Genomic DNA, 57671 nt, shown 5'->3' with positions numbered 1-57671 from the left:
CACCATCGCGATCAGAAACCCGACGATGACCAGCGCGGTGATGTGCCAAGTGCGGTAATTGATTCGGCTCCATCCCCACGCTGCGGACGGCACCTCGGCGACGTCGACGCCGTCGTAGTGCTCGACTTCGGTACTGGCCACGACGATTCCTCCGGTCGGATTCCTGATAGGAGATTTCACGACATTCTGGCACATCGTGCGCCCGCAGCTGTGGGGACTTTGCCACGGGTGACTACATGGGGGGCATCAGGACGGTGTCGATCATGTACACCACCGCGTTCGCGGTTTGCACACCACCGCAGACCACCGATGCGTTGTTCACCTTCAAGTTGTTACCCGAACCGGTGACCGTCAGCGACGCGCCCTGCAGCGTGTTGTGGGTGCCGCCGACCTGGGCCGGGCTCAGCTGACCTTGCACCACGTGGTAGGTCAGGATCTTGTTCAGCAGTGGCGCATCGGTTTTCAGCCTATCGACGGTGGCCGCATCGAGCTTGCTGAACGCCTGATCCGTCGGAGCGAATACCGTGTACTGCCCGCTGTTGAGGGTGTCCACGAGGTTCACCTGCGGGTTGAGCTTGCCCGACAGCGCCGAGGTCAGCGTGGTCAGCATCGGATTGTTCGACGCCGCCACCGCCACCGGGTCGTTCGCCATCCCGGCCACCGATCCAGGACCCGTCGGCACCTGCTGCGCGTAGGCCGTGCAGCCCGGGCCGACGAGATTGGTCGACGGGCTGGCCACCGCCGTCGGGCTGGCGACCAGCGCGAGACCTACCGCTGCGGCTGCCGCGAAACCGGTTGCCGCACATGACTTCTTGAGTTTCCTGCTGTGGGTCTTCATTTGCGTTGCTCCTGAAGTAGGAATTGACTGACATGAACGATTCGGAGCCACATGCTCTTTGGATGGGTCTTGAATTGACCACCGCGATTTGTGGATCAGCCGTAGGTGAACGAATACACCTGCAGCCCCCGACTGGGGCGCACCTCGAGCGTCCCGAGCGACACCTGGTCCCGGGCGACGATCTGGCGCGATGTCGGGGGTCCGCCGACCGGTAGGGTCACCGACTTTCCGTCCCGCGTCACCGTCACGGTTCCGGTGCCGCCGACGACGATGTAGACGTTCTTGGCGCGATAGTCGAGCCTGATGCCGGAGCCGTCGCCGTCGGCCGTCGCGCCCTGGTAGTCCAGTTTCCACGGGCCGCTCAGCGCGAACGAGTCGATCGGCTGGGTCGGTGGGTAGCTGAACATCGCCGAGCCACTGTCATACACCCCGCCGCCGGCGAAGTTGATCGCCTTGCCTACCCCCAGATACGTCTCGGGCGTCAACCCTCGGGTGGGCGTGTTGTCCGGTGCCCCCACCGGCGGGGGCAGCTTGGCCGCGGGGTTCGCGTCGAGCAGCAACTGCCTGATCAGTCTCTCGGCGCCGTCGTAGTCGCCCTCACCGAACTTGATGTGCCGCACCGTTCCGTTGGCGTCGATCAGATATTCGGCCGGCCAGTACCGGTTGCGATAGTTCGTCCACGTCGAGTAGTTATTGTCAAGCGCGACAGGGTATTTGATGCCCAGGTCGGCCGTCCCGGCCGCTACATTGCCGGTCACCTTTTCGAACGCGTACTCCGGTGTGTGCACGCCGATAACCTCGAAGCCGGCAGCCTTGTAGGCCTGATACCAGCCGACGATGTGCGGGATGGCGCGTTGGCAATTGATGCAGGAATACGCCCAGAAGTCGATCAGCACCACCCGTCCGCGCAGCGAGTGCAGGTCGACCGGTTGGTTGCCGGGAGTGTTCAGCCAGGCGGCGATGCCCTTGATATCTGGTGCGGGGCCGCACATTTCGAGTCGGGCCGCTCCCTCGGTGCAATTCGACAGTTGCGCGTTCTGGTCGTTGACGATGCCACCGAGATTGAGCTTCTCCCGTAGCTGGTTCGAGCCGCCGACCTGTTGCTGCAACGCGCTGGTGTAATCGGGGACGGCCCGCTGCAGCACAGCAGGCAGGTCCAACACCAGTGCCACCGCCAGCAGGATCGTCACCACCCCGGCCGCGATCCGGATCTCGCGCTGGCGGCGCCGAAATGCGCTCACCCGAGCTGCCACCTGCCGACCCGCAAGTGCGAACACCAACAACGGCAAGGCGGCACCGACCGCGAACGCAGCCGTGAGTACGACGGTATTGACACCGATCGTCGAGGTGGCCCCGGCGACCACGATGGCGGCAAGCACCGGGCCCGCGCAGGGCACGTAGAGCACACCCAATGCCAGGCCCAGACCGAACCCGTTGCCGCGGGTGCGGATCTGTCTTTGCGGGATGCGGGAAAAGGGCCGCTCCAGCAACTGCTCGAAGCGGGGAAAGATCAGCCCGGCGCCGATCGCCACCAGCGCGACCAGCGCCACCCAGCGGATCGCGTCCTGCCGGATGTGCAGCAGCGACAACAACGCCGTGCCCGCCAAGGTGACCAGGCTGAAGCTGAGCACCAGCCCGCCGATCACCCGGTACGGGCGCTGCGCCTCCGAACGGGGAGCTTTCGGTTTGCTCGCGACCGCAACAGCGTCCGGGGCCTCTGACGCGGTCGGCTCAGCGGCGACCGTGCGCGCTCCCGAGAAGAAGATCACCGGCAGCACGGGCAGGATGCAGGGGGATATGCCGGTGATCAGGCCCCCGACCAGGCCTATGAGTGCAAGGGTCAACATACCGGCTATTCGCAGCCGCCGAAGTCACGGATGGGGCCCCTGGATTGCGGGGGCGCGCGCTCCCCGATCGACGACGCCGAGCGGCACAATGGGCAGATGACAAACGGGAGGCAGATGACAAACGGGAGGCAGATGACAAACGGGAGGCAGATGACAGACGAGGGGATGCGGTGACAAACGCCGACGGCCGCCTGCGCGTGCTGGTGCTGGGCAGCACCGGCTCCATCGGCACCCAGGCTCTCGAGGTCATCGCCGCCAATCCCGACCGCTTCGAGGTGGTCGGGTTGGCCGCCGGTGGCGCGCAGCTGGAGACGCTGTTGCAGCAGCGCGCCGAGACCGGCGTGACCAATATCGCCATCGCCGACGAGCAGGCCGCCCGGTTGGCCGGCGACGTCCCGTTCTGCGGACCCAATGCGGCGACCCGGCTGGTGGAAGAAACCGAAGCCGACGTCGTCCTCAATGCGCTGGTCGGTGCCCTGGGGCTGCGCCCGACGCTGGCCGCCCTGCAGTCCGGCGCCCGGCTGGCCCTGGCGAACAAGGAATCGCTGATCGCCGGGGGTCCGCTGGTGCTGGCCGCGGCGCAGCCCGGCCAGATCGTGCCCGTCGACTCCGAGCACTCGGCGCTGGCCCAGTGCTTGCGCGGCGGCACGCCGGGCGAAGTCGCGAAGCTGGTGCTGACCGCGTCGGGCGGGCCGTTCCGCGGCTGGTCGGCCGCCCAGCTGGACAGCGCCACCCCCGAGCAGGCCGGTGCTCATCCGACCTGGTCGATGGGGCCGATGAACACGCTGAACTCGGCATCGCTGGTCAACAAGGGGCTCGAGCTCATCGAAACCCACCTGCTGTTCGGCATCGCCTACGACCGCATCGAGGTCGTGGTGCACCCGCAGTCGATCGTCCATTCCATGGTCACGTTCATCGACGGCTCGACGATCGCCCAGGCCAGCCCGCCCGATATGAAGCTGCCCATCTCGCTGGCGCTGGGCTGGCCCCGGCGGGTAAGCGGAGCCGCTGCAGCCTGTGATTTCACTACCGCCTCCAGCTGGGAATTCGAGCCGCTGGACACCGAGGTGTTTCCCGCGGTGGACCTGGCCCGGCACGCCGGCCAGCTGGGCGGCTGCATGACAGCCGTCTACAACGCGGTCAACGAAGAGGCAGCGGCCGCCTTCCTCGAAGGCCGGATCAGCTTCCCCGCGATCGTCCGCACCATCGCCGACGTCTTGCACGTCGCCGACCGATGGGCCGCCGAACCCGCTACCGTGGATGACGTACTCGATGCCCAGCGCTGGGCCCGGGAGCGAGCCCGGCGCGCGATCGCCACGGCAAGCCCGGCCCCGGCTGCTGGAACGGCCTCCAGCATGGTCTTAGAAAGGTCCTGACAGCGCAGATGATGTTCGTTACCGGCGTCGCCCTGTTCGCGCTCGCCATCCTGATTTCCGTGGCGCTGCACGAATGCGGCCACATGTGGGTGGCGCGGGCGACCGGAATGAAGGTGCGGCGCTACTTCGTCGGCTTCGGCCCGACGCTGTGGTCGACACGCCGGCCCAACAAACTCGGATCGACCGAATACGGCGTCAAGGCGATTCCGTTGGGCGGATTCTGCGACATCGCGGGCATGACGTCGGTCGAGGAACTCACACCGGACGAAGCCCCGTACGCGATGTACAAGCAGAAGGTATGGAAGCGGGTCGCGGTGCTGTTCGCCGGGCCGGCCGCCAACGTCGTCATCGGGCTCGTGCTGATCTACGGCATCGCGATCGCATGGGGGCTGCCCAACCTGCACGCGGACACCCGCGCGGTCGTCGGCAAAATCTCTTGTGTCGCACCGCAAGAAGCGAAGGACAAGGAGCCCGCCTGCAATGCGGTGGCGCCCCGCCCGGCCGGAGAGGCCGGTATCCGGCCAGGCGATGTGATCGTCAAGGTCGGCGATCAGGATGTCAGCACTTTCGACCAGATGGCCGCCGAGATCCGCAAGCACTCGGGTCCCACGCAATTCGTGGTCGAGCGCGACGGCAAGCGGCAATCCGTGACGGTCGACGTCGTAGCTACCCAGCGTTACCTCGACAACACCGACAAGGCGTCGAGGGTCGGCGCCATCGGGGTGGGCCCGGCGCAGGTCGAGCCGACGCATTACAACGCGTTGACGGCCGTCCCTGCCACGTTCACGTTCACCGGCGACCTGGCCGTCGTCCTGGGCAAGTCGCTGGCGGCCATCCCGAGCAAGATCGGTCCGCTGGTCCAAGCCGTGGGCGGGGGGCAACGCGACAAGGACACCCCGATCAGCGTGGTCGGCGCGTCGCGGATCGGCGGCGAAACCGTCGACCACGGGCTGTGGGTGGTTTTCTGGTTCATCCTGGCGCAGCTGAATTTCGTGCTGGCGGTGGTGAACCTGGTTCCGCTGCTGCCGTTCGACGGCGGCCACATCGCCGTTGCCGTCTTCGAGAAGGTCCGCAACATGATCCGGTCGGTTCGGGGCATGGCCGCCGCGGCGCCGGTCAACTACGTCAAGCTGATGCCGGCCACCTACGTAGTGTTGGTGGTGGTCGTCGGCTTCGTGCTGTTGACCGTCACCGCCGACGTGGTCAACCCGATCAAATGGTTCCAATAGGAGATACTCATGACCGTCGGCTTGGGATTGCCGACACCCCCGGCTCCCGTGCTGGCCCCGCGTCGCAAGACGCGCCAGCTCATGGTCGGCGACGTTGGCATCGGCAGCGATCACCCGATATCGGTGCAGTCGATGTGCACCACCAAAACCCATGATGTCAACTCGACGCTGCAGCAGATCGCGGAATTGACCGCGGCGGGATGCGACATCGTCCGGGTGGCCTGCCCGCGCCAGGAGGACGCCGACGCGCTCGCCGAGATCGCCCGGCACAGCCAGATTCCCGTCATCGCCGACATCCACTTCCAGCCGAAGTACATCTTCGCCGCCATCGATGCCGGTTGTGCCGCGGTACGGGTAAACCCGGGCAACATCAAGGAATTCGACGGCCGGGTGGGGGAGGTCGCCAAGGCCGCCGGCGCGGCGGGCATCCCGATCCGCATCGGCGTCAACGCCGGCTCACTGGACAAGCGGTTCATGGAGAAGTACGGCAAGGCCACGCCGGAGGCGCTGGTCGAGTCCGCGCTGTGGGAGGCCTCGCTGTTCGAGGAGCACGGCTTCGGCAACATCAAGATCAGCGTCAAGCACAACGACCCGGTGGTGATGGTCTCGGCGTACGAGCAGCTGGCCGCACAGTGCGACTATCCGTTGCACCTCGGTGTCACCGAGGCCGGTCCCGCCTTCCAGGGCACCATCAAGTCCGCCGTGGCCTTCGGTGCGCTGCTGTCGCGCGGCATCGGCGACACCATCCGGGTGTCGCTGTCGGCTCCGCCTGTGGAAGAAGTCAAGGTCGGCAACCAGATCCTCGAGTCGCTGAACCTGCGCCCGCGTTCGCTCGAGATTGTGTCCTGCCCGTCCTGCGGTCGAGCCCAGGTCGACGTCTACACGCTGGCCAATGAGGTCAGCGCCGGCCTGGACGGCCTCGAGGTGCCGCTGCGGGTGGCCGTGATGGGCTGTGTCGTCAACGGTCCCGGCGAAGCCCGCGAGGCCGACTTGGGCGTGGCGTCGGGCAACGGCAAGGGCCAGATCTTCGTCAAGGGCGAGGTGATCAAGACTGTGCCGGAGGCGCAGATCGTCGAGACGCTGATCGAGGAGGCGATGCGACTCGCCGCCGATAACGGACCTGACACGACAGCGAGCGGTTCGCCTATTGTGACCGTAAGCTGATAGGGACCAGCGCCCTTGTGGCCTGGTTTGTTTTGCACAGTTCGCACCACTAGAGAGTCACGAGATGTCGGCTCCGCCCATCTTTCGCCTGGTCGGCGAGCGGCGGGTGTCCGTGGTGCGTGACGCCGCCGCCGTCTGGCGGGTTTTCGACGACGACCCGGTGGCAGCGTGCATGGTTGCGGCCCGGGTCGCCGACCACGGTGTGGACCCGAACTCGATCGGCGGCGAATTGTGGACCCGTCGCGGGGCGGACGAGTCGCTGTGCTTCGCCGGCGCCAACCTGATCCCCCTGCGCGGGGGCCCAGCCGATTTGAACGCCTTCGCCGAGGAGGCGATGAGTGGGGTGCGTCGCTGTTCGTCGCTGGTCGGCAGGGCCGAGCTGGTATTGCCGATGTGGGAGCGCCTGGAGCCGGGCTGGGGTCCCGCGCGCGACGTGCGCGACGACCAACCGCTGATGGCGCTGACCACCCACCCGAGCTGCGAGATCGATCCCGAGGTGCGTCAGGTTCGGCCGGACGAGCTGGACGCCTACCTGGTGGCGGCCGTCGACATGTTCATCGGCGAGGTCGGTGTGGACCCGCGCATCGGTGACGGCGGACGCGGCTACCGGCGGCGGGTGGCCAACCTCATCGCGGCCGGGCGGGCATGGGCCCGTTTCGAGCACGGCGAGGTCGTCTTCAAGGCCGAAGTGGGATCGCAGTCGCCGGCTGTGGGGCAGATCCAAGGGGTGTGGGTGCATCCGCAGTGGCGCGGCCTGGGCCTGGGCACCCGCGGCACCGCGATGCTGGCGGCCGTGATCGTCGCCGGCGGGCGCATCGCCAGCCTGTACGTGAACAACTTCAACACGGTGGCCCGTGCCGCATACACGCATGTGGGCTTCAAGGAAGTCGGCACTTTCGCCACTGTGCTGCTGGACTAGCTTGTCGCGCTGATGGCTTTGCGCGTGAGTTGACGCGTTGCATGTGAACTGACGGCGTTGGGTGTGCACTCACGGCTTTGCGCGTGAGGTGACGGCGGGAATCGGCGCGTATTTGGGCCCTGGCGTAACACCGAGCGCCCAGGATTCACACTCGCCGCCCAGGATTCACGCCCAAAGGCGGACAACGAAATGTTCGGGACGGACCCGCGACCCCGCAACGGCGCCACACCCGTGCGTAACGATCCGGTCTCGGTGTGCCTCCGGCTTGGCCGCACGCAAATTGCCTAACATCAGCCTCGATGGCAACTTTAAACTCATCAGTATCACGAGTCGCAGGTCTGCTTGCAGTGCTCGTTGTCGCCGCCGCGGCGCAGGGGTGCACGCCACGGCCGGAGGGCCCGGCTCCTGCTGCCGAGAAGTTCTTGCGCGCGTTGTCCGTCGGCGACACGGTCACCGCCGCGCAACTCAGCGACAACCCCAACGAGGCACGCGAGGCGCTCAACGCCGCGTGGGCCGGCCTGCAGACCAGCCACCTGGACGCGCAAATCCTCAGCTCGAAGTACGCCGAGGACACCGGCACGGTCAGCTATCGCTTCACCTGGCACCTGCCCAAGAACCGGACCTGGAGCTACGACGGCCAGCTCAAGATGGCTCGCGACGAGGGGCGCTGGCACGTTCGCTGGTCCCCCGCCAACCTGCACCCCAAGCTCGGCGAGCATCAGACCTTCGCGTTGCGAGCCGACAAGCCACGGCGCGCGTCGGTGAACGAACTCGGCGGCAGCGACGTGCTGGCGCCCGGTTACGTGTATCACTACACGCTGGACGCCACCCAGGCCGGACCCGCCCTGATGGGGACGGCGCACGCGGTGGTGGAGGCGCTGCATCCCTTTAACGACACGCTGAACGACCCACAGTTGCTCGCCGAACGAGCCAGCTCGGCGACCCAGCCGCTGGACCTGGGGGTCACGCTGCATCCCGACGACAACGACAAAGTCGCGCCGGCGATCGGCAGACTGCCCGGCGTCGTCATCGTTCCCCAAGCCGAGATGCTGTCGACCGATCCGCATTTCGCGCCCGCCGTGATCGCCGCGGTGAAGAAGTCGGTGGGCGACCACCTCGATGGCCAGGCCGGGTGGCGGGTGGTCAGCGTCAACCAGAACGGTGTCGACGTCGAAGTGCTGCACGAGGTGGAAGGATCGCCGGCGCCATCGGTCTCGATCACCCTGGACCGCATCGTGCAGAACGCCGCTCAGCACGCGGTGGACACCCGGGGCGGCAAAGCGATGATCGTGGCGATCAAACCGTCGACGGGGGAGATTCTCGCGATCGCCCAGAACGCGGGCGCGGATGCCGAGGGCCTGCTGGCCACCAACGGACTGTTCCCGCCCGGGTCGACATTCAAGATGATCACCGCCGGAGCCGCCGTCGAGCGCGACATGGCCACCCCCAACACGATGCTGGGCTGCCCGGGCCACATCGACATCGGCCACCGCACCATCCCCAACTACGGCGGCTTCGACCTGGGGGTGGTCCCGCTGTCGCGGGCGTTCGCCAGCTCGTGCAACACCACGTTCGCCGAGCTGAGCAGCAGGATGCCGCCCCGGGGTCTGTCGCAGGCCGCCAGAAGCTACGGGATCGGGCTCGACTACCAGGTCGACGGCATCACCACGGTGACCGGTTCGGTGCCGCCGACGGTTGATCTGGCCGAGCTCACCGAGGACGGCTTCGGTCAGGGCAAGGTGCTGGCCAGCCCATTCGGCATGGCTCTGGTGGCGGCCACGGTGGCGGCCGGCAGAACCCCGGTGCCGCAGTTGATCGCCGGCCACCCGACGGCGGTCGACGGGGACACCACACCGATCTCCCCGAAGATGATCGATGCCCTGCGGCCGATGATGCGGCTGGTGGTCACCAACGGGACCGCCAAGGACATCGCGAACTGCTGCGGCGAGGTGTTCGGCAAGACCGGTGAGGCTGAGTTTCCGGGCGGGTCGCATTCCTGGTTCGCCGGATACCGCGGCGATCTGGCATTCGCGGCGCTGATCGTCGGGGGTGGCAGCTCCGAATACGCGGTCCGGATGACCAAGGTGATGTTCGAGTCGCTGCCGCCGGGCTATCTAGCTTAAGCGGCGGCCGGCTTACCGACGCACCGGCCCCCAACAGCGGTAAGTTGCGAGGGTGGGTGATTCCGGTGGGGACATGGTTTCACTGCGGGTTTCCGACGCGGACCGCAACGGCACGATGCGCCGACTGCACAACGCCGTCGCCCTCGGGCTGATCGACATCGACGAGTTCGAACAGCGGTCATCACGCGTGTCCTATGCGCGTACCCGAAGCGAATTGGACGGGCTGGTCGACGACCTGCCCGGACCCGGCGCGATCGTCACATCCGCGGCTGACCGGGTGGAATTGCGCGGCTGGGTCGGGTCGCTGAAGCGGCACGGCGAATGGACCGTGCCCACCCGGCTGGCGCTGGTGCGCCGGGTCGGGTCGATCGAACTGGACCTCACCAAGGCCCGTTTCGCCGGACCGGTGGTGGTCATCGAACTCGACATGAAGTTCGGCTCGCTGGATCTTCGATTGCCCGACGGCGCCAGCGCTTCGATCGACAACGTAGAGGTTTATGTGGGCAGCGCCAGCGACCGCCGCAAAGAACCCCCGGCCGAAGGCAGGCCGCACGTCGTGCTGACCGGTCGCGTGACCTTCGGGTCGGTGATCATCCGGGGACCGCGCCGCACACTGCTGCGCCGGCAGTTGCCGGGCCTGCCCGGTTCACTTTCTGGCTAAGCTGAACGGCATGCCCGGCCGCACCGCCCTCTCTCCAGGCGAACTGTCCCCGACGCTGCCGGTGCCCAAGTCGATCGAGCGCCCGGAATACGTCGGCAAGCCCACGGCCCGGGAGGGCACCGAGCCGTGGGTGCAGGCCCCGGAGGTAATCGAGAAGATGCGCGTCGCCGGCCGGATCGCCGCCGGGGCGTTGCAGGAGGCCGGCAAAGCGGTCGCGCCCGGTGTGACGACCGACGAACTGGACCGCATCGCACACGAATACATGGTCGACCACGGCGCCTACCCATCAACGCTGGGCTACAAGGGATTTCCGAAGTCCTGCTGTACCTCTCTGAACGAGGTCATCTGCCACGGAATCCCCGACTCGACGGTGATCGTCGACGGCGACATCGTCAATATCGACGTCACCGCCTACATCGACGGCGTGCACGGCGACACCAACGCGACGTTCCTGGCCGGCGACGTCTCGGAAGAACACCGGTTGCTGGTCGAGCGGACCCGGGAGGCGACGATGCGCGCCATCAACGCCGTCAAACCCGGGCGCGCGTTGTCGGTGATCGGCCGCGTCATCGAATCATATGCAAATCGGTTCGGGTACAACGTGGTTCGCGACTTCACCGGCCACGGCATCGGCACCACGTTTCACAACGGGCTGGTCGTCTTGCATTACGACCAGCCTGCGGTGCAGACGATCATGCAGCCGGGAATGACGTTCACCATCGAGCCGATGATCAACCTGGGCGCCCTGGATTACGAGATCTGGCCCGACGGATGGACGGTGGTCACCAAGGACCGGAAGTGGACCGCGCAGTTCGAGCACACCCTGTTGGTCACCGACACCGGCGCCGAGATCCTCACGTGCCTCTAGCGCGAGCAGACGCAAAAGCCCCATTTCCGGCCGAAAATCGGGGCTTCTGCGTCTGCTCGCCATAAGAACTTGACTGGCGCGTTGCTGGTCGCGGGCACCAGCTCGGACGCCGGGAAATCCGTCGTCGTCGCGGGCCTGTGCCGGCTGCTGGCCCGCCGCGGGACTCGGGTCGCGCCTTTCAAGGCGCAGAACATGTCCAACAATTCCGCGGTCACCGTCGAAGGCGGCGAGATCGGGCGGGCCCAGGCGATCCAGGCCCGGGCGGCGGGCCTGGAACCCAGCGTGCGCTTCAACCCGATCCTGCTCAAACCGGGCGGTGACCGGACCTCGCAGCTGGTCGTTCGTGGACAAGTCGTCGACACCGTCACTGCGGCAAGCTATTTCACGCACCGCGACCGGCTCGCCGACCTCGTCGTCAGCGAGCTGTCCGACCTGCGCCGTGACTTCGATGCGGTCATCTGCGAGGGTGCCGGATCGCCGGCTGAGATCAACCTGCGGGCCACCGACGTGGCAAACATGGGACTGGCCAGAGCCGCGAACCTGCCGGTGGTCCTCGTCGGCGACATCGACCGTGGCGGCCTGCTCGCCCACCTCTTCGGTACGGTCGCGGTCCTTGACCCCGAGGATCAAGCGCACATCTCCGGCTTCATCGTCAACAAGTTCCGCGGCGACCCCGCGCTTTTGGAACCCGGGCTACGGCAGCTGTCGAGCATGACCGGCCGCCCCACCTACGGAGTGCTGCCCTACGCGGATCAGCTGTGGCTCGATGCCGAGGATTCGCTGTCGGTGGTTGCGCACCGGGTTGTCGGCACCCCGTCGCCGCCGGTGGGCGAGCAGTGGCTGCGGGTGGCCGCGGTTCGGTTGCCCCGCATTTCCAACTCCACCGACGTCGAGGCGCTGGCCTGCGAGCCCGGTGTGCTGGTCCGCTGGGCCACCGAGCCCGCCGATTTGGCCGACGCCGACCTGATCGTGCTTCCGGGCAGCAAGGCCACTGTCGCCGACCTGGGCTGGCTGCGCGATCGGGGCCTGGCCGGTGGGATCGCCGATCACGCTCGGTCCGGCAAACCCGTGCTGGGTATCTGCGGCGGCTTCCAGATGCTGTGCGGGCGCATCGAGGATTGCGTGGAGTCCGGAACGGGGCAGGTCGAGGGCCTGGGATTGTTGGATGCCGACATCGTCTTCGCGCCCGACAAGGTGCTGCGCCGCTGGAACTCGCCGTTGCGTGGCTACGAGATTCATCACGGGCGCCTGGCCCGGTGCGCCGAGACGGCCTGGTTCGACGTCGACGGCCAAGCGCCGGAGCCGCCGGGCGTCATGCGCGACGCGGTGTTCGGCACCCACTGGCACGGCCTGCTCGACAACGACGAATTCCGTCGTTGCTGGCTCACCCGGGTCGCAGAGGCCGCGAGACGCGGGGGCTTCGCCGTGGCCGCCGACGTGAACGTCGCTGCGCGCCGCGACTCCCAACTGGAGCTGATGGCCGACCTGTTGGCATCTCATCTCGACGTCGACGCTGTCCTCGGCCTGCTCGACGGCCCACCGCCGCACCGGCCGCACATCGTCAGCGAGCTGCGCCACACCGCACCGTAAAGTGTTGCGCGACAAGGATTCCACTGAAAAGCGTCGCGCTGGCGACCCGATTCGCTGTAACGTTCGACAATGCCCTCGATGATGACCACGCTCGACGGCTTTCCTGTCCAAGTGGCCGTAGCCGGTCCTGAGAAGGGTGTCGTCGTCGTGATCCTGGGCGCCGAACAACGCGCGCCCGCCGCCTACGACGCGGTCTGCGACCGGCTGCACACGGCGTCACTACGCACGGTTGTCATCGGCCCCGAGCCCCGGCTGACCGCCAAGTCGGTGATCGGCATCCTCGACGTCCTGCGGATCGGGTGGGCGGTGGTGGTCGGCGACCGCACCGGTGGTGAGCTCGCCTGGGAGCTGGCGGCCACCCGGCTGGGCCGGTTCGTCGCGCTGGTGGCCATTGACCGCGGACATCCGCGGGTCGCCGGCCCCGATGGGGTGGTGCAGGACGCCGACTGCCCTCCGGTGGAGATCAGCACCACCGTCCTGGTCAGTTCGTCGGCCGCCCGGGCGGTGGCCCGCGACAGCCAGCAATTCGTCTATGCCGACTACCGCATCGTGGACCTCCTCGGGCGGCGCAGCGCCCAGGAGTCGACGGCCCAGCTGGCCGCCGAGATCGTCTTGCGCACCAGCACCTGGTAGCGCACTTTCGAGGAGGAAGTGTTGTGACCGCTCCGGGTACGGCCTTGTTGTCGTGGGCCGACCTGGAACGACTGGTCGGTGCCGGCGACGTCGACACCGTCATCGTGGCGTTCACCGACATGCAGGGACGGCTCGCCGGCAAGCGGGTGTCGGCCCGGCTCTTCATCGACGAAATGGCCGAACACGGTGCCGAGTGCTGCAGCTACCTGCTGGCCGTCGACGTCGACATGACCACCGTGTCCGGGTATGCGATGTCGAGCTGGGACACCGGCTACGGCGACATGGTGATGACACCGGATCTCACCACGTTCCGCCTCATTCCCTGGTTGCCCGGGACGGCGTTGGTGATCGCGGATCTGGGCTGGGCCGACGGCAGCGCGGTGACTGTCTCGCCCCGCGCGGTCCTGCGCCGCCAGCTGGACCGACTCGAGGAGCGGGGACTGGCCGCCGACGTCGCCACCGAGCTGGAGTTCATCGTGTTCGACCAGTCCTACCGCGACGCGTGGGCCGGCGGCTACCGCGACCTGACTCCGGCCAGCGACTACAACATCGACTACGCGATCTTGGCGTCGTCGCGGATGGAGCCGTTGTTGCGCGACATTCGACTGGGAATGCAGGGGGCGGGCCTGCAATTCGAGGCCGTCAAGGGTGAGTGCAACAAAGGCCAGCAGGAGATCGGGTTCCGGTACGACGACGCGCTGGTCACCTGCGACAACCACGCCATCTACAAGAACGGCGCCAAGGAGATTGCCGACCAGCACGGCAAGAGCCTGACGTTCATGGCGAAATACGATGAGCGCGAAGGCAATAGCTGCCACATCCATCTCTCGCTACGCGGCCGTGACGGCTCCGAAAACGCGCCGCTCGCCGACAGCAGCGGACAGTACGGCATGTCGCCGTTGTTTCGCCGTTTCCTCGCCGGCCAGTTGGCTACGCTGCGCGAGCTCACCTTGTTCTTCGCGCCGAACATCAACTCCTACAAGCGCTTTGCCGACGGAAGCTTCGCGCCTACGGCGGTGGCGTGGGGACTGGACAACCGCACCTGCGCGTTGCGAGTGGTCGGCCGGGGACCCAACATCCGTGTCGAATGCCGGGTTCCCGGAGGCGACGTCAACCAGTACCTCGCGGTGGCGGCGCTGATCGCGGGCGGCCTGTACGGTATCGAGCAGGACCTCGAACCGCCGGAGCCGTATTTCGGCAACGCGTACCAAGCCGTCGACACCGAGCGGCTGCCCGCCACGCTGGCCGAGGCCGCGGCGCTGTTCGAAGCTTCGGAGCTGGCCCGGGAGGCTTTTGGCGACGACGTCGTCGCGCACTACCTGAACAACGCTCGCGTCGAGCTGACGGCTTACAACTCGGCGGTCACCGACTGGGAGAGGATGCGTGGCTTTGAACGCCTGTAGGCCTGTCGTCGGGTTGACGACTTACCTGGATCGGGCACAGACCGGAGTGTGGGACGTCACGGCGGGTCTCTTGCCGGCCAGCTACTTCGACGGCGTCACCATGGCCGGCGGAATCGCGGTGCTGTTGCCGCCGCAACCGGTCGATCCCGACGCCGCGGGGCGAGTGCTCGACGGCCTGGATGGTCTGGTGATCACCGGCGGTAAAGACGTCGACCCGGCCGCCTACGGCCAGCAAGCCCATCCGGAAACCGACCCGCCCGGTGTTGTCCGCGACGCCTGGGAGTTCGCGCTGCTGGCGGGCGCGCTGCAACGCAATCTGCCGGTGCTGGGTATCTGCCGCGGCGCCCAGGTGCTCAATGTCGCGTTCGGCGGGACGCTGCATCAGCACCTGCCCGACGTGCTGGGCCACCACGGCCACCGGGCCGGCAACGCGATGTTCACCGCGCTGCCGGTGCGGACCGTGGCGGGCACCCGGTTGGCCGGGCTGATCGGGGAGTCCACCGAAGTCCGCTGCTATCACCACCAGGCGGTCGCCGAAGTCGGCGCGGGCCTGGTGGTCAGCGCGTGGGACGCCGATGGCGTCGTCGAGGCGCTCGAGCTGCCTGGCGAGAACTTCGTCCTTGCGGTGCAGTGGCATCCGGAAGAGTCGCTGGACGATCTGCGTTTGTTCAGCGCGATCGTCGATGCCGCGCGGGCCTATCGCATGAGCTCGGTACAGCAGTGAGCAGCGCCGCGCAACTGATCAATCCCGCCACCGAGGAAGTGCTGCGATCGGTCGAGCACACCGATGCCGCCGCGGTCGACGACGCCGTCGCGCGGGCCCGAGCGGCGCAGCGTCGCTGGGCGCGGTTGTCGCCGGCGCAGCGGGCGGCGAGCCTGCGCGCTTTCGCGGCCGTCATCGACGCGCATGGCGACGACCTGGCCGCGCTGGAAGTGGCCAACTCCGGACATCCGATTGCGTCGGCCGAATGGGAGGCCGGCCACGTGCGTGACGTGCTGGCATTCTATGCGGGCAGCCCGGAACGCCTGTCCGGCAAGCAAATTCCCGTCGACGGGGGACTCGACGTCACCTTCAACGAACCGCTGGGCGTAGTCGGGGTGATCACGCCGTGGAACTTTCCGATGATGATCGCGTCCTGGGGCATCGCGCCGGCCCTGGCCGCCGGCAATGCCGTACTGGTCAAACCCGCCGAGTGGACCCCGCTGAGCACCATGCGGCTCGGTGAGCTGGCGCTCGAGGCCGGGCTGGACGCGGACCTGCTGCAGATATTGCCGGGGAAGGGCACGGTGGTTGGCGAGCGCTTCGTCACCCACCCCGACGTGCGCAAGATCGTGTTCACCGGGTCCACCGAAGTCGGCAAGAAGGTGATGGCCGGGGCTGCCGCACAAGTGAAGCGGTTGACGCTGGAACTGGGCGGCAAGAGCGCCAACATCGTCTTCGACGATTGCGACCTGGAGCGCGCGGCCGCCAGCGCGCCGGCCGGGGTCTTCGACAACGCCGGACAGGACTGCTGCGCCCGCAGCCGAATTCTGGTGCAGCGCAGCGTCTATGACCGGTTCATGGAGCTGCTCGAGCCGGCGGTGCGAAGCGTCGCCGTCGGGGACCCCCGGTCCCGTGACACCGACATGGGTCCGCTGGTTTCCGCCGCGCACCGGGACAAGGTCGCCTCCTACGTTCCAGACGACGCGCCGGTCGCGTTTCGCGGCACCTCGCCGTCAGGACGCGGGTTCTGGTTTCCGCCAACGGTTTTGACCCCTGAGCGCAACGACCGCAGCGTCACCGAGGAGATCTTCGGCCCGGTTGTCACCGTGCTGCCGTTCGAGGACGAGGCGGACGCGATCGCGCTGGCCAACGACACCGCCTACGGGCTGTCCGGATCGATCTGGACCGACGACCTGTCTCGCGCCCTGCGGGTGTCACGCGCCGTCGAATCGGGGAATCTATCCGTCAACTCGCACTCGTCGGTGCGTTACCACACGCCATTCGGCGGCTTCAAGCAGTCGGGACTGGGCCGTGAGCTCGGGCCGGACGCGCCATTGCAATTCACCGAAACCAAGAACGTGTTCATCGCGATCCCGGAAGGCGATCAGCAATGGACCTGACGCAGCGCCTGGCCGGGCGGGTGGCGGTCATCACCGGCGGCGGCAGCGGAATCGGGCTGGCCGCCGGGCGCCGGATGCACGCTGAAGGCGCGACGATCGTGGTCGGAGACATCGACGCCGACGCCGGTGCGGCCGCGGCCGATGAGCTTTCCGGTTTGTTTGTGGCAGTGGATGTTTCGAACGAGGGCGCGGTCAACGCACTGTTCGACACCGCGGCGCAGCGCTGCGGATCCGTCGACATCGCATTCAACAACGCCGGCATCTCGCCGCCCGAGGACGATCTGATCGAAAACACCGGATTGCCCGCGTGGCAGCGGGTGCAAGACGTCAACCTCAAGTCGGTGTACCTGTGTTGCCGGGCAGCGCTGCGGCACATGGTGCCGGTTGGGAAAGGCTCGATCGTCAACACGGCGTCGTTCGTCGCGGTGCTGGGCTCGGCGACCTCCCAGATTTCGTATACCGCCTCCAAAGGCGGGGTGGTGGCTATGTCCCGGGAGCTAGGGGTGCAGTACGCGCGACAGGGCATCCGAGTCAACGCACTGTGTCCCGGGCCGGTCAACACCCCGCTGCTGCAGGAGCTCTTCGCCAAGGATCCGGAGCGGGCCGCCCGCCGGCTGGTGCATGTGCCGCTCGGCCGCTTCGCCGACCCCGATGAGATCGCTGCCGCGGTCGCGTTCTTGGCCAGCGACGACGCGTCGTTCATCACCGCCTCGACGTTCCTGGTCGACGGCGGTATCAGCTCGGCGTACGTGACGCCGCTGTAGATCCGAGCGCTGGTTATCCCGCCGCCGGTGGGCGAGACACGAAGGTCGGGCGGAACCCGTAGCGGGGAGTCTGACTTGTGCCGCCTCCACCGGGGCCAACCAGTGGCATCCCGCCGAGCATGGTTGACGGGCCCGGCTCGACGGCCGGTGTGCCGAACCCCGCGCCGGGTAAAGGCGAAGCAACAGCCGGGGCCGGTTCAGGCCAGCTCGGCGGGATGGACAACGGCCCGATCGCACCCGCGCTACCCACCTCGGCAGACACCGCGCCGCCCATCCCGCCCAGCCCAGTCGCTTCCCCCGCGGCTCCGGCGGCTCCGGCTGCTTCTCCCGCCGCTCCGGCTGCTTCCCCGGCAGCTTCCCCGGCCTCCCCGGCGGCCGTGCCGGAGTTCTGCAGGCCGATGAAATCGCTCATCGTCCCCAAGAAGTTGCCCGGCATGTAGAAACCGGACGAGAATATCGAGTTCACAAGATTGCTGTTGAGAAAAGTGCCCAACGGGTCTCCATCGGCGCCGGACAAGAAATTGAGTATTCCCGCCGGGCTGGAGAAGTTGACCCCGCCCAGTCCGAGCCAATCCAGCAGCCCCGTGGATGACGCCACACCTGATCCTGGAGAAGCGAGACCCTGCAGTGTCGTCGGTAACGCCGACATCAGCTGTGACAGCGTTGCCTGGGCGCCCGCACCGGTTTCCGAGCTGGCTTTCGTAGCCATGGCGAGCGCCGAAGCTGTGCCATTGGTGGTGGGCGGCGCTTCGGCGAACGGTGTCAATGTCGATGCGACCGCGGAGGATTCGGCGTAACCGTACATAGCGGCCGCATCCTGCGCCCACATTTCGGCATAGTGTGCCTCAGTGGCGGCGATCGCCGGGTTGTTCTGCCCGAGCACGTTGGTGGCGACAAGCATTGCCAGCAGCGCGCGATTGGCCGTGATCACCGGTGGGGGGACCGTCATGGCGAATGCAGCCTCGTAGGCTCCGACGGCAGCTTTGGCTTGGTCCGCCGTCTGGTTGGCGTACGCCGCTGTGGTTCCCAGCCACGCGACGTAGGGAGCAGCGGCGGACACCATCGCCGCCGATGCCGGGCCGCGCCAGGCCCCACCACCCAGGTTGACGACGGTGGATCCGAAATCCTCTGCAGCCGAGGCTAACTCGGCAGACAAGCTGTCCCACGCCAGTGCGGCGGACAGCATAGGGCCGGCACCCGGCCCGGCATACATGCGGCCGGAATTGACTTCTGGTGGAAACGCTGCAAAGTCCATTGCTCTAGTCCTTTCGTCAACTCGCGGCGGCTGCGTTGGTGGCTTCAGTGGTCGCGTAAGAGCCGCCGCTGGCGGCCAGCATCGTCACGAACGCTTCGTGGATGGCGGCAGCATGGGCGCTAACTGCTTGATACATTTGCGCGTGCACCACGAATTGCGCTGCGGTTAAAGCCGATACCTCATCCGCGGCGGCGGGCACCACCGCCGTGGTCAGGGGCAGCGCAGCAGCATTGTGAGCACTCACGGCTGCGCCGATTGCCTGCAAGTCGGCTGCGGCTGCGGACAGCATCTCCGGTACGATCTGGACGTAGGACATGGACGGACTCCCTAAAGTATTTGGCCCGACCCCATGGGGGCGCCCGCGTTTGGGCGCACGACGACAACGCCGGTCGGTTGTACACCGCCGCGCGTGAAACATGATGTAGCGCAATGGGTTCAATCCAGAACGCCACAAGCTGAGATTGGCACGGTGGTGATCGCGGCTTATGGCACACCCAAGCCGCCTGGTACAGCCGTTTCAGCCGAGGTATTCGGCCCGCACCATCCACTGCGTCTCGATCTGCGCGTAGCGCCAGATTGCATGCGTGAGCAGCTGTCGGTCGTTCGTCACGGCTTTCCGCAGCCCGAAGTATGACAACGGCTGCCGGCTAGTTAAAGGACCAGCCATGTGGCGTCCCCTCAGTGTCGGAAGCGAATCCCGCATTAAGAAAGTAACTATGCGCCCCACGCAGATGCAATCGATTTGCAAAAAGAATTCAAATGATTTGCTGCGACTGCTCAGACCCGCCGCATCATGGGGCCGTCGTCCAACCCTGAATCACGCTGGAACAAGTCGCGAACCGCATGCTAGCGGGCCAGCGGCCACAACGGCGGCTCGCTGTATTCGACGTCGACGATCTCTTCACAGACCCAGCCGGTGCGTTGCCGCGGCGGCGCTACAGGCGCTACCGCCGTGACCTTCGCCCAGCCCCGCGGTACCGACAGACTCCCCACCGCCGTGCCGCGACCGAAGCCCGCTTCGACTGTGCCGCCGAGAACGGTGCGATCGGCGCCCGCAGCAGTGGCCGCCTTGGCCACTCTGGCAAAGCCCAGCCGCAGCTTGCGCAGTTTCGCCAGTGCCGGCAGGACCGACCCAGCGGCCGCCGCCGTGACGGGCGAGGTGGAGAGCGCCCGCAACGCCCGGGGGACCGCTGGTATCAGCTGGTTGCCGCTGGCCATGATCTCCTCCGCATCCAGCAAGGCCGAGGTCGCGTACCCCAGCCCGACCGGATCGGCGGTCATCGGCGGCGAGGCGAACGGCGTCACTTCGGTGGCGCCGGCCGAGGTGCCGGCATAGGCATACATGGCGTCGGCATCCTGGGCCCACATCTGTTCGTATTCGGCGTCGGCGTCCGCTACGGCCGCGCTGATCTGGCCCAGGGGATTCGTAGACGCCAGCTCCGCCCGCAGCGCGCGGTTGGCGTCGATCAACGGCGGGGGGACCATCGCCGCATATGCGGTCTCGTAGGCCCTGGCAGCCTCTTTAGCCTGGTTGGCGGCGTGCTGGGCTTGTGCTGCGGCGGCGTTGAGCCATGCGATCTGTGGCGCGACCGCCGAGGCCATCGCTGTTGCACCGGGGCCCTGCCAGCCGCCGGACAGCTGTGCGGTGATCGACTGGTAGGCGGTCGCCTGGTCGTAAAGGGTGGCTGCGAGGCGGTCCCAGGCAGTCGCGGCGTCCAGCATCGGCCCTGAGCCTGGGCCATCGTATATGCGCCTGGAGTTGACCTCCGGCGGCAAAGCCCCGAAACTCATAGCTGACCGTCCTGACTTCAGAGTCCGGCAAGGAGCCGTTCACCTGCTGTACACCTTTTGTTCACAGTGATTTTAATGTACAGGAGTGACGGCCGTTCACCGCCTGGAAACTTCCTTTGAAATCGCTTAGAGATCTAGTCGTTGCTGTCGGTGCGATGTCCGACCTCGGCAAACGTCCCGGCAAGCGGATTCCGGCCGCGCCGAAGCTCACCGGCGTGTCACGAGTGCAGACCATGACACGGTCGGGAAAATCTGACCGATCAGCGCCGCGCGGTGCAGAGTTGGGTCAAAATGTGTTGCCCGCCAAGGGCTGCGGTCACACGCGCACCAGAGCGCACATCGCCCGACTGAAATCCGAAGGCAGGCAAGTCGATCGGCCGCAGCCACCAGGCTGATTGGGCGGCGACGTGCGCCCGCAGCGGCTGGCGATTGCGTTTCGTCGCAGCACTTTTGAACGTAGCGTGATTGACCGGCGTGGTGCCGGAAAGAAATTCGCGATCGGATTGCGCCGAACCGGAAACCAGAGCCGTCGGTGACTGCGGTGTCGCCGCCGCTATCAGGTTCGCGCGCAACGGATTACCTTCGAGGACGGCAACCAGCAGACACAGCGTGACAAGCATCGCGACGGTTGCTTGCCAAGGTTTGGGCGCGCTCGGGACATCCACAGTGGCTCGACTGTATAACAACAGGACCGCTTTGCAGCCGGTCAGAAGGTTTGAAATCGATATGAGGTGCCGCGGGGGGTTTCATCAATTGTGCTGCGCGGCTTGAAATGGTCAGCCCGCATTGAAAACGATCAGCGGGATCGCCATCTCGGCTGCCGTGGCACCGCCGTGAAAACCGATGAGCCGAGCCGTTTCCGGCGGTTCATGACCTGTCGCCAGCACCGCCGTGTTGCCGGTGCAGACGACGACTACATCGCCGATCCGGGGCAGGAATCGCGGGTCCACCGGCCCGAACATTCCGGTGGCCGCGGCTTCGTCGCGGCTGTATACCTCGGCGCGGCCGTCAAGCAACTCGCGCCAAGTGGCCCGCACATCGGTTGCGGCACCCGGCTCGGTGTGCAGGTAGCGCACCCGTGGCTCGCCGGCAACTACTCGGACTCCGGCAGCCAGCTGTGGGTCGCGGTCGATGTCGACGCGGGCCTCCGGCGGGACATTCAGGCCGCCGTGGTCGGCGGTCACTAGCAGCGCCGCATCCGGCGGCAGGGTCTCGACGAGCCGGGTCAACAGCGCATCGACCTGCGTGGCGGCTTCGCGCCACTGCGGCGAGCCGATACCGAACAGATGGGCCGCGGTGTCCAGCGCGGCGGTGTAGGCGTAGACCAGTCCTGGTGCCGCGTGCAGCTCGTCCGTCACATGCTGGGCGTAGTCCTCGTCCGCGCGTGTCGGACGAAACTGCGCGCCGCGATATGCCGCATCGGTCAGTCCGCTGCCGATGAACCATTCGGGCAGCACGGCACGCGCGCTGACGCCCGCCCATCCCAGCCGCTCGAACCAGCTGGGCAGCGGCTGCCATTGCCGGTGCGGCGGATCGTCGCGCCACGTGATGTGGCTGAGCACACGGTCGGTGCCCGGGACGTTGAGCGTGAACCCCAGGATGCCGTGCTCGCCCGGCTGCGCGCCGGTGCCCAGCGATACCAGACTGCTCGGTGTCGTCGACGGAAAGGTGCAGGCAAGCTCCTGCAGCCGCCCGGCGCCGCCGGCCAGGACGGAGGCGAGCAGCGGCGCGTCGCCGGCCAGCTCCGGCAGCAGATGCCAACCCATCCCGTCGACGAGCACGACCGCCACCCGGTCGACCTGGTCGAGGTCGGCGAGAATGCCCGGCGGCTCGTGGGCCGCACCGGGGACGCCGAGCATCGCCGCCGCGGCCGGCAGCACGTCGCGGATTGAGCCGGGCATCCGGTCAGTCTGGCACGCGATCAGACGTGGGCCAGCCGCTGGCTGGTCACCCGTAATTGCCGATCCGTGCTTTCCGCAAGCGCCTCCAGCTGCCGCGGCTGCAGCCGGCCGCACAGCCGCCCCCAGTGCACCGCGACATCGTCGCCGACCGCGACATCGGGCACCGCGCTGTAGCCGTCGGCCCACACCTCGAGCCGGCGCCGCGCCGGTTCGGACAGCTGGAGAGCCACACCGTCCCAGATCAGCTTCCGGCACAACACCACGACTTGGTCAGCATCGCGGGAAACGACTGTCCCCCAAGTGATCCGGCAATTATCCAGTACCGTCAGGGGGTGTTCGTCCATACCGCGTCCCAAAAAGCGCGTCCAGGGATACACCCCGAACACGTGAAAGCAGTGGTTTGGCGCCGCCTCGGCGGCCAGATCCGGTGTCAGATGCGACCAGTAGCGACCCGCCTGCGGGCCGATAATGGCCAGCAACTCGTCGAAGAACTCGTCGGGATCGAGACCGGCGCCGACGCCACCGCCGAGCCAGTACGACTCGACGAGCCGGTAATCCAGCGGGTCGGCAATGCCGGTCAGGCTGGACAGCACCCGCAGGTACGGCCAGGCGCCGGAAAACTTCGCCGCCGCATGGCGCACGTCCTCGACCGAGCCGTCACGCAGCGTCGCGCCGAGTGGAGGCCCGCAGAAGCCAAGTGCGTTGGGAGCATAGGCGTAACGGGCGAACATCTCGGCGCCGCTGGTAAACCGGGGGCCAGGGCCGTCCATGTCAGCCGCGTCCGGACTGCCCCACCAGCTTGACCGCGTCCCGGTGCAAGCGGCCGAAATTGTAGTAAGCCGCGCATGCTCCCTCGGGCGACACCATGCACGTGCCGATCGGTGTCTCCGGTGTACATGCCGTGCCGAAAACCTTGCACTCCCAAGGCTTGAGCACACCCTTGAGTACCTCGCCGCACTGACATGCCTTGGGGTCGGCGACCCGCACACCGGGCATCGCGAACCGCAGTTCGGCGTCGAACTCCGCGAAGTCGTCGTGTAGCCGCAGCGCGCTCTGCGAAATGAAACCAAGCCCACGCCACTCGAAGTGCGGGCGCAACGCGAACACCTTGCCCATGAGCGCCAGTGCGGCCGGGTTCCCTTGCTCGGGGACCACCCGCTTGTACTGGTTCTCCACCTCGCACCGGCCCTCGCGGATCTGCCGCAGCAGCATGGCGACCGCGGCCAAGATGTCCAGTGGCTCAAAGCCCGCCACCACCAACGGCTTTCGGTACACTTCCGGCACGAACCGGTACGGCCGGTTGCCGACGACGGTCGAAACGTGCCCCGGGCCGATGAAACCGGACAGCCGCAGATCGGGTGATTCCAAGATGGCCTTGATCGGCGGCACGATCATGACGTGATTGCAGAAGACGCTGAAATTGCGCAGTCCCAGGTCGCGGGCGCGCACCAGAGTGACCGCGGTCGAAGGCGCGGTGGTCTCGAAGCCGATGGCGAAGAACACCACCCGCTTTTCGGGGTTGTCGACCGCGATCTTGAGCGCGTCCAGCGGGGAGTAGACGAATCGCACGTCGGCGCCTCGGGCCTTGGCGTCCAGCAGGCTGCCGGCCGAACCCGGCACCCGCATCATGTCACCGAAGCAGGTGAAAATGACGTCGGGCTGTCCGGCCAGCCACATCGCGTCGTCGATGCGGCCCATCGGGATCACGCAGACGGGGCAACCCGGGCCGTGTACCAGTTCGACATTCTCCGGTAGCAGGTGCTCGATGCCGTGCCGGTAGATGGTGTGCGTGTGGCCGCCGCACACCTCCATGAACTTGAAGTGTTCGTCAGGACCCGCCAAGTGCCCTATGGCGGTCAACAATTTGCGGGCGGCGGCCGGGTCACGGAATTCGTCGACGAATTTCATTGCGGTTCCTTACACAATGGCAGAGGAGTCGAAGGCTTCGATCTCGGTCGTATAGGTGTCACCGAGTTTTTGGACGGCGGCCAATGTCAGCAACGCTTCGGTTTCGTCGATCTTGGCCATCGCGAAGCCGACATGTACCAGCACCCAGTCGTCGGGCTCGGGCATGTCGTTCTCCAGCAGGCGCACGCTGATCGTGCGCTGCACGCCGCTGACGTCGACCTTCGCCAGATAGTTTGCGGGGTCGGTGATCTCAACGATCCGGCCCGGAATGCCGAGACACATGGCAAGCCACCTCCTTTTCTGAGTTCAGCAGATTCGTGGCAGTGGGTCCCCGACCAGCATGTCGACAATCCGCGTGCCGCCGAATCCGGTACGCAGCACCACGCTTTCGGCAGGTTCGGCGACGATCTCGCCGACTTCGGCGGCATCGGCCCCCAATGGATGCGACCGCAACGCGGCCAACCCGGCGTCGGCCTCTTCCGGTGCGACGACGGCGACGAACTTGCCCTCGTTGGCGACGTAGAGGGGGTCGATGCCGAGTAGCTCACATGCACCGCTGACCATGGGCCGCAACGGAAGTCGCTCCTCTTCGAGCAGCACCCCGAGTCCGCAGGCATGCGCCAATTCGTTGCAGACGGTGCCCACCCCGCCGCGAGTGGCGTCGCGCAGCCAACGGGTGGACGGCGCGGCCGTCATCAACAGTTCCACCAGCGGGCTGACGGCGGCGGTGTCGGACCGGATGTCGGCCTCGATGGCCAGGTCGCCGCGGGCGAGCATGACGGACATGCCGTGATCGCCCATCGTTCCGGACAGCAGCACCTTGTCGCCGGCGCACACCGCCCGCGCCGACAGCCGCCGGCCCGCCGGAATGACGCCGGCCCCGGTGGTGGTGACGAACAGCCCGTCGGCGGCACCTTTGGGCACCACTTTGGTGTCACCGGTGACGATTTGCACGCCCGCTTGCGCGGCTGCGGCCGCCATATCCGCGACGATCTCCTTGAGTTCCGCGATCGGGAAGCCCTCTTCGAGCACGAATGCCGCGGAGACCCAGGACGGTACGGCTCCGGCCATGGCCAGATCGTTGCAGGTGCCGTTCACCGCGAGCTCCCCGATCGAGCCGCCGGGAAAACGCCTGGGCTGCACCACAAATGAATCCGTCGACATCGCCAGACGCTCACCACTCGGCAGGTTGAGCACCGCCCCGTCGCCGAGCGACTCGAGCAGCGGATTGCGGAACGCCTCCAGGAACACCGCGTCCACCAATGCAGCCGAGGCCTTACCGCCAGCTCCGTGCGCCAGCGTCACGTGCTCGTCGAGCAGTCGGGGACGACGCCGGCGGAAGGACTCGATCCGCTCGATCACCTCACCCTCGGCGAAACGTGGCCCGGAGGACAGGTATTCGCCTGCCGGCTTGCTCATGCCGCCCCCAGCCCTCGGTCGTAGCAATCATGTACCGCCAACCACAGTTGATATCCCAACAGCGCTTGCGATTCCTGGATCCGGTGCACGCTCTGCGAGCGAACGACGAAGCAGGCGTCCACATTCGGGTTGTTCACGAATGCGCCGCCGTCGTATCCGGCGAAGCCGATGGTGTACAGGCCGCCCTGCCGCGCCTCGGCCAGCGCGGTCAGCAGATTGGGTGAGCCGCCGCTGGTCGACATGGCGACGGCGATGTCGCCGGCCTTAGCGCGGGCGATCAATTGTCGGGCGAAGACCAGCTCGAACCCGACGTCGTTGCCCAGCGCGGTGATGATCGCCTGATCGGCGGTCAACGACCAGGCGGGCAGCGGTCTGCCCATCGGGGGACGGGCGAACAACCATGCCAAAGTGGTGCAATCGGTGCAGCTGCCACCGTTTCCAAAGGTGAACATCCTTCCGCCCGAGGCGAATCGGCGGGCCATCTCGGCGGCGGCCCGCGCGAGCAGGCCGGCGTTGGCGTCCAGCGTGGAGCGCCGCAGCGCCAGGCTCTCGGCCGCTTTGGCCTGCGCGGAGGCGGTCAGGTCGGCGAGCAGCGACTGAGCATCGTCCTCCTGCGCATCGATGAACGGGTAGAGGAAGTTGGTGGGTTCGTCGTGGCTCATGGACCGTCCTCCTCGACGCGGCTGATCGCCATCCCGGCGTGCACCAGCACCAAATCTCCCGCCCCGACCGGACCGACCAGCGTGGTCACCACGTTCTCGACGCCACGTGCGGTGCGCACGGTGGCCGACCCCTCTGCTGATGCCGCCATCACCTCAGCCAGTCGGCCCTCGTCGCTGCAGGTGACGCAAACATCTTCGGAGCGTTCGGGTTTGAGCAGCCCGGAGTGCTCGAAACAAACGTGGGTCAACTCCCACAAGAGGTGGTAGAAGAGCACGAAGCCACCGGTCGCCGGAATCCGCGGATCGGGATCGTCCAGCCACAGCACGTGGTCGGCCAGGCCCGCTCTGGGCCGCGGCCCGCTGCCGATCCAGACGGTGCCGGCACCCCACGCCGGGCTGCGGCGCATCACCGAACACACCGCGGGGTCGTCGGCCGAAGAGACGGCAATCACGATGTCGCCGGGCCGGACCGACACCCGGACCAGGTCCACCAGGTCGGGTCCGGTCAGGGCGACGGCTGGCAGTGCACGTTTGCCCATGATCACCGGGTGTACGAACTCGACCGCGATGTGCATGGCATGGGGTTGCCACGACGGTGCGATGGACCACATGGTGGCCCCGGCCGCGAATCGCTTGGCCAGGGTGAACGCGGTGGCGGCCAGGTCTGCTGTTAGTTCTGCGCCCAAGCCGCGGTCGATCGCGGTGGTGGTGTTCAACGGTCAGCCTCCTCCCGTGCGGTCAGCATCGAGATCGCCGCCTGGCCCAACGACAGCCCACCGTCGTTGGGGGGCACCAGTTGATGAGTCAGGACTTCAAAACCATTTCGCTGCAACCGTTCCCGGCACTCCCGTAGCAGCAGCACATTCTGGAACACACCGCCGGTGAGCCCAACCGCCCGCACCGTGCCGGCAACCTGGCGGACCACGGTGGCGACGGCGTCCGCGACCGCCCGGTGGAACGCCGCCGCCAGGGGTGCCGGCTGCTCGCCAGCGTTAAGGGCCGACACCAGCTCTTGCATCATGGCAGCGGGATCGATCACGTTGTCGGGACGCACCGTCAACGACAGCGATGGCATGGGCCGCGCCGAGTCGTGAACCGAGTCGGCCAAAGTTTCGAGTTCGATTGCGGCCTGCCCCTCGTAGTCGATCCGGTGCCGCACCCCGAGCAACGAGGCGACCGCATCAAACAGCCGGCCCATGCTCGAACACGGCACACACCCGGTCATGCTCTCCAATTGCGAACGGATCAGGCGTAATTCGTCTGGGGTGGCCGCCGCGACCGGCGGCAGGCGTGGGGTCCAGTCGATGCCGGCCATCCATAGTTGGGACAGCGCCATCCGCCATGGATTGCGCACCGCGGCGTCACCGCCTGGCAGTGGGACCGGCAACAGGTGGCCGGCCCGAACGAACCGGTGACTGTCGTGTCCGAGCCGCAGGATCTCCCCGCCCCAGATCGTCTGGTCGCAGCCGTAGCCGGTGCCGTCGAAGGCGACTCCGATGACGGGTTCACCGATGCGGCCGTGCTCGGCGAGCAGCGACACCACATGCGCGTGATGGTGCTGGACCAGATCCAGCGGCCGTCCCCCCGCGTGCCGCTCAGCCCAACTGCGGGTGTGATACCCCGGATGCAGGTCGGCAGCTACTCGGACTGGGCTGCAACGTAATTCGCTGAGCTGCCGCACCGCGCGCTCGAACGCCCGCAGCGTCTCCCACGTTCCCATGTCGCCGATGTGCCCCGACAGGTAAGCGCGTGAGCCGTCGGTGAGGCAGAAGGTGTTCTTGAGTTCCCCGCCCACCGCCAACACGGCAGGTCCAGTGATGCCGAGATCGACAGGCAGCGGCGCGTAACCACGGGATCGCCGGATCGGCAGCTCGCCACCGCGTCTGCTCGCGCAGCTAAGAACGCGCACCACGGAGTCGTCACAGGGCACGTGTATCGGACGGTCATGATTCAGCACGGCGTCGCACAATGCGGGAAGTCGCTGTGCGGCATCGTCGTCGGTGAAGCAGATCGGTTCGTCGGAACGATTGGCGCTGGTGAGGACGAGCGCGTCCGGAACCGGTGCGTCGGTACCGGGTATGGGCGCCAGCAGCAGGTGATGGATCGGGGAGTAGGGCAGCATCAGCCCGAGCAGCGGGCTGCCTGGCGCGACCGCCGGAGCCACCGGTGCGCCGGAGCGCCGCCGCAGCAGCACGATCGGCCGGGCCGCACCGCGCAACACCGCGGCTTCGTTGCCGTCGACGAATGCGTAGCGCCGCGCGACGTCGAGATCACGCACGAGTATGGCGAAAGGCTTTGCCCCGCGCGCTTTTCGGGCCCGCAACGCGCTGACTGCCGCTTCGTCGTCGACAGCGCAGGCCAAATGATATCCACCAATTCCCTTGATCGCGACCACCGCACCAGTGCCCAGAGCCCGTTGGGTGGCAGCCAGCGCGGCATCGGCCCGGTCGATGCGGCCGTGCGCCGAGGAGAACCACAGCGACGGGCCGCAATCCGGGCAGGCTATCGGTTGGGCATGAAACCGGCGGTCGGCCGGATCATGGTATTCGGCCGCGCACCGCTCGCACATGGCGAAGCCCGACATTGTGGTGGCCCGACGGTCATACGGCAACGCGCCGATGATGGTGAACCGCGGTCCGCAATTGGTGCAGGTGACGAACGGGTGCCGGTAGCGTCGGTCGTTCGGGTCGAACAACTCGGCCACGCACTCGTCACAGGCCGCGACGTCGGGCGGGATCGGCGTTCCGGCACCGGCCGCGGTCCGGCTGGCCACGATACGGAACTGCTTGCCGCAGCCCGTTTCCGGCGCGACGTCGACGACCGAGACGGCGCTGATCCGCGCCAGTGGTGGTGCCTGGGCACGCAGCCGCTGGGCGAATTCGCCGACGCGTGCGTGGTGCCCCTGCACTTCGAGGAACACCGCTCCTGAATCGTTGCCGACGAAACCGGCCAGACCCAGCTCGGTGGCGATGCGGTGGACGAACGGACGAAAGCCGACTCCCTGGACCACACCGGTCACGGTGAAGCGCTGCCGAACATCGGCAGGTTCCGAAACCAAGGCGAGCACAGGGGTATCCGTCATTTCAGCCGGTCCCTGGGCCGCTGGGACCCCGGCCCATCAGTTCCAGGCCGGCCAGTGCCTGCTCGGCTCCGGCGCGGTCGGTCTTTTCGACCACGAAACCCATGTGGATGATCACCCAGTCGCCCGGTGCGAATGTCTCGTCGGGCAGCATGCCGACGTTGACCTTGCGCTGTTCCCCGGTGACGTCGACCAGTGCGAGTTGGCCGTGGTAACCCTCCAGCATCCGGATCACTTGACCGGGTATACCCAGGCACATATGTTCAACACTCCTTCTGCAGCGGCGCAGCGGTCGCCTGGGAGCGCAGCGCCGCGACGATCTCCTCCACCGCGCGGGCGGCGCGGGGCACGGCCTCGGCGACCGGATCGGTGAGACCGATCCCCTCCTCGACGTTTCCCGCCTCGCAGCCGACGACCACGGTGTAGGGCGGGCTGCCGCCCAGCGCGCGAAGGCTGGCGAACACCGCTTCCGGATCCATGCCGTGTGCATCCAAGCCCGATGCACTGGAATCTGTTTGGTGGTCTGCCTGGAAGACGTGCAGAGTGCCCGGGCGACCCCGGCTCGGAACCGCGTCGACGAGAACCAGCGTGTCCCAGTCCTCGAGCAGATCGTAGGCCAGATGCATGCCGCGGATGCCGTAATCGACGACGCGCACGGACTCGTCGTCTCGCGGTAGCTCGGCACGCCGAATCACTTCGGAGCCAAAGCCGTCGTCCCCCAGGAAGATATTGCCGATTCCGGCGACCAGAATGCGTGCTGCCATGGGCTGGTTACCCAGCTACATGCGCCTCAGCCTGAGATAGCGTTTAGCGTCAGGCAACGACACCAGTCCCATCGCCACCGCTGCCAGTACCACGATCGCCATGAGGGCAACGAACACCCAACCTAAGACTTCCATGTCGCATCCCTTTCGGTTGTTTCCCGTCCTGTCAAAGGCTCTATTTCGTCGGGTGAGAAGTACAGGTAGCGGCCATACCAGTCGTGCAGGTCGGCGGCCGGGTCGTCCTCCACCACCACACCGACATGTTTTTCACCTTCGACGTCCTCGTGGACGGACGTGACGATGGCCGTTTTGCCGGCGACGAAGATGTCTTGAGCGTCGGCATTTCGCCGCGGCCGCAATATGACCCGGCTGCCCCGGGCGACCGCTTTACCGTTCACCAGCACGGCGTCGATTTCCGGCCGAACGGCATTGTCGGCCAGCGGATCCCACCAGTCGACTCCCTCCGGAATCTCCGGGACCAGACCCGCGGCATGGTGCGGATCCCTGAGCACACCGTGCAGCCGCGCCATCGCTTCGGGCGACATGGCGTCACACTGGTCGATGATTTGCGCGGCCCGCGGATCGGTGGCGCGGGCTTGCGCCTTCTCCTCGTCGGTCATCGTCATCACCCGCAGGGTGAGTATTTCGTCGATCTCCGTGCAGTCATACAGCGCGGTATTGCTCTGTTCGGCGACTTCAGGATGATCGTAGAGAATGATGGGCGAAATCAGCAGGATGTCTTGGACTCCAAGCGGGCCGGCCAGCACCGGGAAGCACCGGTGGTGGCTGCAACGGGACACCGCGCCGGCCGCGGCGGGCGGTGGATCGATCATCGATATGAATTGTCCACCAACGACTTCGGCGATGATGTGAGCGCCGATCAGTGAACGCGCAATCGCCTCGTTCTTATCGCGTGCGGGCTCGCCGACGTTGGTCAGTCGTGCCGAGACTCGTAGCAGGCTGCCGTCGGGCTCGGTGGATACGGTCAGCTCGCCAAGCACTTCCTGCCGCTCGCGGACCAGGCGGCCGCCGTCGACCGGCTCGATCTCGGTGTCTGCCGGAGCGGTCACCGGCAGCGTCCAGCGCTGTCCGGGCTCGTCGAATGCCAGCGGACCGAAGGACAGTTCACGTTCGACCGCCTCATCCCAGGTCAGCCATGACCCCGATGCGGTGGTCAGCTCGTCGACAGGGACGAACATGACCGGGCCTTCTGGGAATTCGCGTTCCGCGCGGCGGTGCTGCAACTGCAGGAACCGCACCGCCAGGGCGATCGCCTGGGCGCCGTCGACCAGGAACTGTGCGGCCAGCGTGTGGTCTTCGCCCAGGCCGGTAGCGGCAGCGCCGGGCGGTCCCAGAACGCCGAACTGCCAACGAGATTGGTTCTTGCTCGAGGTTCCCCGGTAAGGGTAGAGCAGATAGCCCTCGTACAGCACGGCGTCGGCGACGGCGCGGACGCGGTCCCAAGTTGATGACGCGGGTGTCACTGGGCGCCCTCCCGCTCGGAGGATTCGGCTATCAGCGTGGTGACCGCATGGTCGAGGTCCAGCATCCCGCGTGCCGACTTGTAACGGGAGAGCGCGGCGATGGTGTCGTGGTTCAGGCGCATCCAACCGGTGTTCGGATAGTGCTGGGCGATCAGGTCCCGCCACGCGCTGACCGGCATGTCGTAACGGTCCTCGCAGTCCCAGGACACCTGCTGGACCGAGAAGCCGCGTTCGGATTTGACGAAAACTGTCCCGCTGAACAGGAATTGAAGCGGCAAGGAGCCGTCGCGTAGCGCGTGCAGATACTTGGCAGCGGCAACCTCGAAGTCGTAGGTGCAGTCCAGCGAGAGCCCCACCGTGGTGTTGCCGGCGAACCCCGGCACCATCGCGCTGCAGTGCTGCCAGAGGAAGGTGCGTTGGGTGGTCGCCCAGCGCTGGCGGGGGCCGAACAGGTCAATCAACCCGGCGGCTTCGTCGTCGGAGTAGGAACGACGCAGCGGTTCGATACGGACCTGGCAGCGCAGCGCGATCGCGTGCACCGGATCGTCACTGTTCGTAGCGACACCGATGCGGGCGGTGAGGACCGGGGTGACGGTATACGGTTCGGGCGCTACGTCCAGAACAGTGAAGCTCAACTCGATTGGCTGCGTCATCGCGGCGCCTCCGGGTGCGTCCGCGCCGCGCGCGCCGCGACCTGGGTGAAGAAGTCGTCGATGAACTCCCGGGCCTCCTGTCCGCCGTCGAAGCCCCGCCACAGCATGCGCAGCCGTCCCACAAACTCGTAGCACACGTCGATCGGGACGAGATATGTCTGCGGTTGGGCCAATTCATCGCCCTCGGGCACCCGGACCAGCAACGCCTCCACATCGTCGGCCAATAGGTCGGTTCGAGAGTCTTTGCCGCGCAGCGTGTTCCAGTAGTCCAAGTCCAGTTCGGATTCGCATGCCCCGGCCGGTCCGGGATAGAAGGCGACGGTTCGGCCCAGCGCCGAGTTAGTGAAGAAGAATGCGACGCCGACCGGAATCTGCAGTGCCTCCCATGCGCGACGGTCGAGCGCGAAATCCGGGAACGCCAGGTACCGGTCGGGCACCGCCCGGTAGCGCAGTTCGGCGTGTGAGTCGGTGAACAGCAGGTAGCAGGCGCGGCAGACGCACATCAATTGGCGGCCTGCGACATTGACGACGTGCTGATGCTCCTCGGCGATCGGCTCGGAGCACATTTCACACCGCTCGCCGGCCGGGTCGGCGGGCTGCCGGTTGCTGGTAATGCGGGTGAGCACATCGTAAGGACTGGTCATGCCGGCACCCTCGTGCCTTCGCTCTGCAGCGCCACCGACAGCACGTCGTCACGAGTTAGCAGCGGCAGCGGCTCGAGGTGAACCCCGTTCGGACCCGCACCCGCATGCACGACGTCGAAATCCGTCTGGCAACGCGGGCAGCGCAGCAGCGCCTCGCGCAGTTGCGCACCGGCCAGCGAGTCTTGGCAGATCGGACAGTGGTCGCGGTAGGCCAAAGTCTGGTCACCTACCCGGCACGCCAGCATCGTCGTCTCCGCGACCAGAAAGCCGCCGACCTCACCGGCCTTCAACCCGGCCACCTCCGGCACCGGGTACCACCTGACGTGACCGTTCGAACGTAGCGGTGCCAACAGCGATTCCGTCGGGATGATGCCTGCGGGCGTCGCGGCCACCACCTCGATCGAGGAGATCTCCGGCGCCGCCGCCCGGACCGCGTCCTGCACGGCCAGCTCCAGCGTCACGGCTGACGACGGGCAGCTCTTGCAGCTACCCGTGAATGCCAACCGCGCGACGCCGTCGTCCGTTATCTCGCGCAGGTCCACATCGCCACCGTGCGAACCCAGGTAGGGCCGCACCCTATCCAGCGCATCGGACACCCGACGGTGCACATCGTGCGGGTGCAGCCCGTGCACCAGGAGCAGGCTGGCCACCAGGTCGTCGGTGGCCAGCCGCTCGGCCAATCCTCCATCAGGACTTGATGTTTCGGCGGCGAGCTGCATGATCCGTTCCAGCCCGGCCCCGTACAGCCCGACCACCTCCCGGACCAGTTCCTGGGCGCGTTCGTACGCGGTCGCACCTCCGGCCGCGCAGGAATCCAGCAGAGTCTGGATCCGATCGCCCGCCGTACGCCATTGCGTGCCAGGGCCTTCCGGGCGATCCGCCATCAGTCACTCCTCGACAGGCGACTGAGTCGGGGTGTGCAGTCTCTCCAGCGTCTTGCCCTTGCCCAGGTACATGTGCACACCGCAGGGCAGACACGGGTCGAAGCTGCGCACCGTGCGCATGACGTCGATGCCCTTGAAATTCTCCCGATCGTTCTCCTCGAATATCGGTTGGCCCTGGACCGCATCCTCGTAAGGGCCCGGCGTGCCGTAGCTGTCACGCGGGTTCGCGTTCCACGGGGTTGGTGGGTACGGATGGTAGTTGGCGATCTTGCCGTCCCGGATCACCATGTGGTGACTCAGCACGCCGCGGACCGCTTCGGTGAACCCGCAGCCGATGGCTTCGTCGGGCACCTCGAACTTCTCCCAGGTCTTGGTGCGCCCAGCGCGGATTTCCTCCAATGCCTTCTCGGCGAAGTGCAGCGCGCATGCCGCCGCGTAGGCCTGGAAGTACGTCCGCGCCCGGTCGCGTTCGATGGTGTTGCTGCCGTGTTGGGGGATCTTCCACTCCAATTCCACCGGACCCTTCAACACAGTCTTGGGCAGGTTGATCTGCACGCTGGAACCGGTCGCCTTGACGTATCCGATGTCGACCAGGCCGGCCAGCGCGGTCGCCCACAGTCGGGCCAGCGGGCCGCCGCCGGTGTCCAGCGCCAGGTGGTCCGTGCCGTCGAACCAGCGCGGCGACATGACCCAGCTGTACTTGCCACCGTCCATGTCCCGTTTCTGCGGGTGCGGGTTGGTGTGCTGGTTCCACGGGTGCCGCCGGTCCACCTGGTTGCCCAGCGGGTCGGTCTTGACGAACATCTCCTGGTCGGTCCAGTCGTCGTAATACGAACTGCCCAACAGGATTCGGATGCCGAGGTTGATATCCACCAGCGAGTGGGTGACCAGCTTGCCGTCCACCACCACGCCGGGGGTGACGAACATCGCGTTGCCCCAGCGCTCCATGTCCTTGTATGCGAAGTTGCAGACCTCGGGATCCTGGAAGGAGCCCCAGCAGCCGAGTAGCGTGCGCCGCAAACCGACCTTCTCGTAACCGGGCAGAGCCTCGTAGAAGAAGTCGAACAAGTCGTCGTGCATGGGGACGACCTTCTTCATGAACTCCACGTACCGCATCAGCCGGGTCATGTAGTCGGTCATCAACTGGACGGTCGCGACGGTGCCGACTCCGCCGGGGTACAGCGTGGACGGGTGCACGTGGCGACCTTCCATGAGGCAGAACATCTCTCGCGTCCAGCGGCTGACTTGCAGCGCCTCCCGGTAGAACTCGCCGCTGAATGGGTTGAGCGAGCGCATGATGTCGGCGATGGTCTTGTAGCCGTGCGCGTCGGCATGCGGCGCCGCGGTGTTTTCGGCCTTGGCCAGCACACCGGGGTTGGTCTCGGAGACCATCTTTTCGCAGAAGTCGACACCGACCAGGTTCTCCTGGAAGATGTTGTGGTCGAACATGTATTCCGCGGCCTCGCCGAGGTTGACGATCCACTCACCGAGGTGCGGCGGCTTGACGCCGTAGGCCATGTTCTGCGTGTAGCACGAACAGGTGGCGTGGTTGTCGCCGCAGATGCCGCAGATGCGGCTGGTGATGAAGTGAGCGTCGCGCGGGTCCTTGCCCTTCATGAAGATCGAGTAACCGCGGAAGATCGACGACGTGCTGTGGCACTCGACGACTTCTTTGTTCTCGAAATCGATCTTGGTGTAAATGCCGAGGCTGCCCACGATCCTGGTGATCGGGTCCCAGGCCATTTCGACGAGTTGGCCGGGTTCCCGCTTGGATGCCGTCGGCTCCGGAATGATGGTTGTCATCGAACTATTACTCTCTTGCTCTGTGCCCAAGGGGCTTTGTCTTGAACGAGTCTGGTGAGAATGGAGCGGCGTGGGCTACCAGGTGCGGCGGGCTCCGCTTTCGAGTTTGGTGCCCTTACGGCGCCAGCTCGGCTCCTTGTCCAGGGTCCGGTTGGTGATCCCCCTCAGGTTGCGAATCACCGAGCCGTACAGACCCGACGCGGTTGTCGACACCTTGCCGCCCGGCGGCTCGTCCATGAACGGCATGAACTTGTCCGGGAAGCCGGGCATCGTGCACCCGATGCAGATGCCGCCGACGTTCGGGCAACCGCCGATGCCGTTGATCCACCCGCGCTTGGGCACGTTGCACTTGACAACCGGGCCCCAACAACCAAGTTTGACAATGCATTTCGGCGAACCGTACTCGGTGGCGAAATCACCCTGCTCGTAGTAGCCGGCCCGGTCGCAGCCTTCGTGCACGGTGGCGCCGAACAACCAGCTGGGGCGCAGCGCGTCGTCGAGCGGAATCATCGGCGCCTGGCCGGTCGCCATGTAGAGCAGGTAGGTCAGCGTCTCGGAGAGGTTGTCCGGATGAATCGGGCAGCCCGGGACGCAGACGATCGGGATTCCAGCCTTGCTCTTCCAATCCCAGCCGAGGTAATCCGGCACACCCATCGCCCCGGTGGGGTTGCCGGCCATCGCGTGGATGCCGCCGTAGGTGGCGCAGGTCCCCACCGCGACGACCGCGGTGGCTTTAGGCGTCAACCGGTCGAGCCACTCGCTGGTGGTCATCGGCTGATTGGTTGCCGGGTCGTTGCCGAACCCGCACCAGTAGCCCTCTTCCTTGATCTTCTCGTTGGGAATGGACCCTTCGACGACCAGCACAAAGGGTTCCAGCTCGCCGCGATCGGCTTTGAAGAACCATTCGAGGAAGTCGTCCGCTCCTCCTGTGGGTCCGCATTCGAAGTCGATCAAGGGCCAGTGGACGGCGACCTGTGGCAGGCCGGGGAGCGCGCCTAATGCAATCTCCTCGACGCTGGGTTGGGTGGCGGCAGTCAACGCCACCGAGTCGCCATCACAACTGAGACCTGCGTTGATCCAGAGAACATGGATCAACGTTTCTTCCGCTTTGACTGCTGCTTCCGTTGGCATGATGCAGCTTTCCGGGGCGGGCTGACGCCCCTTGCGCTACCGGAGTCGACCGTCGGCCCACTTGCGCAGCGCTGTTTCTGGGTCTACCCCCGCTAACGAGCGTTGTCAATCGTTATCAGAGGTCCGCGGCCGGCCGAAAAATGTAGCTGGCCTATCGGGTTTCATTGTCTTGCAAGTCATTTGCAAAAAGGTCGGGAGGAGTTCGGTTGAACTAGTCATGCGGACCTTGGGTGAACCTCCGTAGCCAGCCGAACCAGGCATCCATGCCGGCGCCGGTGCGCGCGCTGACCGGCAGGATCGTCGCGGACGCATTGACTTCGCGCACATGCGCGATGTAGCGGTCGACGTCGACGTCCAGATGGGGCACCAGGTCAATTTTGTTGAGCAACACCAAATCCACCGATCGAAACATGACCGGGTACTTCAGCGGCTTGTCCTCGCCCTCGGTGACGGAGTAGACCATCGCCTTCGCGTGCTCGCCGACGTCGAACTCCGCCGGGCAGACCAGGTTGCCCACGTTTTCGATGATCACCAGGTCCAGTGCGGGCAGGTCGAGTCCCGGTAGCGCACGGTTGATCATCGGTGCGTCGAGATGGCACTCGCCGCCAAACCCATTGCTGGTGTTGAGCAGAGACACCTGAGCGCCGCGGCCGCTGAGCTTGGCGGCGTCCAGGTCAGTGGCGATGTCGCCTTCGATCACCCCAATCGCGAACTCGCGGGCCAGCGCGTCGAGGGTGGCCTGCAGCACCGTCGTCTTACCGGAGCCGGGCGAGCTCATTAGATTGAGCGCGCGGATCCCGTTGCTCTCGAACGCCGCTCGGTTGATATTGGCGCGGAAGTCATTCTCCGCGAAGATCGACTCCAGCACGTCGATCCGCTGGTTTCCGGTCTCATAGCCGTCAAAGTCACCGTGATCCCCACGGTCATGGTCATGATCGTGTTCATGTTCGTGACTGTGCACGGTGCCGTCGTCGTGTCGATGGAACCTACCCATGCTCAAACCTGTTCACAATGACCACCTTTCATGAGACGTCCATCGACGTCACCAAAAATTCGTTGCCGCGCAGCACCTCGACATCGGTGCTGTCACACTGCGGGCACCAGATCGACCACGCCGAGGCGATCTCCGATTGCCCGCCGCAGGACCGGCACTTCACCTCGGCTGTGACGCACTCGAGTTCGAGCTCCGCGTCGGGCATGCTCTCGGAATCCCGGACCAGGGTCCAGCAGAACGACAGCGATTCCGGCACTACTTGGCGCAGCGCGCCGATCCGGACCCGGACGACCTCGACGTGGCGTCCGTCGGCGTGTGCCTTGACCACACCGGCGATCGCTTCGCACAGCGACAATTCATGCACTGCCGGTCACCGGGATCCGCTCGCGGGAGAGGCCCATGAGCACTTTTCTACACCCGAATCGGCGCTACGCTTGATTCCACGAGGCGCATTGTGAATGTCGAAGAGTTATTCGCCTCGTTCGAGGCTCTGATCGAGGCGAACCGCCCCGCTCGCGATGATGTCGTGTATCTGGCGCGGCGCGGTGACGACTACGACTGGTGCATCGTCGGCACAGACGGTGCGAGCGGCGCGGTCGGTGATCCGGTTCCGCCGCGCGGCCAATCCGGGCCCGACGCCTGGATGTCCTTCTCCGCGGACTGGCCGAAGAACCGTAAGGAGTTGCGGGCCTTCTTCGGCGACCTGCTCGCCGAGCTGGAGTCCATGATCAGTCGCGCTGACCGGTGCCGCTGGCCGGTTGGCGAGCCCTGGCCACACGTCCATTGACCCTCCGGCACAGACCGCACCGTGAGCTACCGGATCACTGAAGACGACCGCGCCAGGTTCAAGCGGTGCCTGCGGCAGTGGGATTTCGCGTCGCCGCTCCGCCGTGACCTGGAGCCCGTCATTGATGCCGAGCCGGTGTTGTCCACGGTGCTCAAGGAAGCGCTCGCGGTCTATTACTTCCCGGGTACATGGGACTGGCAACCCGAGGTGAGGCAATCGCTGGTGCACAAGGCAGTTGTCCGCGCTCTGAACGAATCCAGTGCCGCCGGGGCGGCGCCCGATTCGCTTGCCGCCGCGACCACGCTCATCGACGCCTACGACGCGTGGGCCGGCACGGTCGACGACTTCGCCCCCGTGAAGATCGCCCACGACGTCCAAGCGCTGGTGCCTGACCCGGGCGACCCCGAACGCGGCCTGACGACTCCAGATGGATCCGCGGTGATGTATGCCTGCCGGATCGATCTACTCGCGGTCGACGCCGCTGACGAGTACTGGGTGGTCGTGCACCTGATCCGCAACGATTGGCAGGAGTCGGGTGCGTTGATCGATGACGAGGCGGCGCTGGCGGCCTGCTGGGCCTGGGAGCAGGAGTACCTGGGCATGGAGATCTCGGGCACGATTCACAACGAGGTGCGTCTCGGTGGCCCGCTCGAACCACCCATCGGCGCCGGGGCCAACCGTCCGCGGGTGCGCCAGAGCGAGCCCAGCGGTGGCGGTCGCGCGATTCCGCAACACCGTCGGCTGTCGGCGCGTACCTCTCGAAGTGACGAGACGGGGGGAAGTGAGAAGACGGGCCGGATCCTCCAGTCGGCCGCCGGTCCGCTGCGGCGAACCCGTATCCGGCGAAGCCGCGCCGAGGTCGCCGCCGTCGGATTGCGGATCGGCGCCGATGCGATCCAGATGTCCGGTGCGCCGCCCATCAGCCCGACCTTCGGCGCACATTGCCAGACGTGCGAATTCAGCGCACCGTGCCTGGCCCTTGTCGCGGGCGCGGACCCGGAACCGATGCTGGCGGCGAGCTATCGCCGGCATCCCGCCGAGGATCAGCGCAAACCGCGGCTGGGTCAGTCGACTTGGGGCTTCGGCCGGGGAGCTGCGCCGCCGTGGCGGTGATTGCGCTTCAGCGTTCGGCCGCGGGCGTCCACCGCTCTTCGATGCGGCTGTAACGCCATACCAACACGGCCACAGCCCAAGTGACCACGAACATGCCGACGACTGCGAAGCCGACCATGTTCATGTCGAGGCCGCCAAGCAGGTCCCAGAACGGTCCATGCCAGCCCAACTGGCGGGCGAACAAGCCCAGCAGTTCAATGCTCCCGATCAGCAGGGCGACGGCAACCGACAGCGCGGTGATGGTGATGTTGTAGTAGATCTTGCGCACCGGATTGGAAAACGCCCAACCGTAAGCGAAGTTCATGAACGTTCCGTCGATGGTGTCCAGCAGGCACATGCCGGCGGTGAACAGCACGGGCAGACACAGGATCGCGTACCACGGCAGCCCGGCCGCCGCGCTGGTGCCGGCCAGTACCAGCAACGCGATCTCGGTGGCGGTGTCGAATCCCAGCCCGAACAGCAACCCGATCGGGTACATGTGCCAGGACTTGGTGATCGATTTCGTGAAGCGGCCCAGGAGTCGGTTGATCAGTCCCCGGTTCTGCAGCTGCTGTTCGAGTTCGGCTTCGTTGTAATCGCCTCGACGCAACCGTGCGAACACCCGCAGAATGCCGACCAGGACGACGACGTTGAGGATGGCGATCAGATACAGAAACAGGCCCGAGATGCTGGTGCCGATCAGGCCGGTGTAGTGATGCAGAGTCGAGGAGTCGTCTTCGACCGGTCCGGCGATGGCCTTGAGCCCGGTCGCCAGCAGCACCGCCAGCCCGAACACCACCGTGGAATGCCCCAGTGAGAAGAAGAATCCGACGGCCAGCGGGCGCTGCCCGTCGCTCATCAGCTTGCGGGTGGTGTTGTCGATCGCGGCGATGTGGTCGGCGTCGAATGCATGCCGCAGGCCCAGGGTATAGGCCGTCACGCCGACACCGATGCCAAATGCCTTGCCGCCCAGGCTGAGTCCCGCAGGCTGCACGACGGACACCAGGATGATCCAGCCGATCAGATGCAAGGCGAGGATCACAGCGAACATGGATCCCAGCCGCCACCACTCCGCCGACGACAGGGCATTGCGCAAGCTGGACCACCGAGATGGGCGCCGGTCGAGCTCGGTGCTGGGCATTTGACCTTTCACATCGGGCAGAACGCAATAGTCCCGACTGTAGGTTCGGCCGGAACCTGCATGCAAGCGGCTTGCAGGACGGGCGCGGGGCTGATAGGGCGAAAAGCTGGCAATCCCCTGAATCCGGCGCGACACTGAACAGATGGGGCCCAAGCCCGCGCTCGACCCGGCCGTCACCGAGCGGCTCGGCGAATTTCTGCGCGTCCGTGGGCTGCGCCGGATGGCGTCGAGAATTCAGGTACTGGCCGTGCTCGAGCCGGTCAACGGCCACTTGCCGGTGGCCGAGATTCACCAGCGGGTGCGCGAAAGCCTGCCCGCCGGCGCCCACCCGCCCGATGTGGCGACCATCTATCGCACCGTGACCACGCTGGTCGAGCAGGACGTGCTGCACGCGTTGACCCTCGACTGCGGAGTGACCACGTATGGCCTGGCCACCGCCCCTCACCACCACGCGGTGTGCACCAGGTGCGAATCGATCATCGAAGTGCCCGCCCGACAGCTCAGCTCAGCGCTGGAACATGCGATGGAGGGCAGCTCATTCGCGCTGTCGGAGCGGGCCGGCCTCACCCTGCACGGCCTGTGCCCGCAGTGCCAAGAGAGCCCGTCAGCACAGCCCCAGTAACGCGTTTTCCACGACTTCGGGCAACGCGGGGTGTATCCAGTATTGGCCGCGCGCCATTTCGGCGGCGGTCAGCCCGAAACTCATCGCCTGGATCAGCGGCTGGATGATCGACGAAGCCTGGTAACCCATGATGTGTGCGCCCAGCAGGCACCCGCTGCGCCGGTCGGCGATGAGCTTGACGAATCCCGTGGTGTCCTCCATCGCCCAGCCGTACGCGACGTCGCCGTAGTCCTGGATCTTCACCGAGATGTCGAATCCGCGTGCAATGGCCTGGTTCTCGGTCAGTCCGACGGTGGCCAGCGGAGGATCGGTGAACACCGCCGATGGTACGAACCGATGGTCGGTGACCGCCATCGACTCGGTATCGTCCCAGTCGCAGAGCAGATTGTGCTGCACGACGCGCGCCTCGTGGTTGGCGACATGTTTGAGCTGATACGGCGACGACACGTCGCCGAGGGCGAAAACCCCGCGCGCAGAAGTCCGTTGATATTGGTCGACCGCCACACGGCCCCGTTCCACGTCGACGCCGGCCTGCTCGGCGTCCAGCAGATCGGCGTTGGACAGCCGGCCGGTCGCCACCAGGAGCATGTCGGCTTTCAGCGTGCAGCCGTCGTCGAGTTCCAGCGTCACGCCCGAGCCGTGGTTCACCCCGCCGACGATGTTGCGGTGCGTACGTAGTTCCCACTTGTTCGACGCGATACGGGTGAACCGCTCGCAGAGGGTGTCGTCGTAGTGGCGCAGTAGCGTGCTTCCCCTGACCACCAGCGTGACCCGTACCCCGAGCGCGGAGAAGATATGAGCGAATTCGGTTGCCACGAAGCCACTTCCGGCGATCACCAAGTGCTCTGGCAATTCGGCGATCCGCATCACGGTGTCGCTGGTCTGATACTTCACGCCCGAGGCGTGGATGGCTGGTGGAATCACCGGCCGCGAGCCGGCTGCGATCACCACCTGATCGGCGGTGAATTCCTCACCGGCATCGGTGCGTAACAGATAGCGCCCATCCGCCTGAACCGGCCCGAAGCGGGTGTGCCGGCTGTAGACGTCGACATTGGGCGCGGAGCGCCGATAGTCCTCGCCACCGAGCGCGATCGGATCGATGCGCCCGAAGACGCGCGAGACCATGTCACCCCACCGCACCCCGTCGAGGTGTGCGTCGATGCCGTAGCGCGCCGCGCCCTGGATCGTCTTGGCGACCTCAGCGGCGTAGACGAACATCTTTGTCGGGATGCATCCGACGTTCAGGCAGGTACCGCCGAACGTACCCTGCTCGCAGATCGCCACCCGCTTGCGGGCATATCGCTCGTCGAGAACGCTGTTGCCGGAACCGGTTCCGATGATGGCGATATCATAGGTTTCCATTGTCGTTGGGCCGCTTACCCTTTCCCTGATGACGGCGCCGAGGCATCGGTGTTGTCCGCTTCCTTGAGGTAGTCGTCCAGCCAGTGGTCAAGGTAGCGATAGGCCAGGCGGCGCGGCTCCGGCAGCGACAAGAAGACGTCGTGCTTGGCGTCTTTCACCGGAATGATGGTGCTGCGGTTGCCGATACAGCCGGACCAGCGAGCGATCTGTCTGACGTCCAGAACCGCGTCGCCGCACTGCAGGGCTGTCGGGCCGGCGTCTTCGCGCACGGTGTGATCCGAACGCAGGATCAGATTGGGCACACCCACGTCGAGTCCGCGCTGCAGCCGGGCCTGGCCGCGGCGCATGGCGTGCAGCCAGCCCGCGGTGATCGGGAAGCCGCCCAGCGGCTTCCATTCCAGGTTGTACTCGAACTCGCCGTGATAGTCGCGGTGGAGGCTGGAGCCGTAACCACCCTCACCCGGTCGGCGGATCACTCCCTTGGCGCGCAGCCGCGACAGCGCGCCGATCGCGGCCGACGTCAGGCCCAGCCGCAGGACAGCCGCGCCCGGCAGATCCAGCCACGGGCTGTTGAGCACCAGGCCGCCGACGCCGGCTCCCGCGGTCGCGCCCCGCCGTCGCAGCCTGTCCAGCCACAGCGCGATGGCCAGCCCGCCGGTCGAGTGGCCGTACACCAGCACCCGGGCCCAACCGGTCTGTTCACCGACGATCGTCAGCGCGTGTTCGAGTTCGGTGTCGTAGTGCGCCAGGTCGGTGATGAAGTGCGGGGTTTGGCCGGCCTGCCGCGACCGGCCACACTTCTGCAGGTCCATCGCATAGAAGGCGAAGCCGCGGTTGGCGAAGTGATCGGCCAACTCGGTGTGGAAGAAGTAGTCGGTGAAACCGTGGATCGCCAGCACTGCGTGATCGGCGCGGGCGGCTTGTCCCGTTTCCGGGCCACGGCGTATCAAGGTTGCGACGATCTCGCCCTCGCCGGCGGGATCAGGCCCGAGCGGGATCGTGTGCTGCCAATACCCGGGCAGGACATCGGGCACCCATCCAGTCGCCCCGACGGTCACGGGGCCAGCTTAAAGCGTGTTCTGCCGGTTTTGCTGTGCGGTGCACAAATCTGGCCGGCCAGACGTCGGGATAACCTTGGGCACGGCTTGGAGGTGACGAGTTTGTGGTTGGGCTAGCCAGTACGGACGTCGTTCTGGTGGGCGCGGGCATTATGAGCGCCACGCTGGGCGCGTTGCTGCGGCGGCTGGAACCGGACTGGTCGATCACACTCGTCGAACGGCTGGACGCCGTCGGCGCCGAAAGCAGCAGCCCCTGGAACAACGCCGGCACCGCCCACTCCGCGCTGTGCGAGCTGAACTACACCCCGGAGCGTCCCGACGGCTCGATCGACATCGCCAAAGCGGTGCGCATCAACGAGGAGTTCCAGGTCACCCGCCAGTTCTGGGCGTACGCCGCGGAGAACGGCATGCTGACCGATCGCGGCTTCCTGAATCCGGTGCCGCATGCAAGCTTCGTGCACGGTGCAACCGGCGTCGATTACCTGCGGCGGCGACGGCAGGCGCTGGCTGACAACCCACTGTTCGCCGCCGTTGAACTGATCGAGGACCCCGACGAATTCGCCCGGCGGTTGCCGTTCATGGCCGCAGGACGCGACTTGCGCGAGCCGGTTGCGCTCAACTGGGCGAAGGACGGCACCGACGTCGACTTCGGTGCCCTGTCCCGGCAGCTCGTCGGCTACGCGGTGCGCAACGGCACTGTCGCATTGTTCGGTCATGAGGTGCGCAATCTGTCACGGCAATCGGACGGCAGCTGGACGTTGACGGTCAACAACCGTCGCACCGGCGAAAAGCGCAAGCTGAAAGCCAAGTTCGTGTTCGCCGGAGCCGGCGGCGACACCCTGCCGCTGCTGCAGAAATCCGGCATCAAGGAGATCAGAGGCTTCGCCGGCTTTCCGATCGGCGGCAGGTTCCTGCGCACCGACAACCCGGAGCTCACCGGCGCGCATCGGGCCAAGGTCTACGGCGCTCCGTCACCGGGTGCCCCACCCCTCGGGGCGCTGCACTTGGACCTGCGCTTCGTCAACGGCAAGCCGTGGCTGGTGTTCGGCCCGTATGCCGGGTGGTCGCCGAAATTCCTGAAACACGGGCACTTCAGCGACCTGCCGCGCTCGGTTAGGCCGAACAACGTGGCGTCCATGCTTGGCGTCGGGATCACCCAGACGACGCTGCTCAGCTATCTGGTCGGCCAATTGCGGCTCAGCCAACCCGACCGCGTACACGTGCTGCGCGAGTTCGCGCCCAGCGCAGTGGATTCCGACTGGGAATTGATCGTAGCCGGCCAGCGGGTGCAGGTCATCAGGCGGGACAGGCGCAAGGGCGGTGTGCTGGAGTTCGACACGACGCTGGTCGACGCTGCCGACGGCAGCGTCATCGGCCTGCTCGGGGGCTCGCCGGGCGCCTCGACGGCGGTGCCGATCATGCTGGAGGTTCTGCAGCGTTGCTTCGGCCACCGGTATCAGTCCTGGCTGCCGACGCTCAAGGAGATGGTGCCGTCGCTGGGGGCGCAGCTTTCCCGCGAACCGGCGCTGTTCGACGAAGTCTGGGCCTGGGGCAGTAAGGCGCTGCAGCTGGAGCACCGGCATGGGTGAAGCATTGCGTCGGGTGTGGGCGAAAGACCTTGACGCCCAAACTCTTTACGAGCTGCTCAAATTGCGCGTGGAGGTTTTCGTCGTCGAACAGGCCTGCCCCTACCCGGAATTGGACGGTCGCGATCTGCTCGCCGAGACCCGGCAGTTCTGGCTGGAAACGCCCGAGGGTGAGGTGATCTGTACGCTACGGCTGATGGAGGAGCACGCTGGGGGCGAGAAGGCATTCCGGGTCGGGCGACTGTGTACCAAACGCAGTGCCCGCGGACAAGGTCACGCCACGCGTCTGCTGGGCGCCGCCCTGGCCGAGGTGGGCGACTATCCCTGCCGGATCGACGCGCAATCATACCTGGCCGACATGTATGCCCAGCACGGATTTGTCCGCGACGGTGAGGATTTCATCGAAGACGGCATTCCGCACCTGCCCATGCTGCGACCCGGCTCCGGTCTGGCAGAGAAGCCGTGAAACCTTATCCGTTCAGCGCGATCGTGGGCCATGAACAGATGCGCCTCGCGCTGCTGCTGTGCGCCGTGCGTCCGGAAATCGGCGGCGCGCTGATCCGCGGCGAGAAGGGCACCGCCAAGTCGACGGCCGTGCGCGGTCTGGCGGCGCTGCTTTCGGCCGCCACCGGCGGCGCGGGAAAGGCCGGCGCAAACCTGGTCGAGATGCCGCTGGGAGCCACCGAAGACCGGGTGATCGGATCCCTGGATTTGCAACGGGTGCTGCGGGACGGCGAGCACGCGTTTTCACCCGGCCTGCTGGCCCGCGCCCACGGCGGCGTCCTCTACGTCGACGAGGTCAACCTGCTGCACGATCACCTGGTCGACGTGCTTCTCGACGCCGCCGCGATGGGACGCGTACATGTGGAACGCGACGGCATCTCGCATTCGCACGAGGCCCGGTTCGTACTGATCGGCACCATGAACCCCGAGGAGGGTGAGCTGCGGCCGCAACTGCTGGACCGGTTCGGTCTCACCGTCGACGTGCACGCGTCGCGCGATGTCGACGTGCGGGTGCGGGTCGTGCAGCAGCGGATGGCCTACGAGGCCGACCCGGACGTGTTCGCCGAACGCTATGCCGACGCCGACGCGGAACTGGCCCGCCGGATCGCGTCGGCACGAGCTCTGGTCGACGATGTGGTGCTGCCGGACAACGAGTTACGACGCATCGCCGGGCTGTGTGCAGCCTTCGACGTCGACGGAATGCGGGCGGATCTGGTGGTGGCCCGTACCGCCGTCGCGCATGCTGCCTGGCGGGGCGCGAAAACCGTTGCGGAGCAGGACATCCGCGTGGCGGCCGAATTGGCGTTGCCGCATCGGCGCCGCCGGGATCCGTTCGACGAGCACGGCATCGATCCGCACGAGCTGGACGAGGCGTTGCGCCAGGCCGGCGATGACCGCGAGCCCGATCCGGATCCGCCGGGAGGTGGGCAGCCAAGTGACATGGAACATGACGCCCAACAGCAGAATTCGTCCACTACAGCTCCGCAGCCACCGCGGCCCAGCGCGCCGCCGTCGAAAGTCTTCCGTACCCGGGCGCTGACCGTTCCCGGGCTCGGTGAGGGCGCGCCGGGCCGACGTTCACGCGCCCGCAACCGGTTCGGCGCCGTGGTGTCGGCCACCGCCGGCGATGCCGTGGGCGACCTGCACGTGTTCGCCACGTTGCTCTCCGCCGCCGAGCAGTGCGCAGCGGCGGGGCCGCTGCGGCCAGGGCCGGATGACATACGCCGGGCGGTCCGCGAAGGGCGCGAGGGCAACCTGGTGATCTTCGTCGTCGACGCTTCGGGTTCGATGGCCGCGCGCGACCGCATGGCCGCGGTCAGCGGGGCCACGCTCTCATTGCTGCGCGACGCCTACCAGCGGCGTGACAAAATCGCGGTGATCACGTTCCGCCAGCACGAGGCGCGGCTGCTGCTTCCGCCGACGTCGTCGGCGCATATCGCGGGCCGGCGGCTGGCCCGGTTTGACACCGGCGGCAAGACGCCACTCGCCGAGGGCCTGCTGGCCGCGCGCGAACTGGTGATCCGCGAACGTATCCGTGACCGCACCCGGCGCCCGCTGGTCGTGGTGCTGACCGACGGCAGAGCCACCGCGGGACCAGATCCGCTGGGCCGCAGCCGAATCGCAGCGGGCCGGCTGGTCGCCGAAGGGGTGGCCGCAGTGGTCGTGGATTGCGAAACATCGTACGTGCGGCTGGGGCTGGCCGGACAGCTGGCCCGTCAACTCGGTGCGCCCGCAGTACGGCTCGCGCAGCTGCACGCCGATCATCTGATGCAGACCGTGCGCAGCGTCGCCTGAGCCGGCGAGGATAGCCGCTTATGCCACAGGGCCGTCCGTCCCAAGTTCCCGATGATGGCCTGACCACACGGGCGCGGCGCAACACGCCGATCCTGGCGGTACACACCGGTGCGGGCAAGGGAAAGTCGACGGCGGCGTTCGGAATGGCGTTGCGGGCGTGGAACGTTGGTCTAGACGTCGCCGTTTTCCAGTTTGTCAAGAGCGCCAAGTGGAAGGTGGGCGAAGAGGCGGCCTTCCGCCGGCTCGGCGACTTGCACGACCGGGAGGGCGTTGGCGGCGCAGTGGAATGGCACAAAATGGGCGCCGGCTGGTCCTGGCGCCGCAAGTCGGGCAGCGAACCGGATCACGCAACGGCGACGGCAGACGGCTGGGCCGAGATCGCTCGCCGGCTGGCCGCTCAGCGGCACGACTTCTACGTGCTCGATGAGTTCACCTATCCGCTGAAGTGGGGTTGGGTCGACGTCGACGACGTGGTGAAGGTCCTGCTGGCCCGCCCGGGCCATCAGCATGTGGTGATTACCGGACGCGATGCGCCCGCGCGGTTGGTCGAGGCCGCCGACCTGGTCACCGAGATGACCAAGGTGAAGCATCCGATGGACGCAGGGCGCAAGGGGCAGAAGGGCATCGAGTGGTGAGTGCCCCGCCGCGCCCGAGCGCTCCATGACCACGCCCGCGGTAGTCATCGCCGCGCCTGCCTCAGGTAGTGGAAAGACCACGCTCGCAACGGGTTTGATCGGAGCACTACGGCGCGCGGGCCATAGCGTGGCGCCGTTCAAAGTGGGCCCAGACTTCATCGACCCCGGCTACCACTCGCTGGCCGCGGGACGGCCCGGCCGCAACCTGGACCCGGTGTTGGTGGGAGAGCAGCTGATCGGCCCGCTCTACCGGCACGGCACGGCCGGTGCCGACATCGCCGTCGTCGAAGGGGTGATGGGGCTGTTCGACGGGCGCATCGGACCCGCCGCCGGGCCGGCCGCGGGCTCCACCGCACATGTGGCCGGTCTGCTCGGCGCCCCGGTTGTCCTGGTGGTCGACGCACGCGGCCAGAGTCACAGCATTGCCGCACTGCTGCACGGTTTTTCCACGTTCGATAGCGCTACGCGGGTAGCTGGCGTGATCCTCAACCGGGTCGGGTCGCCCAGGCATGAGCAGGTGCTGCGACAGGCCTGCGAACAGACCGGTGTCCCGGTCCTCGGAGCGATTCCCCGGGTTGCTGAATTGGAGCTGCCGACAAGGTATCTGGGGTTGGTCACCGCCGTCGAATACGGCCGTCGCGCGCGGCTCGCGGTGGAAGCGATGACCACTCTGGTGGCTCAACACGTCGATCTCACAACCGTTTTCGCAGCTGCCACCAGCCGGGTCGCCGGCCTGGCGTGGGATCCGGTGGCCGCGGTGGGCGAGGCCGGCACCGGAAGCGCCGGAACATCGCGGGTCGCATTGGCGACCGGGAAGGCATTCAGCTTCGGGTATGCCGAACATGCCGAGCTCTTGGGAGCCGCGGGTGCGGAGGTGGTCGGGTTCGACCCGCTCGTCGACGCCTTGCCCGGCGACACGGATGCGGTGGTGCTGCCCGGCGGTTTTCCCGAACAGTTCACCGCAGAGCTGTCCGCCAACGACGTCGCCCGCGGGCAGATCAACCAGCTGGCCGCGGCCGGAGCGCCGGTGCATGCCGAATGTGCCGGCCTGGTCTACCTGGTATCGCAGCTCGACGGACACCCGATGTGCGACGTGCTGGCCGGATCGGCGAAATTCACGCCGCACCTGAACCTGGGATACCGCGAGGCCGTCGCAATCTCCGATTCCCCGATGTACCGCGCGGGCCAACGAATGGTCGGCCACGAATTCCACCGCACTGCGGTCACATTCACCGCCGGCTATCAGCCGGCTTGGGGATACCGGCAGCCTGACGCAGGCCACGTGCGAGAAGGGGCGGTACACGCCGGTGTGCACGCGTCGTACCTGCACACTCATCCGGCCGCGGCACCCGAAGCCGTTGCGCGCTTCGTCGCCCACGCGGCGAATTGGCGACCCAGCTTTTAGGCTTGCCGGGTGACTGAGAGCCCCTACCTGGTGGGCCTGCGACTGGCCGGCAAGAAGGTTGTCGTGGTCGGTGGCGGCACGGTCGCCCAGCGCCGGCTGCCGCTGCTCATCGCCAGCGGCGCAGACGTGCACGTCATCTCCCGCAGCGCGACCCGCGCGGTCGAGGCAATGGAGGGCATCACCCTGTTGGTGCGCGAATATCGCGACGGCGACCTGGACGGTGCCTGGTACGCGATCGCGGCAACCGACGACCCGCAGGTGAACGCCGCCGTCGTCGCCGACGCCGATCGCCGCCGGATCTTCTGCGTCCGCGCCGACATCGCCCTCGAGGGGAGCGCGGTGACACCCGCGTCGTTCAGCTATGCCGGGCTGTCGGTCGGGGTGCTGGCCGGCGGTGAGCACCGCCGGTCGGCGGCCATCCGATCGGCCATCCGCGAGGCGTTGCAGACCGGGATGATCACCCCGGAAAACCCGCTGGACCCGGAGAGTTCCGATGTGGTGCGCGGTGGGGTGGCGCTGGTCGGGGGAGGTCCCGGCGATCCCGAACTGATCACGGTGCGCGGTCGGCGCCTGCTGGCCCATGCCGACGTCGTGGTCGCCGACCGGCTCGCGCCGCCGGAGCTGCTCGCCGAGCTGGCGCCGCACGTCGAAGTCATCGACGCCGCCAAAATCCCGTACGGCCGGGCGATGGCTCAGGACGCCATCAACGCCGTCATGATCGAGCGAGCCCGAGGCGGAAACTTCGTCGTCCGCCTCAAAGGGGGCGATCCGTTCGTGTTCGCGCGCGGGTATGAAGAGGTACTCGCGTGCGCCGACGCCGGAATTCCGGTCATTGTCGTGCCAGGTGTGACAAGCGCCATAGCCGTGCCCGCTTTGGCCGGCGTTCCCGTCACCCACCGGGCCACAAATCACGAATTTGTGGTGGTCAGCGGCCATCTCGCGCCCGACCACCCCGAATCGTTAGTGAATTGGAATGCACTGGCTGCGATGTCCGGCACAATCGTTTTGCTGATGGCGGTCGAACGCATCGAACTTTTCGTCGACGCGCTTCTTAAAGGCGGTCGACCTGCGGATACGCCGGTGCTAGTGGTCCAACACGGCACGACGGCCGCTCAACATACATTGCGGTCGACGCTCGCCGACACGCCGGAGAAGGTCCGCGCGGAGGGGATCCGACCTCCCGCGATCATCGTGATCGGGGCTGTGGCGGGCCTGAGCGCCGTTCGCCGTTTAAACAATTCTTAAGATTACTGTAAGGTAACCCGTTATGACGGCTCTCAACGACACAGAGCGCGCGGTCCAAATGGACACGTCTGCGCGCCCCGATCGTCCGGCCGAGGAGCGCGCTGAGCGCCCGGCGGAGACCGCCCCACAGCGTACGAGCAGGTATTACCCTGCGTGGCTGCCCTCTCGCCGCTTCATCGCCGCGGTTATCGCGATCGGCGGAATGCAGCTGCTGGCGACCATGGACAGCACCGTCGCCATCGTTGCGCTTCCTAAGATTCAGAACGAATTGAGCCTGTCCGACGCAGGTCGCAGCTGGGTGATCACCGCGTATGTGCTGACGTTCGGCGGGTTGATGCTGCTCGGCGGCCGCCTCGGCGACACCATCGGGCGCAAGCGCACTTTCATCGTCGGCGTCGCGCTGTTCACCATCTCTTCCGTGCTGTGCGCGGTGGCCTGGGACGAGGTCACGATGGTCATCGCTCGGCTGTCGCAGGGCGTGGGGTCGGCCATCGCATCGCCCACCGGCCTGGCGCTGGTGGCCACCACCTTCCCCAAGGGGCCCGCTCGTAACGCCGCGACGGCGGTGTTCGCCGCGATGACCGCGGTCGGCTCGGTGATGGGCCTGGTGGTCGGCGGGGCGCTCACCGAGTGGTCTTGGCGCCTCGCCTTCCTGGTGAACGTGCCGATCGGCCTGGTCATGATCTACCTGGCCCGCACGTCGCTGCGGGAAACCAACCGTGAGCGGATGAAGCTCGACGCCACCGGGGCCATGCTGGCCACGCTGGCGTGCACCGCAGCCGTCTTCGCCTTCTCGATGGGTCCGGAAAAGGGCTGGATCTCGGCTACCACCATCGGTTCGGGTGTAGTGGCCTTCGCCGCCGCGATCGCCTTCTTGATCGTGGAGCGCACCGCCGAGAACCCCGTCGTCCCATTCCATTTGTTCAAGGACCGCAACCGGCTGGTCACCTTCAGCGCGATCCTGCTGGCCGGTGGCGTGATGTTCAGCCTCACCGTCTGCATCGGCCTGTACGTGCAGGACATTCTGGGCTACAGCGCGCTGCGGGCGGGCGTCGGCTTCATTCCGTTCGTGATCGCGATGGGAATCGGGCTGGGCGTGTCCTCGCAGCTGGTGTCCCGGTTCTCGCCGCGGGTGCTGACCATCGGCGGTGGATGGCTGCTGCTGGGCGCCATGATCTACGGCTGGGCGTTCATGCACCGCGGTGCGCCTTACTTCCCCAACCTGGTGATGCCGATCGTGGTCGGCGGCATCGGTATCGGCATGGTCGTGGTTCCGTTGACCTTGTCCGCGATCGCCGGCGTCGGCTTCGACCAGATCGGCCCGGTTTCGGCGATCGCGCTGATGCTGCAGAGCCTCGGCGGCCCGTTGGTGCTGGCCGTCATCCAGGCGGTGATCACCTCGCGCACCCTGTACCTGGGCGGAACCACCGTGCCGGTGAAGTTCATGAACGACGTGCAGTTGCAGGCGCTCGACCACGGCTATACCTACGGGCTGCTGTGGGTGGCCGGCACGGCGGTCATCGTCGGCATCATGGCGCTGTTCATCGGGTACACCCCGGAGCAGGTGGCCCACGCCCAGGAAGTCAAGGACGCCATCGAGGCCGGCGAGCTGTAGCCCACCCCCACCTCCCGCGAGAGTGCAACTACCGACGCCGCCACTCGGAAAACGCGTCGCTGGTTGCACTTTCGCGATCCCATCCGCCGCACGTTAGGCTTGCCCGCTGTGGTCACCCGGATGTCGAAACTCTTCCTGCGCACCCTGCGTGACGATCCCGCCGACGCCGAAGTTCCCAGCCACAAACTGCTGATCCGCGCCGGTTACATCCGGCCGGTCGCGCCGGGGTTGTACAGCTGGCTCCCACTCGGGCTGCGGGTGCTGCGCAACATCGAACGAGTAGTTCGCGACGAGATGAATGCCATTGGCGGGCAGGAGATCCTGTTTCCCGCCCTGCTGCCGCGCGGACCGTACCAGATCACCAACCGCTGGACCGAGTATGGCGACAGCGTGTTTCGGCTCAAGGACCGTCGCTCCAACGACTTCCTGCTCGGCCCCACACACGAAGAGCTGTTCACCCTGACCGTCAAGGGCGAATACAGCTCGTACAAAGACTTCCCGCTGGTGCTCTACCAGATCCAGACCAAGTACCGAGATGAGGCGAGGCCGCGGGCCGGCATCTTGCGCGCCAGGGAATTCGTCATGAAGGACTCCTACTCCTTCGACATCGACGCCGCCGGGCTCAAGGCTGCCTACCACGCGCACCGGGAGGCTTACCAACGCATTTTCGAGCGGCTGGGCGTGCGCTATGTCATCGTGTCCGCGGTGTCGGGCGCGATGGGCGGCAGCGCATCCGAAGAGTTCCTGGCCGAGAGCCCCATCGGCGAGGACAGCTTCGTGCGGTGCCTGGAGTCCGGTTACGCGGCCAACGTCGAGGCGGTGGTCACCGCCCGGCCGGAGACATTGCCGGTCAATGGGCTGCCCGAAGCCGTGGTGCATGACACCGGCGACACCCCGACCATCGCGACCCTGGTGGCCTGGGCGAATGAGGCTGACCTCGGCCGCAGCGTCACCGCCGCGGACACCTTGAAGAATGTCCTGGTCAAGGTCCGCCAGCCCGGCGATGAGTGGGAGCTGCTGGCCATCGGCGTGCCAGGTGATCGTGACGTCGACGACAAGCGCCTGGCCGCGGCGCTGGAACCGGCGGAGTTCGCGTTCCTCGGCGACGAGGACTTCGCCAGGTACCCTTTCCTGGTCAAAGGCTATATCGGCCCGAAAGCGCTGCGCGACAACGGCATTCGCTACCTGGTCGACCCGCGAGTGGTCGACGGCAGCAGTTGGATCACCGGCGCCGACGAACCCGGTCGTCATGTCGTCGGATTGGTGGCCGGCCGCGACTTCACCGCCGACGGGACCATCGAGGCCGCCGAGGTGCGCGAGGGTGATCCCTCTCCGGATGGGGCCGGACCGCTGGTCATGGCGCGCGGCATCGAGATCGGGCACATCTTCCAGCTCGGCCAGAAATACACCGACGCTTTCACCGTCGACGTGCTCGGTGAGGACGGCAAACCGGTGCGGCTGATCATGGGCTCCTACGGCATCGGGGTCTCGCGACTGGTCGCCGTCGTCGCCGAACAGCACCATGACGAACTGGGCCTGCGCTGGCCGTCGTCGATCGCGCCGTTCGGCGTTCACCTGGTGATCGCCAACAAGGATGCCGAGGCTCGCGCCGGGGCCGCCGAACTGGCCGGCGAGCTGGATCGGCTGGGCGTCGAGGTGCTGCTCGACGACCGTCAGGCGTCGCCCGGCGTCAAGTTCAAGGATGCCGAGCTGCTAGGCATGCCGTGGATCGTCGTCGTCGGCCGCGGCTGGGCCGACGGCGTGGTCGAGCTGCGCGACCGCTTCAGCGGCCAGACCCGCGAGCTGGCTACCGGCGCCTCGCTGGCCGCCGATATCGCGGCCGCCGTCAGCGGTTAGCTATTCCCGCCTAATCGTTGCCGCCGGGGAAACTCGAGGTGATGGGCCAGGCCCCCAGCACCCGATTCCAGCGCGCAGCCATGACCGCGCTCTGGGTCAGGGCAGTGGACGCGAACGCCCGGTCATCCGCGGTGTCGGCGTGCTCGATGACCGCACGCCAGGCCGTCGCGCCGTCGTTCTCCATCCGCGCGGCCAGCCGCGCGGCGTCGGCTGCGCTGGCTACCAGCATCGGCAATTGATAACCGGCTGCGGCCACCGGGGGAGTGACCTTGCGGGCGGCCAGCATCGCGATGACGTCGTCACGCCGTTGCCGGTGCTGCAGCAGTGCTTCCACCACCAGCTCGTTGACACCAGGCGGCGAAAGCGCGGAGACGATGCCGTAGCCGTAGACCGTCGAATGTTCGATGGTGAGGGCGTCCTCGAGCGCCGAGACGTCGGCGTCTTTGCCGGTGGGTGGGCCGGCCGGGGACGCGTTCGGCGTGGGTTCGGCCGAGGTCATATCGAGGGACCTCCCGGCACCAGCGCAACCGTGTAGGAAGCAGTGCAGGAAGCGGCGATGGAGGCCAGCAGCCCCGCACGGTAGCCCGATGAGCTGGCCACCAGGCGGCCGGCGCTTTCGGCCGAGGCGCGCAGCGAGTCGATCACGTCGGAGACAGGTGGCGGCGGAGGCGGCGGCTGCGAAGCCGGGCCCTGCCCGCTGGGGCTGGGGGCGGTCGTTTCGCTCGACGAAGCGGACAGCTTGCCGGCGGCGCGGGCGATCTCGGTCGCCAGTGCACGCGCGTGCGCCGCCCGCTGGGTGGCGACCACAGTCAGCGCGGCGGCGATCTGCGGCGGGCTGCCGACCGTCTCCGCAGCGGCCGACGCCAGCGCGGTGTCCCGTCTGGCCTGGTCCAACGGGCCCAGCAGCTCTTCGACGGCGGGGGCTTTGGGCGGGGGCTGGCCGCAGGCGGACGCCGTCACCCCGAGCACAGCGAGAGCGGCGCCACCGGCGAGCACACCCCGCCGCTTGATGACGGGTCCTGTGCTTGGCACCCCAACATCCTGCCATTGGGCCGTTCGAGGACACGACTTGTGGCGATCGCGAGCGCGGCGGAGCCGGGCGAAGCGGGTCGCCACCATCAGTAAAGGCGGCGATGACGGCCTCAAGATCTCCTCGTTCGAGCTGGCTTCTGGCGTATCGTTAGCGTTTGGACCTCCAAAGATGCAGACAACTCAAGATGAGGAGCTCGCCGTGGCGACGAGATTGCCGTCACAGAAGCAGGTGATAGAGCTGCTCGATGGCGAGTTCGCGCGCGCCGGTTTTGAGATCGAAGACGTGATCGTTCATCCGACCGCGCGCCCGCCGCGCATCACCGTCGTCGCCGACGGCGATGTCCCCCTGGATCTTGACACGATCGCGGCGCTGTCCCGGTCCGCATCCGGGCTCCTCGATGCGGGCGCCCAGGTCGACGGCCAGTATGTCCTCGAAGTCAGTTCGCCCGGCGTCGATCGACCGCTGACCGCAGAGAAGCACTTCCGCCGAGCCCGCGGACGCAAAGCCGACGTCACGCTGACCGACGGCTCTGTGCTGACCGTTCGGCTCGGCGACGTCATCGACGGTCAGGTTCGGGTGGTGGTCCGCGGCGATCGCGGCGCCAAACCCGAAGTCCGGCAAATTCCCCTCGGCGACATCGCCAGCGCGGCGGTTCAGGTGGAGTTTGGCCGGCCGGATCCACGGGAGATGGAACTGCTCAGTGGTGCAGAGGAGGGCGGCGGATGAACATCGATATGGCCGCGTTGCATGCGATCGAGGTGGACCGTGGCATCTCGGTCAATGAGTTGCTCGAAACAATCAAGTCGGCGCTGCTCACCGCCTACCGCCACACCCAGGGCCACCAGAACGAGGCGCGCATCGACATCGACCGCAAGACCGGCGTCGTCCGCGTGATCGCGCGCGAGCTGGATGCCGACGGCAATCTCATCAGCGAATGGGATGACACTCCCGAGGGCTTTGGCCGTATCGCCGCCACCACAGCCCGGCAGGTGATGCTGCAGCGATTCCGCGACGCCGAAAACGAGCGCACTTATGGTGAGTTCTCCACTCGCGAGGGCGAAATCGTCGCCGGAGTGATCCAGCGTGACAGCCGGGCCAACGCCCGGGGCCTGGTCGTGGTTCGGATGGGCACCGAGAGCAAGGCATCCGAAGGTGTCATCCCGGCCGCCGAGCAGGTTCCCGGTGAGAGCTACGAACACGGCAATCGGCTGCGCTGCTACGTAGTCGGTGTGACGCGCGGCGCCCGTGAGCCGCTGATCACCTTGTCGCGCACCCACCCCAACCTGGTTCGTAAGCTGTTCTCGCTGGAGGTGCCGGAGATCGCCGATGGGTCGGTCGAGATCGTGGCGGTGGCTCGAGAGGCCGGTCACCGGTCCAAGATCGCGGTGGCGTCGCGTGTCCCGGGCCTGAACGCCAAGGGCGCCTGCATCGGTCCCATGGGGCAGCGGGTTCGCAACGTGATGAGCGAGTTGTCCGGCGAAAAGATCGACATCATCGACTACGACGACGACCCGGCCCACTTCGTCGCGAACGCGCTGTCGCCGGCCAAGGTGGTCTCGGTGTCGGTCATCGACCAGACCGCCCGCGCGGCCCGCGTGGTGGTTCCGGATTTCCAGTTGTCGCTGGCGATTGGCAAGGAAGGCCAGAACGCGCGGTTGGCGGCGCGGCTCACCGGGTGGCGCATCGACATCCGCGGTGATTCGCCGGGGCATCCCGAGAGCCAGCACCAGCAGGGTGCCAGTCACGGTATGGCGCACGAGCGCTGAGTTCTAGGCCGGGCATTTGTCATAGGGCTGTGGCATACTCGAACACATGTTCGAACGGGGTGGTGGGTGGTCGCAGGAGCAGGTGATTGCCTACTTCGATGAGTTGGCCGCGCGCTGCGAGTTGCGGGCACCCACCGGCGAGTCGGCGGCGTGGGTGCAGCGGGCCAGTGCGGCGGTGCGTGCGGAGAATCGGGCCGCCGCGGCGCAGTTGGTGGCGATTGGGGAGTTGTTCGCCTACCGGTTGGGGCGGTGTTCGGAGACCGAGGAGTGGGCGGTTGA

Annotated in this window: 57 protein-coding genes and 1 pseudogene (1 of these 58 running past the window's edge); 27 read left to right on the top strand and 31 right to left on the bottom strand. The window is 66.7% G+C overall.

Annotated elements, in window-relative coordinates; all coding sequences use genetic code 11:
- The 3 genes from A9W99_RS10780 to A9W99_RS10770 all read right to left on the bottom strand — a co-directional run.
- Positions 1-141, bottom strand: the 5' portion of a protein-coding gene (locus A9W99_RS10780) for a DUF2631 domain-containing protein (protein WP_067376774.1). The gene continues 117 nt to the left of window position 1, outside the view; only the first 141 of its 258 coding nucleotides appear in the window; the start codon lies at positions 139-141; its stop codon lies beyond the left edge, outside the window.
- Positions 142-232: 91 nt separating this feature from the next.
- Entirely contained in the window at positions 233-838 is a 606-nt protein-coding gene (locus A9W99_RS10775; RefSeq protein ID WP_067376771.1) for a fasciclin domain-containing protein, read from the bottom strand.
- Positions 839-933: 95 nt separating this feature from the next.
- Positions 934-2685, bottom strand: coding sequence for a cytochrome c biogenesis protein DipZ (locus tag A9W99_RS10770; RefSeq protein WP_067376768.1), 1752 nt, complete (start codon positions 2683-2685; stop codon positions 934-936).
- A gap of 170 nt (positions 2686-2855) precedes the next feature.
- Between A9W99_RS10770 and dxr the strand changes: the two genes are divergently transcribed.
- From dxr to A9W99_RS10705, 13 genes are all read left to right on the top strand, one after another.
- Positions 2856-4061 carry a 1-deoxy-D-xylulose-5-phosphate reductoisomerase gene (gene dxr / locus A9W99_RS10765; protein ID WP_067376765.1) on the top strand — a complete coding sequence of 402 codons (1206 nt, stop codon included), beginning with the start codon at positions 2856-2858 and terminating at the stop codon, positions 4059-4061.
- Between the two features lie 8 nt (positions 4062-4069).
- On the top strand, positions 4070-5290 hold the full coding sequence (locus tag A9W99_RS10760; protein ID WP_067376762.1) for an RIP metalloprotease: 1221 nt from the start codon (positions 4070-4072) through the stop codon (positions 5288-5290).
- A 9-nt stretch (positions 5291-5299) separates the two neighbouring features.
- Positions 5300-6454 carry a flavodoxin-dependent (E)-4-hydroxy-3-methylbut-2-enyl-diphosphate synthase gene (ispG, locus tag A9W99_RS10755; RefSeq protein ID WP_067376760.1) on the top strand — a complete coding sequence of 385 codons (1155 nt, stop codon included), beginning with the start codon at positions 5300-5302 and terminating at the stop codon, positions 6452-6454.
- 64 nt (positions 6455-6518) lie between these two features.
- Entirely contained in the window at positions 6519-7373 is an 855-nt protein-coding gene (locus A9W99_RS10750; RefSeq protein ID WP_067376757.1) for a GNAT family N-acetyltransferase, read from the top strand.
- A 299-nt stretch (positions 7374-7672) separates the two neighbouring features.
- Positions 7673-9496 carry a penicillin-binding transpeptidase domain-containing protein gene (locus tag A9W99_RS10745; protein WP_067376754.1) on the top strand — a complete coding sequence of 608 codons (1824 nt, stop codon included), beginning with the start codon at positions 7673-7675 and terminating at the stop codon, positions 9494-9496.
- 73 nt (positions 9497-9569) lie between these two features.
- Positions 9570-10157 carry a DUF1707 domain-containing protein gene (locus tag A9W99_RS10740; protein WP_371514947.1) on the top strand — a complete coding sequence of 196 codons (588 nt, stop codon included), beginning with the start codon at positions 9570-9572 and terminating at the stop codon, positions 10155-10157.
- A 10-nt stretch (positions 10158-10167) separates the two neighbouring features.
- The gene (gene map / locus A9W99_RS10735) at positions 10168-11025 is read left to right on the top strand and encodes a type I methionyl aminopeptidase (protein WP_067376747.1); all 858 of its coding nucleotides are present in this window, start codon (positions 10168-10170) and stop codon (positions 11023-11025) included.
- Positions 11026-11094: 69 nt separating this feature from the next.
- Positions 11095-12615, top strand: coding sequence for a cobyric acid synthase (locus A9W99_RS10730; RefSeq protein WP_067376744.1), 1521 nt, complete (start codon positions 11095-11097; stop codon positions 12613-12615).
- A gap of 69 nt (positions 12616-12684) precedes the next feature.
- Positions 12685-13248 (top strand): alpha/beta hydrolase, encoded by a 564-nt coding sequence (locus tag A9W99_RS10725; protein WP_067376742.1) that lies wholly within the window; start codon positions 12685-12687, stop codon positions 13246-13248.
- A 23-nt stretch (positions 13249-13271) separates the two neighbouring features.
- Positions 13272-14651, top strand: a complete 1380-nt coding sequence (locus A9W99_RS10720) for a glutamine synthetase family protein (protein ID WP_067376739.1) — start codon at positions 13272-13274, stop codon at positions 14649-14651.
- Entirely contained in the window at positions 14632-15375 is a 744-nt protein-coding gene (locus A9W99_RS10715; RefSeq protein WP_067376736.1) for a gamma-glutamyl-gamma-aminobutyrate hydrolase family protein, read from the top strand. Before A9W99_RS10720 ends, A9W99_RS10715 begins: the two co-directional genes overlap by 20 nt.
- On the top strand, positions 15372-16754 hold the full coding sequence (locus tag A9W99_RS10710) for an aldehyde dehydrogenase (RefSeq protein WP_067376734.1): 1383 nt from the start codon (positions 15372-15374) through the stop codon (positions 16752-16754). The genes A9W99_RS10715 and A9W99_RS10710 overlap by 4 nt, the downstream gene beginning before the upstream one ends.
- The gene (locus A9W99_RS10705) at positions 16745-17518 is read left to right on the top strand and encodes a 3-oxoacyl-ACP reductase (RefSeq protein WP_067376731.1); all 774 of its coding nucleotides are present in this window, start codon (positions 16745-16747) and stop codon (positions 17516-17518) included. The genes A9W99_RS10710 and A9W99_RS10705 overlap by 10 nt, the downstream gene beginning before the upstream one ends.
- A gap of 13 nt (positions 17519-17531) precedes the next feature.
- Here A9W99_RS10705 and A9W99_RS10700 read toward each other — a convergent pair whose 3' ends face one another.
- The 23 genes from A9W99_RS10700 to A9W99_RS10595 all read right to left on the bottom strand — a co-directional run bounded on the left by A9W99_RS10700 (position 17532) and on the right by A9W99_RS10595 (position 38254).
- On the bottom strand, positions 17532-18773 hold the full coding sequence (locus A9W99_RS10700; RefSeq protein WP_067376728.1) for a PPE family protein: 1242 nt from the start codon (positions 18771-18773) through the stop codon (positions 17532-17534).
- A 16-nt stretch (positions 18774-18789) separates the two neighbouring features.
- A complete protein-coding gene (locus A9W99_RS10695; protein WP_067376725.1) occupies positions 18790-19089 on the bottom strand; it encodes a PE family protein in 300 nt (99 codons plus the stop codon).
- A gap of 530 nt (positions 19090-19619) precedes the next feature.
- Positions 19620-20564: a PPE family protein gene (locus tag A9W99_RS26815; RefSeq protein ID WP_067376723.1), complete on the bottom strand. Its 945-nt coding sequence runs from the start codon at positions 20562-20564 to the stop codon at positions 19620-19622.
- A gap of 260 nt (positions 20565-20824) precedes the next feature.
- Positions 20825-21184, bottom strand: a complete 360-nt coding sequence (locus tag A9W99_RS10685) for a hypothetical protein (RefSeq protein ID WP_067376719.1) — start codon at positions 21182-21184, stop codon at positions 20825-20827.
- A 156-nt stretch (positions 21185-21340) separates the two neighbouring features.
- The gene (locus tag A9W99_RS10680) at positions 21341-22465 is read right to left on the bottom strand and encodes an alkaline phosphatase family protein (protein WP_067376716.1); all 1125 of its coding nucleotides are present in this window, start codon (positions 22463-22465) and stop codon (positions 21341-21343) included.
- Positions 22466-22485: 20 nt separating this feature from the next.
- Entirely contained in the window at positions 22486-23235 is a 750-nt protein-coding gene (locus A9W99_RS10675; RefSeq protein ID WP_067376712.1) for a DUF6390 family protein, read from the bottom strand.
- Position 23236: 1 nt separating this feature from the next.
- Entirely contained in the window at positions 23237-24373 is a 1137-nt protein-coding gene (gene hypD, locus A9W99_RS10670; RefSeq protein ID WP_067376709.1) for a hydrogenase formation protein HypD, read from the bottom strand.
- A 9-nt stretch (positions 24374-24382) separates the two neighbouring features.
- Positions 24383-24655: a HypC/HybG/HupF family hydrogenase formation chaperone gene (locus A9W99_RS10665; protein WP_067376706.1), complete on the bottom strand. Its 273-nt coding sequence runs from the start codon at positions 24653-24655 to the stop codon at positions 24383-24385.
- 24 nt (positions 24656-24679) lie between these two features.
- Positions 24680-25792 (bottom strand): hydrogenase expression/formation protein HypE, encoded by a 1113-nt coding sequence (hypE, locus tag A9W99_RS10660; protein WP_067376703.1) that lies wholly within the window; start codon positions 25790-25792, stop codon positions 24680-24682.
- A complete protein-coding gene (locus A9W99_RS10655; RefSeq protein WP_067376700.1) occupies positions 25789-26454 on the bottom strand; it encodes an SIS domain-containing protein in 666 nt (221 codons plus the stop codon). The genes hypE and A9W99_RS10655 overlap by 4 nt, the downstream gene beginning before the upstream one ends.
- Positions 26451-27170, bottom strand: a complete 720-nt coding sequence (locus A9W99_RS10650) for a HypC/HybG/HupF family hydrogenase formation chaperone (protein WP_067376698.1) — start codon at positions 27168-27170, stop codon at positions 26451-26453. The genes A9W99_RS10655 and A9W99_RS10650 overlap by 4 nt, the downstream gene beginning before the upstream one ends.
- The gene (hypF, locus tag A9W99_RS10645) at positions 27167-29536 is read right to left on the bottom strand and encodes a carbamoyltransferase HypF (RefSeq protein ID WP_067376694.1); all 2370 of its coding nucleotides are present in this window, start codon (positions 29534-29536) and stop codon (positions 27167-27169) included. The genes A9W99_RS10650 and hypF overlap by 4 nt, the downstream gene beginning before the upstream one ends.
- A gap of 1 nt (position 29537) precedes the next feature.
- Positions 29538-29792 (bottom strand): HypC/HybG/HupF family hydrogenase formation chaperone, encoded by a 255-nt coding sequence (locus tag A9W99_RS10640; protein WP_067376691.1) that lies wholly within the window; start codon positions 29790-29792, stop codon positions 29538-29540.
- 4 nt (positions 29793-29796) lie between these two features.
- Positions 29797-30297, bottom strand: a complete 501-nt coding sequence (locus A9W99_RS10635; protein ID WP_067376687.1) for a hydrogenase maturation protease — start codon at positions 30295-30297, stop codon at positions 29797-29799.
- A 15-nt stretch (positions 30298-30312) separates the two neighbouring features.
- Positions 30313-30432 carry a hypothetical protein gene (locus A9W99_RS27730; protein ID WP_371514945.1) on the bottom strand — a complete coding sequence of 40 codons (120 nt, stop codon included), beginning with the start codon at positions 30430-30432 and terminating at the stop codon, positions 30313-30315.
- Positions 30420-31781, bottom strand: a complete 1362-nt coding sequence (locus tag A9W99_RS10630; protein WP_067376684.1) for a hypothetical protein — start codon at positions 31779-31781, stop codon at positions 30420-30422. Before A9W99_RS10630 ends, A9W99_RS27730 begins: the two co-directional genes overlap by 13 nt.
- The gene (locus tag A9W99_RS10625) at positions 31778-32434 is read right to left on the bottom strand and encodes a DUF6084 family protein (protein WP_067376681.1); all 657 of its coding nucleotides are present in this window, start codon (positions 32432-32434) and stop codon (positions 31778-31780) included. The genes A9W99_RS10630 and A9W99_RS10625 overlap by 4 nt, the downstream gene beginning before the upstream one ends.
- Positions 32431-33078, bottom strand: coding sequence for a DUF5947 family protein (locus A9W99_RS10620; protein ID WP_067376678.1), 648 nt, complete (start codon positions 33076-33078; stop codon positions 32431-32433). The genes A9W99_RS10625 and A9W99_RS10620 overlap by 4 nt, the downstream gene beginning before the upstream one ends.
- A complete protein-coding gene (locus A9W99_RS10615; protein WP_067376676.1) occupies positions 33075-33962 on the bottom strand; it encodes a NifU family protein in 888 nt (295 codons plus the stop codon). The genes A9W99_RS10620 and A9W99_RS10615 overlap by 4 nt, the downstream gene beginning before the upstream one ends.
- A gap of 3 nt (positions 33963-33965) precedes the next feature.
- Positions 33966-35765: a nickel-dependent hydrogenase large subunit gene (locus A9W99_RS10610; RefSeq protein WP_067376673.1), complete on the bottom strand. Its 1800-nt coding sequence runs from the start codon at positions 35763-35765 to the stop codon at positions 33966-33968.
- A 75-nt stretch (positions 35766-35840) separates the two neighbouring features.
- Positions 35841-36896 (bottom strand): hydrogenase expression protein HypE, encoded by a 1056-nt coding sequence (locus tag A9W99_RS10605; protein WP_067376670.1) that lies wholly within the window; start codon positions 36894-36896, stop codon positions 35841-35843.
- A gap of 211 nt (positions 36897-37107) precedes the next feature.
- Positions 37108-37890 (bottom strand): hydrogenase nickel incorporation protein HypB, encoded by a 783-nt coding sequence (gene hypB / locus A9W99_RS10600; protein WP_067376667.1) that lies wholly within the window; start codon positions 37888-37890, stop codon positions 37108-37110.
- 28 nt (positions 37891-37918) lie between these two features.
- Positions 37919-38254, bottom strand: a complete 336-nt coding sequence (locus A9W99_RS10595; protein ID WP_067376664.1) for a hydrogenase maturation nickel metallochaperone HypA — start codon at positions 38252-38254, stop codon at positions 37919-37921.
- 90 nt (positions 38255-38344) lie between these two features.
- Between A9W99_RS10595 and A9W99_RS10590 the strand changes: the two genes are divergently transcribed.
- Positions 38345-38677, top strand: coding sequence for a hypothetical protein (locus A9W99_RS10590; RefSeq protein ID WP_067376661.1), 333 nt, complete (start codon positions 38345-38347; stop codon positions 38675-38677).
- Between the two features lie 21 nt (positions 38678-38698).
- Entirely contained in the window at positions 38699-39790 is a 1092-nt protein-coding gene (locus A9W99_RS10585) for a hypothetical protein (RefSeq protein WP_067376657.1), read from the top strand.
- A gap of 7 nt (positions 39791-39797) precedes the next feature.
- Here the strand turns inward: A9W99_RS10585 and A9W99_RS10580 are convergent, their stop codons facing one another.
- Entirely contained in the window at positions 39798-40910 is a 1113-nt protein-coding gene (locus tag A9W99_RS10580; protein WP_067376654.1) for a HoxN/HupN/NixA family nickel/cobalt transporter, read from the bottom strand.
- A gap of 142 nt (positions 40911-41052) precedes the next feature.
- Between A9W99_RS10580 and A9W99_RS10575 the strand changes: the two genes are divergently transcribed.
- A complete protein-coding gene (locus A9W99_RS10575) occupies positions 41053-41532 on the top strand; it encodes a Fur family transcriptional regulator (RefSeq protein WP_067376651.1) in 480 nt (159 codons plus the stop codon).
- Here the strand turns inward: A9W99_RS10575 and mtr are convergent.
- Entirely contained in the window at positions 41515-42894 is a 1380-nt protein-coding gene (mtr, locus tag A9W99_RS10570) for a mycothione reductase (RefSeq protein ID WP_067376648.1), read from the bottom strand. The genes A9W99_RS10575 and mtr overlap by 18 nt on opposite strands.
- A gap of 14 nt (positions 42895-42908) precedes the next feature.
- Positions 42909-43928 carry an alpha/beta hydrolase gene (locus A9W99_RS10565; protein WP_067376854.1) on the bottom strand — a complete coding sequence of 340 codons (1020 nt, stop codon included), beginning with the start codon at positions 43926-43928 and terminating at the stop codon, positions 42909-42911.
- Positions 43929-44056: 128 nt separating this feature from the next.
- Between A9W99_RS10565 and mqo the strand changes: the two genes are divergently transcribed.
- The 8 genes from mqo (at position 44057) to A9W99_RS10525 (ending at position 54593) form a co-directional block, all read left to right on the top strand.
- The gene (gene mqo, locus A9W99_RS10560; protein WP_156623048.1) at positions 44057-45541 is read left to right on the top strand and encodes a malate dehydrogenase (quinone); all 1485 of its coding nucleotides are present in this window, start codon (positions 44057-44059) and stop codon (positions 45539-45541) included.
- Positions 45534-46004 carry a GNAT family N-acetyltransferase gene (locus A9W99_RS10555; protein WP_067376642.1) on the top strand — a complete coding sequence of 157 codons (471 nt, stop codon included), beginning with the start codon at positions 45534-45536 and terminating at the stop codon, positions 46002-46004. Before mqo ends, A9W99_RS10555 begins: the two co-directional genes overlap by 8 nt.
- Positions 46001-47836 (top strand): magnesium chelatase subunit D family protein, encoded by a 1836-nt coding sequence (locus A9W99_RS10550; protein WP_067376639.1) that lies wholly within the window; start codon positions 46001-46003, stop codon positions 47834-47836. The genes A9W99_RS10555 and A9W99_RS10550 overlap by 4 nt, the downstream gene beginning before the upstream one ends.
- Positions 47837-47856: 20 nt before the next feature.
- A complete protein-coding gene (cobO, locus tag A9W99_RS10545) occupies positions 47857-48471 on the top strand; it encodes a cob(I)yrinic acid a,c-diamide adenosyltransferase (RefSeq protein WP_067376636.1) in 615 nt (204 codons plus the stop codon).
- Positions 48472-48496: 25 nt separating this feature from the next.
- Entirely contained in the window at positions 48497-49876 is a 1380-nt protein-coding gene (locus A9W99_RS10540) for a cobyrinate a,c-diamide synthase (RefSeq protein WP_067376634.1), read from the top strand.
- A 9-nt stretch (positions 49877-49885) separates the two neighbouring features.
- Positions 49886-51121 (top strand): uroporphyrinogen-III C-methyltransferase, encoded by a 1236-nt coding sequence (cobA, locus tag A9W99_RS10535; protein ID WP_067376631.1) that lies wholly within the window; start codon positions 49886-49888, stop codon positions 51119-51121.
- A 22-nt stretch (positions 51122-51143) separates the two neighbouring features.
- Entirely contained in the window at positions 51144-52736 is a 1593-nt protein-coding gene (locus A9W99_RS10530) for an MFS transporter (protein WP_067376628.1), read from the top strand.
- A 108-nt stretch (positions 52737-52844) separates the two neighbouring features.
- Complete coding sequence (locus A9W99_RS10525) at positions 52845-54593, top strand: proline--tRNA ligase (protein WP_067376626.1); 1749 nt, start codon at positions 52845-52847, stop codon at positions 54591-54593.
- A 10-nt stretch (positions 54594-54603) separates the two neighbouring features.
- On the opposite strand, the gene A9W99_RS10520 is transcribed toward A9W99_RS10525, so the two are convergent.
- On the bottom strand, positions 54604-55092 hold the full coding sequence (locus tag A9W99_RS10520) for a ferritin-like domain-containing protein (RefSeq protein ID WP_067376623.1): 489 nt from the start codon (positions 55090-55092) through the stop codon (positions 54604-54606).
- Positions 55089-55589, bottom strand: coding sequence for a hypothetical protein (locus tag A9W99_RS10515; protein WP_371514946.1), 501 nt, complete (start codon positions 55587-55589; stop codon positions 55089-55091). Before A9W99_RS10515 ends, A9W99_RS10520 begins: the two co-directional genes overlap by 4 nt.
- Before the next feature lie 235 nt (positions 55590-55824).
- Here A9W99_RS10515 and rimP point away from each other — a divergent pair, with 235 nt between their 5' ends.
- The 3 genes and pseudogenes from rimP to A9W99_RS10500 form a co-directional block, all read left to right on the top strand.
- Positions 55825-56352, top strand: a complete 528-nt coding sequence (rimP, locus tag A9W99_RS10510; protein ID WP_067376851.1) for a ribosome maturation factor RimP — start codon at positions 55825-55827, stop codon at positions 56350-56352.
- Positions 56349-57392: a transcription termination factor NusA gene (gene nusA, locus A9W99_RS10505; RefSeq protein WP_067376618.1), complete on the top strand. Its 1044-nt coding sequence runs from the start codon at positions 56349-56351 to the stop codon at positions 57390-57392. Before rimP ends, nusA begins: the two co-directional genes overlap by 4 nt.
- 46 nt (positions 57393-57438) lie before the next feature.
- A pseudogene (locus A9W99_RS10500) lies at positions 57439-57671 on the top strand (hypothetical protein); the annotation flags it as partial.

Source organism: Mycobacterium sp. 1164966.3, from assembly GCF_001665395.1.
GTDB lineage: Bacteria > Actinomycetota > Actinomycetes > Mycobacteriales > Mycobacteriaceae > Mycobacterium.
This window is presented reverse-complemented; position numbering and strand designations above follow the sequence as displayed.

Bases quoted from the DNA above. Each gene is read 5' to 3' on its own strand.
- A9W99_RS10540 (WP_067376634.1), top strand. From the start codon at position 48,497: ATGACCACGCCCGCGGTAGTCATCGCCGCGCCTGCCTCAGGTAGTGGA.
- A9W99_RS10605 (WP_067376670.1), bottom strand. From the start codon at position 36,896: ATGCCAACGGAAGCAGCAGTCAAAGCGGAAGAAACGTTGATCCATGTT.
- mtr (WP_067376648.1), bottom strand. From the start codon at position 42,894: ATGGAAACCTATGATATCGCCATCATCGGAACCGGTTCCGGCAACAGC.
- A9W99_RS10700 (WP_067376728.1), bottom strand. From the start codon at position 18,773: ATGGACTTTGCAGCGTTTCCACCAGAAGTCAATTCCGGCCGCATGTAT.
- A9W99_RS10705 (WP_067376731.1), top strand. From the start codon at position 16,745: ATGGACCTGACGCAGCGCCTGGCCGGGCGGGTGGCGGTCATCACCGGC.
- A9W99_RS10675 (WP_067376712.1), bottom strand. From the start codon at position 23,235: ATGGACGGCCCTGGCCCCCGGTTTACCAGCGGCGCCGAGATGTTCGCC.
- A9W99_RS10770 (WP_067376768.1), bottom strand. From the start codon at position 2,685: ATGTTGACCCTTGCACTCATAGGCCTGGTCGGGGGCCTGATCACCGGC.
- A9W99_RS10575 (WP_067376651.1), top strand. From the start codon at position 41,053: ATGGGGCCCAAGCCCGCGCTCGACCCGGCCGTCACCGAGCGGCTCGGC.
- A9W99_RS10740 (WP_371514947.1), top strand. From the start codon at position 9,570: ATGGTTTCACTGCGGGTTTCCGACGCGGACCGCAACGGCACGATGCGC.
- ispG (WP_067376760.1), top strand. From the start codon at position 5,300: ATGACCGTCGGCTTGGGATTGCCGACACCCCCGGCTCCCGTGCTGGCC.
- hypD (WP_067376709.1), bottom strand. From the start codon at position 24,373: ATGAAATTCGTCGACGAATTCCGTGACCCGGCCGCCGCCCGCAAATTG.
- cobO (WP_067376636.1), top strand. From the start codon at position 47,857: ATGCCACAGGGCCGTCCGTCCCAAGTTCCCGATGATGGCCTGACCACA.
- A9W99_RS10775 (WP_067376771.1), bottom strand. From the start codon at position 838: ATGAAGACCCACAGCAGGAAACTCAAGAAGTCATGTGCGGCAACCGGT.
- A9W99_RS10520 (WP_067376623.1), bottom strand. From the start codon at position 55,092: ATGACCTCGGCCGAACCCACGCCGAACGCGTCCCCGGCCGGCCCACCC.
- A9W99_RS10625 (WP_067376681.1), bottom strand. From the start codon at position 32,434: ATGACGCAGCCAATCGAGTTGAGCTTCACTGTTCTGGACGTAGCGCCC.
- hypB (WP_067376667.1), bottom strand. From the start codon at position 37,890: ATGGGTAGGTTCCATCGACACGACGACGGCACCGTGCACAGTCACGAA.
- hypE (WP_067376703.1), bottom strand. From the start codon at position 25,792: ATGAGCAAGCCGGCAGGCGAATACCTGTCCTCCGGGCCACGTTTCGCC.
- A9W99_RS10580 (WP_067376654.1), bottom strand. From the start codon at position 40,910: ATGCCCAGCACCGAGCTCGACCGGCGCCCATCTCGGTGGTCCAGCTTG.
- A9W99_RS10610 (WP_067376673.1), bottom strand. From the start codon at position 35,765: ATGACAACCATCATTCCGGAGCCGACGGCATCCAAGCGGGAACCCGGC.
- A9W99_RS10695 (WP_067376725.1), bottom strand. From the start codon at position 19,089: ATGTCCTACGTCCAGATCGTACCGGAGATGCTGTCCGCAGCCGCAGCC.
- A9W99_RS10685 (WP_067376719.1), bottom strand. From the start codon at position 21,184: ATGCTTGTCACGCTGTGTCTGCTGGTTGCCGTCCTCGAAGGTAATCCG.
- map (WP_067376747.1), top strand. From the start codon at position 10,168: ATGCCCGGCCGCACCGCCCTCTCTCCAGGCGAACTGTCCCCGACGCTG.
- nusA (WP_067376618.1), top strand. From the start codon at position 56,349: ATGAACATCGATATGGCCGCGTTGCATGCGATCGAGGTGGACCGTGGC.
- A9W99_RS10555 (WP_067376642.1), top strand. From the start codon at position 45,534: ATGGGTGAAGCATTGCGTCGGGTGTGGGCGAAAGACCTTGACGCCCAA.
- hypF (WP_067376694.1), bottom strand. From the start codon at position 29,536: ATGACGGATACCCCTGTGCTCGCCTTGGTTTCGGAACCTGCCGATGTT.
- A9W99_RS10635 (WP_067376687.1), bottom strand. From the start codon at position 30,297: ATGGCAGCACGCATTCTGGTCGCCGGAATCGGCAATATCTTCCTGGGG.
- A9W99_RS10620 (WP_067376678.1), bottom strand. From the start codon at position 33,078: ATGACCAGTCCTTACGATGTGCTCACCCGCATTACCAGCAACCGGCAG.
- A9W99_RS10745 (WP_067376754.1), top strand. From the start codon at position 7,673: ATGGCAACTTTAAACTCATCAGTATCACGAGTCGCAGGTCTGCTTGCA.
- A9W99_RS10760 (WP_067376762.1), top strand. From the start codon at position 4,070: ATGATGTTCGTTACCGGCGTCGCCCTGTTCGCGCTCGCCATCCTGATT.
- A9W99_RS27730 (WP_371514945.1), bottom strand. From the start codon at position 30,432: ATGGAAGTCTTAGGTTGGGTGTTCGTTGCCCTCATGGCGATCGTGGTA.
- A9W99_RS10655 (WP_067376700.1), bottom strand. From the start codon at position 26,454: ATGAGCCACGACGAACCCACCAACTTCCTCTACCCGTTCATCGATGCG.
- A9W99_RS10680 (WP_067376716.1), bottom strand. From the start codon at position 22,465: ATGCCCGGCTCAATCCGCGACGTGCTGCCGGCCGCGGCGGCGATGCTC.
- A9W99_RS10640 (WP_067376691.1), bottom strand. From the start codon at position 29,792: ATGTGCCTGGGTATACCCGGTCAAGTGATCCGGATGCTGGAGGGTTAC.
- A9W99_RS10615 (WP_067376676.1), bottom strand. From the start codon at position 33,962: ATGGCGGATCGCCCGGAAGGCCCTGGCACGCAATGGCGTACGGCGGGC.
- A9W99_RS10725 (WP_067376742.1), top strand. From the start codon at position 12,685: ATGCCCTCGATGATGACCACGCTCGACGGCTTTCCTGTCCAAGTGGCC.
- A9W99_RS10530 (WP_067376628.1), top strand. From the start codon at position 51,144: ATGACGGCTCTCAACGACACAGAGCGCGCGGTCCAAATGGACACGTCT.
- A9W99_RS26815 (WP_067376723.1), bottom strand. From the start codon at position 20,564: ATGAGTTTCGGGGCTTTGCCGCCGGAGGTCAACTCCAGGCGCATATAC.
- A9W99_RS10750 (WP_067376757.1), top strand. From the start codon at position 6,519: ATGTCGGCTCCGCCCATCTTTCGCCTGGTCGGCGAGCGGCGGGTGTCC.
- A9W99_RS10665 (WP_067376706.1), bottom strand. From the start codon at position 24,655: ATGTGTCTCGGCATTCCGGGCCGGATCGTTGAGATCACCGACCCCGCA.